The sequence below is a fragment of the Chloroherpetonaceae bacterium genome (assembly GCA_033763895.1).
Taxonomy (GTDB): Bacteria; Bacteroidota; Chlorobiia; order Chlorobiales; family Thermochlorobacteraceae; genus JANRJQ01.
This window is the reverse complement of the sequence record JANRJQ010000004.1, coordinates 461,372-519,042: the sequence shown is the minus strand read 5'-3', so window position 1 is coordinate 519,042 and position 57,671 is coordinate 461,372. Positions and strand designations below refer to the sequence as shown.

Annotated in this window: 57 protein-coding genes and 1 tRNA gene (2 of these 58 running past the window's edge); 32 read left to right on the top strand and 26 right to left on the bottom strand. The window is 39.3% G+C overall.

What is annotated here, in order from left to right:
• Nucleotides 1-2,430, top strand: partial view of a T9SS type A sorting domain-containing protein gene (locus SFU91_02930; GenBank protein MDX2127974.1) — the 3' portion only. Its footprint begins 789 nt before the window's first position; 2,430 of the gene's 3,219 nt are visible here — the last part of the coding sequence; its start codon lies beyond the left edge, outside the window; it ends in the stop codon at nt 2,428-2,430.
• A 51-nt stretch (nt 2,431-2,481) separates the two neighbouring features.
• Here SFU91_02930 and SFU91_02925 read toward each other — a convergent pair whose 3' ends face one another.
• Nucleotides 2,482-3,783, bottom strand: coding sequence for a hypothetical protein (locus SFU91_02925; GenBank protein MDX2127973.1), 1,302 nt, complete (start codon nt 3,781-3,783; stop codon nt 2,482-2,484).
• 105 nt (nt 3,784-3,888) lie between these two features.
• Between SFU91_02925 and SFU91_02920 the strand changes: the two genes are divergently transcribed.
• The 7 genes from SFU91_02920 to SFU91_02890 all read left to right on the top strand — a co-directional run bounded on the left by SFU91_02920 (nt 3,889) and on the right by SFU91_02890 (nt 12,314).
• Complete coding sequence (locus SFU91_02920; GenBank protein ID MDX2127972.1) at nt 3,889-4,578, top strand: transcriptional repressor; 690 nt, start codon at nt 3,889-3,891, stop codon at nt 4,576-4,578.
• Nucleotides 4,579-4,668: 90 nt separating this feature from the next.
• Complete coding sequence (locus SFU91_02915) at nt 4,669-6,957, top strand: TonB-dependent receptor (protein MDX2127971.1); 2,289 nt, start codon at nt 4,669-4,671, stop codon at nt 6,955-6,957.
• Between the two features lie 30 nt (nt 6,958-6,987).
• Nucleotides 6,988-7,875, top strand: coding sequence for an ATP phosphoribosyltransferase (gene hisG, locus SFU91_02910; protein ID MDX2127970.1), 888 nt, complete (start codon nt 6,988-6,990; stop codon nt 7,873-7,875).
• A gap of 146 nt (nt 7,876-8,021) precedes the next feature.
• Entirely contained in the window at nt 8,022-8,924 is a 903-nt protein-coding gene (locus SFU91_02905; protein ID MDX2127969.1) for a hypothetical protein, read from the top strand.
• A 98-nt stretch (nt 8,925-9,022) separates the two neighbouring features.
• On the top strand, nt 9,023-9,736 hold the full coding sequence (locus tag SFU91_02900) for an ATP-binding protein (GenBank protein ID MDX2127968.1): 714 nt from the start codon (nt 9,023-9,025) through the stop codon (nt 9,734-9,736).
• Nucleotides 9,737-9,862: 126 nt separating this feature from the next.
• On the top strand, nt 9,863-10,396 hold the full coding sequence (locus SFU91_02895; GenBank protein ID MDX2127967.1) for a DoxX family membrane protein: 534 nt from the start codon (nt 9,863-9,865) through the stop codon (nt 10,394-10,396).
• 7 nt (nt 10,397-10,403) lie between these two features.
• Nucleotides 10,404-12,314: a hypothetical protein gene (locus tag SFU91_02890; GenBank protein MDX2127966.1), complete on the top strand. Its 1,911-nt coding sequence runs from the start codon at nt 10,404-10,406 to the stop codon at nt 12,312-12,314.
• Here the strand turns inward: SFU91_02890 and SFU91_02885 are convergent.
• Together SFU91_02885 and SFU91_02880 are read right to left on the bottom strand one after the other, a co-directional pair.
• Complete coding sequence (locus SFU91_02885) at nt 12,304-13,470, bottom strand: hypothetical protein (protein ID MDX2127965.1); 1,167 nt, start codon at nt 13,468-13,470, stop codon at nt 12,304-12,306. The two genes, SFU91_02890 and SFU91_02885, sit on opposite strands and share 11 nt — an antisense overlap.
• A 220-nt stretch (nt 13,471-13,690) precedes the next feature.
• Complete coding sequence (locus tag SFU91_02880) at nt 13,691-15,892, bottom strand: protein-disulfide reductase DsbD family protein (protein MDX2127964.1); 2,202 nt, start codon at nt 15,890-15,892, stop codon at nt 13,691-13,693.
• A 193-nt stretch (nt 15,893-16,085) separates the two neighbouring features.
• On the opposite strand from SFU91_02880, the gene SFU91_02875 reads away from it, so the two are divergent.
• Entirely contained in the window at nt 16,086-16,295 is a 210-nt protein-coding gene (locus tag SFU91_02875; protein MDX2127963.1) for a YtxH domain-containing protein, read from the top strand.
• A gap of 159 nt (nt 16,296-16,454) precedes the next feature.
• Entirely contained in the window at nt 16,455-19,544 is a 3,090-nt protein-coding gene (locus tag SFU91_02870) for a T9SS type A sorting domain-containing protein (protein ID MDX2127962.1), read from the top strand.
• Nucleotides 19,545-19,568: 24 nt separating this feature from the next.
• Here the strand turns inward: SFU91_02870 and mreD are convergent, their stop codons facing one another.
• The 4 genes from mreD to SFU91_02850 form a co-directional block, all read right to left on the bottom strand.
• Entirely contained in the window at nt 19,569-20,039 is a 471-nt protein-coding gene (gene mreD, locus SFU91_02865; protein ID MDX2127961.1) for a rod shape-determining protein MreD, read from the bottom strand.
• Nucleotides 20,040-20,059: 20 nt separating this feature from the next.
• Nucleotides 20,060-20,914 carry a rod shape-determining protein MreC gene (gene mreC, locus SFU91_02860; protein ID MDX2127960.1) on the bottom strand — a complete coding sequence of 285 codons (855 nt, stop codon included), beginning with the start codon at nt 20,912-20,914 and terminating at the stop codon, nt 20,060-20,062.
• Nucleotides 20,915-20,926: 12 nt separating this feature from the next.
• Nucleotides 20,927-22,621: an iron ABC transporter permease gene (locus tag SFU91_02855; GenBank protein MDX2127959.1), complete on the bottom strand. Its 1,695-nt coding sequence runs from the start codon at nt 22,619-22,621 to the stop codon at nt 20,927-20,929.
• A 48-nt stretch (nt 22,622-22,669) separates the two neighbouring features.
• Nucleotides 22,670-22,741: transfer RNA gene (locus tag SFU91_02850), tRNA-Cys, on the bottom strand.
• A gap of 95 nt (nt 22,742-22,836) precedes the next feature.
• On the opposite strand from SFU91_02850, the gene SFU91_02845 reads away from it, so the two are divergent.
• From SFU91_02845 to SFU91_02830, 4 genes are all read left to right on the top strand, one after another.
• Nucleotides 22,837-23,694, top strand: a complete 858-nt coding sequence (locus SFU91_02845) for an SDR family oxidoreductase (protein ID MDX2127958.1) — start codon at nt 22,837-22,839, stop codon at nt 23,692-23,694.
• Between the two features lie 36 nt (nt 23,695-23,730).
• Entirely contained in the window at nt 23,731-24,234 is a 504-nt protein-coding gene (locus SFU91_02840; protein MDX2127957.1) for an LptE family protein, read from the top strand.
• A 75-nt stretch (nt 24,235-24,309) separates the two neighbouring features.
• On the top strand, nt 24,310-25,383 hold the full coding sequence (locus SFU91_02835; GenBank protein ID MDX2127956.1) for a hypothetical protein: 1,074 nt from the start codon (nt 24,310-24,312) through the stop codon (nt 25,381-25,383).
• 416 nt (nt 25,384-25,799) lie between these two features.
• Nucleotides 25,800-26,897 carry an acyltransferase gene (locus SFU91_02830; GenBank protein ID MDX2127955.1) on the top strand — a complete coding sequence of 366 codons (1,098 nt, stop codon included), beginning with the start codon at nt 25,800-25,802 and terminating at the stop codon, nt 26,895-26,897.
• Between the two features lies 1 nt (nt 26,898).
• Here the strand turns inward: SFU91_02830 and SFU91_02825 are convergent, their stop codons facing one another.
• Both SFU91_02825 and xerD read right to left on the bottom strand, forming a co-directional pair.
• Nucleotides 26,899-27,099, bottom strand: a complete 201-nt coding sequence (locus tag SFU91_02825) for a CPXCG motif-containing cysteine-rich protein (GenBank protein ID MDX2127954.1) — start codon at nt 27,097-27,099, stop codon at nt 26,899-26,901.
• A gap of 29 nt (nt 27,100-27,128) precedes the next feature.
• Nucleotides 27,129-28,109, bottom strand: coding sequence for a site-specific tyrosine recombinase XerD (gene xerD / locus SFU91_02820; GenBank protein ID MDX2127953.1), 981 nt, complete (start codon nt 28,107-28,109; stop codon nt 27,129-27,131).
• A 189-nt stretch (nt 28,110-28,298) separates the two neighbouring features.
• Between xerD and SFU91_02815 the strand changes: the two genes are divergently transcribed.
• Both SFU91_02815 and SFU91_02810 read left to right on the top strand, forming a co-directional pair.
• A complete protein-coding gene (locus SFU91_02815) occupies nt 28,299-29,111 on the top strand; it encodes a helix-turn-helix domain-containing protein (GenBank protein MDX2127952.1) in 813 nt (270 codons plus the stop codon).
• 101 nt (nt 29,112-29,212) lie between these two features.
• Nucleotides 29,213-29,701, top strand: a complete 489-nt coding sequence (locus SFU91_02810; protein MDX2127951.1) for a VOC family protein — start codon at nt 29,213-29,215, stop codon at nt 29,699-29,701.
• Nucleotides 29,702-29,720: 19 nt separating this feature from the next.
• Here the strand turns inward: SFU91_02810 and SFU91_02805 are convergent, their stop codons facing one another.
• From SFU91_02805 to SFU91_02785, 5 genes are all read right to left on the bottom strand, one after another.
• Nucleotides 29,721-30,230: a dihydrofolate reductase family protein gene (locus tag SFU91_02805; GenBank protein ID MDX2127950.1), complete on the bottom strand. Its 510-nt coding sequence runs from the start codon at nt 30,228-30,230 to the stop codon at nt 29,721-29,723.
• 87 nt (nt 30,231-30,317) lie between these two features.
• Nucleotides 30,318-32,060 (bottom strand): single-stranded-DNA-specific exonuclease RecJ, encoded by a 1,743-nt coding sequence (recJ, locus tag SFU91_02800; protein ID MDX2127949.1) that lies wholly within the window; start codon nt 32,058-32,060, stop codon nt 30,318-30,320.
• 35 nt (nt 32,061-32,095) lie between these two features.
• The gene (locus SFU91_02795) at nt 32,096-32,899 is read right to left on the bottom strand and encodes a rhomboid family intramembrane serine protease (protein ID MDX2127948.1); all 804 of its coding nucleotides are present in this window, start codon (nt 32,897-32,899) and stop codon (nt 32,096-32,098) included.
• A 187-nt stretch (nt 32,900-33,086) separates the two neighbouring features.
• The gene (locus SFU91_02790) at nt 33,087-34,283 is read right to left on the bottom strand and encodes a phosphoglycerate kinase (GenBank protein MDX2127947.1); all 1,197 of its coding nucleotides are present in this window, start codon (nt 34,281-34,283) and stop codon (nt 33,087-33,089) included.
• A gap of 160 nt (nt 34,284-34,443) precedes the next feature.
• On the bottom strand, nt 34,444-34,968 hold the full coding sequence (locus SFU91_02785; protein ID MDX2127946.1) for a hypothetical protein: 525 nt from the start codon (nt 34,966-34,968) through the stop codon (nt 34,444-34,446).
• Between the two features lie 145 nt (nt 34,969-35,113).
• On the opposite strand from SFU91_02785, the gene SFU91_02780 reads away from it, so the two are divergent.
• From SFU91_02780 to SFU91_02735, 10 genes are all read left to right on the top strand, one after another.
• Nucleotides 35,114-35,572: a protochlorophyllide oxidoreductase gene (locus SFU91_02780; GenBank protein MDX2127945.1), complete on the top strand. Its 459-nt coding sequence runs from the start codon at nt 35,114-35,116 to the stop codon at nt 35,570-35,572.
• A gap of 183 nt (nt 35,573-35,755) precedes the next feature.
• Complete coding sequence (gene gvpA, locus SFU91_02775; GenBank protein ID MDX2127944.1) at nt 35,756-35,962, top strand: gas vesicle structural protein GvpA; 207 nt, start codon at nt 35,756-35,758, stop codon at nt 35,960-35,962.
• An 88-nt stretch (nt 35,963-36,050) separates the two neighbouring features.
• Complete coding sequence (locus SFU91_02770) at nt 36,051-36,659, top strand: hypothetical protein (GenBank protein MDX2127943.1); 609 nt, start codon at nt 36,051-36,053, stop codon at nt 36,657-36,659.
• Between the two features lie 47 nt (nt 36,660-36,706).
• A complete protein-coding gene (gene gvpN / locus SFU91_02765; GenBank protein MDX2127942.1) occupies nt 36,707-37,735 on the top strand; it encodes a gas vesicle protein GvpN in 1,029 nt (342 codons plus the stop codon).
• A 3-nt stretch (nt 37,736-37,738) separates the two neighbouring features.
• Nucleotides 37,739-38,005 (top strand): hypothetical protein, encoded by a 267-nt coding sequence (locus tag SFU91_02760; protein MDX2127941.1) that lies wholly within the window; start codon nt 37,739-37,741, stop codon nt 38,003-38,005.
• Between the two features lie 5 nt (nt 38,006-38,010).
• Nucleotides 38,011-38,337, top strand: a complete 327-nt coding sequence (locus SFU91_02755) for a gas vesicle protein (protein MDX2127940.1) — start codon at nt 38,011-38,013, stop codon at nt 38,335-38,337.
• The gene (locus tag SFU91_02750) at nt 38,337-38,669 is read left to right on the top strand and encodes a hypothetical protein (protein ID MDX2127939.1); all 333 of its coding nucleotides are present in this window, start codon (nt 38,337-38,339) and stop codon (nt 38,667-38,669) included. Before SFU91_02755 ends, SFU91_02750 begins: the two co-directional genes overlap by 1 nt.
• A 45-nt stretch (nt 38,670-38,714) precedes the next feature.
• Nucleotides 38,715-39,311, top strand: a complete 597-nt coding sequence (locus tag SFU91_02745) for a hypothetical protein (GenBank protein MDX2127938.1) — start codon at nt 38,715-38,717, stop codon at nt 39,309-39,311.
• 150 nt (nt 39,312-39,461) lie between these two features.
• On the top strand, nt 39,462-40,607 hold the full coding sequence (locus SFU91_02740; protein ID MDX2127937.1) for a DUF5723 family protein: 1,146 nt from the start codon (nt 39,462-39,464) through the stop codon (nt 40,605-40,607).
• A gap of 82 nt (nt 40,608-40,689) precedes the next feature.
• Nucleotides 40,690-41,892 carry a fatty acid desaturase gene (locus SFU91_02735; protein ID MDX2127936.1) on the top strand — a complete coding sequence of 401 codons (1,203 nt, stop codon included), beginning with the start codon at nt 40,690-40,692 and terminating at the stop codon, nt 41,890-41,892.
• Between the two features lie 121 nt (nt 41,893-42,013).
• On the opposite strand, the gene SFU91_02730 is transcribed toward SFU91_02735, so the two are convergent.
• Complete coding sequence (locus SFU91_02730; GenBank protein ID MDX2127935.1) at nt 42,014-43,087, bottom strand: trypsin-like peptidase domain-containing protein; 1,074 nt, start codon at nt 43,085-43,087, stop codon at nt 42,014-42,016.
• A gap of 159 nt (nt 43,088-43,246) precedes the next feature.
• On the opposite strand from SFU91_02730, the gene SFU91_02725 reads away from it, so the two are divergent.
• Nucleotides 43,247-43,609: a helix-turn-helix domain-containing protein gene (locus tag SFU91_02725; protein ID MDX2127934.1), complete on the top strand. Its 363-nt coding sequence runs from the start codon at nt 43,247-43,249 to the stop codon at nt 43,607-43,609.
• Here the strand turns inward: SFU91_02725 and SFU91_02720 are convergent, their stop codons facing one another.
• Nucleotides 43,610-45,718, bottom strand: a complete 2,109-nt coding sequence (locus SFU91_02720; protein MDX2127933.1) for a tetratricopeptide repeat-containing sensor histidine kinase — start codon at nt 45,716-45,718, stop codon at nt 43,610-43,612.
• Nucleotides 45,719-46,054: 336 nt separating this feature from the next.
• Between SFU91_02720 and msrA the strand changes: the two genes are divergently transcribed.
• From msrA to mdh, 3 genes are all read left to right on the top strand, one after another.
• A complete protein-coding gene (gene msrA, locus SFU91_02715; protein ID MDX2127932.1) occupies nt 46,055-46,732 on the top strand; it encodes a peptide-methionine (S)-S-oxide reductase MsrA in 678 nt (225 codons plus the stop codon).
• A 64-nt stretch (nt 46,733-46,796) separates the two neighbouring features.
• A complete protein-coding gene (locus SFU91_02710; GenBank protein MDX2127931.1) occupies nt 46,797-47,774 on the top strand; it encodes a DUF6268 family outer membrane beta-barrel protein in 978 nt (325 codons plus the stop codon).
• Nucleotides 47,775-48,078: 304 nt separating this feature from the next.
• On the top strand, nt 48,079-49,029 hold the full coding sequence (mdh, locus tag SFU91_02705; protein MDX2127930.1) for a malate dehydrogenase: 951 nt from the start codon (nt 48,079-48,081) through the stop codon (nt 49,027-49,029).
• Between the two features lie 77 nt (nt 49,030-49,106).
• On the opposite strand, the gene SFU91_02700 is transcribed toward mdh, so the two are convergent.
• The 6 genes from SFU91_02700 to SFU91_02675 form a co-directional block, all read right to left on the bottom strand.
• Entirely contained in the window at nt 49,107-49,673 is a 567-nt protein-coding gene (locus SFU91_02700; protein MDX2127929.1) for a BMC domain-containing protein, read from the bottom strand.
• Nucleotides 49,674-49,686: 13 nt separating this feature from the next.
• Nucleotides 49,687-49,965, bottom strand: a complete 279-nt coding sequence (eutM, locus tag SFU91_02695) for an ethanolamine utilization microcompartment protein EutM (protein MDX2127928.1) — start codon at nt 49,963-49,965, stop codon at nt 49,687-49,689.
• Between the two features lie 104 nt (nt 49,966-50,069).
• Nucleotides 50,070-51,329, bottom strand: a complete 1,260-nt coding sequence (locus SFU91_02690; protein MDX2127927.1) for a hypothetical protein — start codon at nt 51,327-51,329, stop codon at nt 50,070-50,072.
• Nucleotides 51,330-51,459: 130 nt separating this feature from the next.
• Nucleotides 51,460-51,840: a hypothetical protein gene (locus SFU91_02685; GenBank protein ID MDX2127926.1), complete on the bottom strand. Its 381-nt coding sequence runs from the start codon at nt 51,838-51,840 to the stop codon at nt 51,460-51,462.
• 19 nt (nt 51,841-51,859) lie between these two features.
• The gene (locus SFU91_02680; protein MDX2127925.1) at nt 51,860-52,246 is read right to left on the bottom strand and encodes a response regulator; all 387 of its coding nucleotides are present in this window, start codon (nt 52,244-52,246) and stop codon (nt 51,860-51,862) included.
• A 69-nt stretch (nt 52,247-52,315) separates the two neighbouring features.
• Nucleotides 52,316-52,720, bottom strand: a complete 405-nt coding sequence (locus tag SFU91_02675) for a response regulator (protein MDX2127924.1) — start codon at nt 52,718-52,720, stop codon at nt 52,316-52,318.
• A 36-nt stretch (nt 52,721-52,756) separates the two neighbouring features.
• On the opposite strand from SFU91_02675, the gene der reads away from it, so the two are divergent.
• Complete coding sequence (gene der / locus SFU91_02670) at nt 52,757-54,088, top strand: ribosome biogenesis GTPase Der (GenBank protein MDX2127923.1); 1,332 nt, start codon at nt 52,757-52,759, stop codon at nt 54,086-54,088.
• A 16-nt stretch (nt 54,089-54,104) separates the two neighbouring features.
• On the opposite strand, the gene SFU91_02665 is transcribed toward der, so the two are convergent.
• Nucleotides 54,105-54,806, bottom strand: a complete 702-nt coding sequence (locus SFU91_02665) for an SDR family oxidoreductase (protein ID MDX2127922.1) — start codon at nt 54,804-54,806, stop codon at nt 54,105-54,107.
• 69 nt (nt 54,807-54,875) lie between these two features.
• Nucleotides 54,876-55,970 carry a recombinase RecA gene (recA, locus tag SFU91_02660; GenBank protein ID MDX2127921.1) on the bottom strand — a complete coding sequence of 365 codons (1,095 nt, stop codon included), beginning with the start codon at nt 55,968-55,970 and terminating at the stop codon, nt 54,876-54,878.
• 225 nt (nt 55,971-56,195) lie between these two features.
• Here recA and SFU91_02655 point away from each other — a divergent pair, with 225 nt between their 5' ends.
• Nucleotides 56,196-56,498, top strand: coding sequence for an FmdB family zinc ribbon protein (locus tag SFU91_02655; GenBank protein MDX2127920.1), 303 nt, complete (start codon nt 56,196-56,198; stop codon nt 56,496-56,498).
• A gap of 88 nt (nt 56,499-56,586) precedes the next feature.
• Here SFU91_02655 and SFU91_02650 read toward each other — a convergent pair whose 3' ends face one another.
• On the bottom strand, nt 56,587-57,303 hold the full coding sequence (locus tag SFU91_02650) for a Bax inhibitor-1/YccA family protein (protein MDX2127919.1): 717 nt from the start codon (nt 57,301-57,303) through the stop codon (nt 56,587-56,589).
• Nucleotides 57,304-57,395: 92 nt separating this feature from the next.
• On the bottom strand, nt 57,396-57,671 hold the 3' end of the coding sequence (locus SFU91_02645) for an outer membrane protein transport protein (protein ID MDX2127918.1). Its footprint extends 1,248 nt past the window's final position; 276 of the gene's 1,524 nt are visible here — the last part of the coding sequence; its start codon lies off the right edge, out of view — the gene reads right to left on this strand; it ends in the stop codon at nt 57,396-57,398.

Below are 57,671 nucleotides of genomic sequence, written 5' to 3'. Positions count from 1 at the left end.
GTTCCATCGAATATTATTGTTAGAGGCAATCGTCTTTCAGACCCGGCAACTGCAAATGATGCAAATCTTTCTTTCACTACAGGATTTACTTCTGGTCCTATTACTAACTTAGTAGTTGAAGAAAATTATGCAACACTTTCTGCTTCTAGGACTGCAAACGCAAACTATAGTTTTATTAATGATATAACGCCAAGTTCCGTTACTTTTCGTCGAAATGTGGCTGTTGGAGCAAATGTATTGCAGCAAGTAGGCTTTTCTAACGCAAGAGCACCTTTAGATGGATCACAGGCCAATTTAACGGATGAGTTTTCTTTTTCTTCAGGGCACATTGCTAATCGATTGGATCCGCCGCCAACTTTGGTTGCTGGTCCATCGGATCGTGCAGCAATTGTTTTCCCAACAAATGCACCGTTGGCCTCGAATCCGGGATGGACAACGATTTCACCTTGGACATCATCGCATACTACCATTTTTGTGAATGGAACAGTTGGAAGTGAATCTAATGAAGGATTAGCTGCCGGTTCAGCAAAACTGCTTTTAAATAGTGGTGTTCGAGATGTAGTCCCTTCTGGAACTGTCGAAGTCGTTGCTGGGACTTACAACGAAACCGTATCCATCAATAAAACACTCACACTTAACCTCAGCGGCTCAACCTCAGTTCAGAACTTAAGTATTAATTCAGGTTATGTAATTATCACAGGTGGTGAACTGACCGTAACAGGTACTTTGACCCTCGAGGGCGGAAATATAAATGCAACAAACTTAAGAATTGCTGATGGGGCAACGATTGTTCGTCGCTACGGTCAAATCACGGTTACAAACCCTTCATTTAGTGGAGTTTATAATTTAACAATTGAGTCAGTGGCTGCTCAACATGCGACATTAGAATTAGCAACATCTGCGGAAACTGTCAATAACTTTAACTTAGGTTCTAACACCCAATATGTTTTGGATGGGAATCTTGATATGGCCTTTGGAGGTGCTTTTACCTTAAATGCCGGTAGTCAACTCTTTATTAATGGAAATGCTCTTTACATGAGAGGTGTGGCTTCGGGCTCGGGTGAATTGGTCTCAAATCGAGAGGCTCTTCCGGGTCAAGTTTATTTGATTTCAAATGTCGATGGAAACCGTGGTATTCTCAATATTGCTCCAAACAGCAACTCAAATTCGTTTGATCGCTTTTCTTTAAGCCTTAACAGTAATAATTCATTCATTGGTATTAATGGGGATTTCACAACAAGTGAATTGGTTGTGAATAATGGAAGGGCTAATCTGAATGGAAATACCGTATCAATTTCAAGTGTATCAGGAGCAGCGGCTGGTTCTGTGACAGGAACTTTAGAGGGTTTCTTTTACAATGGTATTATTTCCCATTATGTTCAAAATACAGGTTCTCTCAATTATATCTTCCCAATAGGGACACCTACCGTTGTAGAAGGTAGCTTTTGGAATCGACGATTGGATTTTGACTTTACAACAGCACCGTCTTCTGGGGGGCTTTTATCTGTTGAGCATGCAATCGGCGCTCCTGTTGGTTTTACGCCGCATTTTGATTATTCCGCACAAGAATTAACAAATACAGGGTTGCAACATTGGGTAACGACCTCTACGATTGGTTGGACAGGTTCTGTTTATAATGTTTCAGCCTATTGTAATGTGATTCAGCCGGTATTTTCAGTAGGAAATCTATCAAGCTTGAGGGTATCACTTTTTGATGGGTCTTCGTGGACTTCACCCGGAACTTCTAATTCTAATTTAGGAACAACCTTCAGCCCAATTGTAGTGCAGAATGGTATTCCGGGAACAGAAACGCAAGTTCTTACAATTTCGGGTAACAATGCAGATAACCCTCTTCCTGTAGAACTTACTTCATTTACCGCAATTTCCACACAACGAGGGGCAGAACTCGCTTGGAAAACCGCCTCAGAATCAAATAATGCAGGCTTCATCGTTTTAAGAGATGGAATACCAGTTGCGAGTTTTACTTCATATTCTGCCTTAAAGGGAAGAGGAACAACATCAACATCGACGAATTATAGTTTTGTTGACGCTTCGGTAGAATTTGGTAAAACTTATACTTACCAACTTAGAAGTGTTGATTTTGATGGTACTGTTCACAATTATGGCGAAAAAATAACGCTTTCTATTCGCCAACAGGTGGGCCCATTTGACTTCACCTTGGAGCAAAACTTCCCGAATCCGTTTAATCCAACCACTATTATTAAGTATAGTGTGAAAGAACCTTCCGTTGTGGTTCTGAAGGTTTATGATCTTTTGGGACGCGAAGTATCAACCTTGGTCAATGAACGCAAAGAAGCAGGTGTGTTCACAGTAAATGTAAACCTCGCTGGAAATGCTTCAGGTGTTTACTTCTATAAAATTCAGGCGGGTTCATTTACAAAAACATTGAAAATGCTTTTGACGAAATAATCCAATATCTTTTTATTCAAAAGCCCTTTAGCAATAAAGGGCTTTTTTACTTTAAATAGAACGGGTGTTTTTAGGATCAAGAACCGCAATAACTTCAAGATTGAGGGTGCCGGCAAACATATCAACAGGTTGAAGAGTTTTTAATTGATAACCTGATTTTTCCCACTGTTCGATTTCAGATGGAATTGATTCTGTTCCGCAAAAAATATGGATTACACGTTTTGGCTTTCTTGAAGCAAGAAAATCGATGACCCCTGAATCGACACCCATTCGCGGCGGGTCGAGAATGATGCACTCTTGAATAGAGGGTGAAAATGGAGGAAGGAATCTTTTTAAACTTTGCGATGAAATTCGTCCAGAATAAAATTTTACCGGCCCTTGTGATGCAACGAATTCTGAATTTTTTTTAGCAGAATCTATTGACTCCTTTGAGCTATCAATACCGATTACTTCCGAGTAATTTTTCGAAAAGTGGTGAGTAAACAACCCGTATCCTGAATAAAGATCAAGTAAGCGTATTCTTTCTCCAACTTTTGGCTTTGGAAGGAAGGATTCGATACACGAGATAAATTCAGGGAGAATGGATTCATTAACTTGTGAAAACGATGTTGGCGCGTAACTCAGTTTTAACGAATTGAGTTTCAAAAACAAAAACGGTGGACCATAAAGCAATTTGAAAGCGACGCCGCTTTCGGGTCTTTTTTGTTCAAAATAATACTCAGAACGTGATGGGTCTAAGAATAAAAATGACGAGATTACAGTGGCATTTTTTAGTGGCAATTGCTTTAGATGGTCTGCAAGAAGTTTGAACTTTCGGATAATTTCTCCAGAAAATTCATCAATGTTAAAAATCACTGAATGTTCTGAGTAACTCCCACGAATGATAATATGGTTGAGATGAGCTGCTGCAAGTCGAAATGCGGGAGAGTTTAGTTTTTCATAAAGTGATTGGTAAATATATGTGTGAGACTCAGGCTCTAAGTGTGAAGTTGAGAAATCAACCTTACGATTAAAATCTTCTGAAAGAATAAGCCGTGTTTTTCCTTTAAAGAAGACTCTGCGTTTTGTTGTTGTTCGATATCCACGAGGTTTAGGGGAGGGAAGAATTGGTAATGGGGTTGCTTTTATTCCTGATGATTTACAATAATCATCGAAAGCCAAATGTTTAACATTTAATTCTTCTTCATAATTTGTTTCCGCAAAAGGCTCTGCCAGTTGGGCGGGTTGGGTTTGAAATGCTTTTTCAATGAGTATGGATTCATAACCGGTAGTCGAACCTTTTAAATTGCGATTGTTTTCAGAATGTGATATTCGCTCTGATTGATTTCTAACGCGCTTTTTGGAAAAATCCATTAGGTTGAAAAAGAGTATGTGATAAAAAAGTAGAATGCTTAATTTAGTTATAACCGAGCAGTATCAACGGTAATGTTTTAAGGAACAAGTATTGATGAAATAAAAATGAAGCATACACCGTCAAAACCCGTGAACCCTTCAATGAAGCCGAAGTCTAAAGTTAAAGAGATCAAGAAACCTGATTCATTAGAGAAAAGTGGTGCAAAACCTATGGTTGAAACTGCTGAATCAAATTTCAAATTTAAGAGTGTTGGTAATATTCATCAAGATCATCTACCAAAAGCTCCAATAGTAAAGGAGGTGATTAATGATAACGGATTGCGAGGTCAGATTCAGAGTGTAGAAACAATTTTTTATGATTTTTTGAAAAAGAAAGGGTATCGATCTACTCCAGAGAGGGCATTGATATTAAAGGAAATTTATGCTGCTCCCGGTCATTTTGATGCCGATGAGATTTTCATCAAGCTTAAGCAAAAGGGTGGAAATATTTCTCGTGCAACGGTTTATAATACCCTCGATCTTTTGGTTGAATGTAATCTTGTCAGTCAAAATAGTTTTGGCCATAAGCATCTTCACTATGAACGTGTTTATGGTTATGAACATCACGACCATATCGTTTGTAATGAATGTGGAGAAATTTTTGAGTTTAGTAGTCCGGAAATAGAAACTGAACAAGAAAAAATCTGCCGTCAGTTAGGATTTGAGTTACAACGGCATACCCTTCAAATGTTTTGTCATTGCAATAAAATTGATTGCGAATACAAAAAGAATGTCTCGCACGCAATGATGCCTTGAGATTGGTTCTCTTATTCGCCATATTGCAATAAAACTTTCACGCTCAAAGAGAGAATGACATTCAGCACTTCAATTCCAAAAAATATATTCTTGATACTTTTCCTCCCAATAGCTGTTTTGCTTATAGGCCGTGAAGTGGTTGCTCAAACAAAGGGAGGAACTTTACGCGGAACTGTGACCGGGGTAGAAATTTACGCGGATTCAATCGACAGGTATGATTCTACTTTGTCACGATATACAAGAAAACTGGCAAAAATCACGCGTCGTTACCCACTGGTAGGTGCAAAGGTTCAAGTAAAACTTACTCCTTTCGGTGGAGTAACAGATTCACTAGGAAAATTTAAGATTGTGGGAATACCAAGAGGGGTTTACGACTTACTTTTTTCTGCCGAGGGATATAAGTCTCATGTATTCAAACAAATTTCAGTTCGTCTGGATACGATTACAGAAGTTGATAATTTTTTAGTTGAAAACTATAACCCATCTTCTGAGATAGTTGTCACTGCTAATCGATATGAACAACGGTTGCAAGATATTTCAAATTCGATATCAATAATTACTCAAGACTTTATTGAAAATAGAAACAGCATCTCTATCGATGATGCTTTGCGGTATGTTCCGGGAGTAAATTTTTCTAACGCGAATGTCAATATACGTTCATCCAGCGGTGTGAGTTTTGGAATAGGAAGTCGTGTTTTAACGCTTATCGACAATATTCCTGTAATGGGGCCCGCAGAAGGTGATTCAAAGTGGGATTTTTTTCCAACAGATTTTATTGATCGGGTTGAAATCATTAAAGGTCCCTCTTCTTCATTGTATGGTAGCTCCGCATTGGGTGGGGTCATCAACTTAATTACAAGGGCTGACTATACACCAAAGACTAACATCACGCTTTACGGAGGACTTTATGATGGGCCACGCTTTGAAAGTTGGAATTGGGCAAATCGTACGCCACTTCAATCCGGTCTTGAAATTGCACACTCGAATAACTTCGGAAGGCTTTCTGTTTATGGGTCAATATCTAGGAGATATGATGATGGTTACCGAGAGAATGCCGACTTTTCGCGTTGGCGGTTGTTTTCAAAAATCAATTATCAACTCTCAGACCGTGAGTCATTGTCGCTATTAGCCACATTTGCAGAAGAACGAAGAGGCAACGCCTTATTTTGGGAAAGTTTAGATGCTCCATATCGAGACGGACTTAACGACATTGATTTGAATGGGAATTCCATATTTTCTTCACTCTATTCAGATAAACTTCTTTTTTCCCCGATATACTCTTTAAAGTTTTCAAAAACAGGTGAATTGAATTGGAGAAACCGATATTTTCAAACAAAATTTTTTGATTCTGAAGGGGTTTCTTCTAATGCATTACAAGCAGGTACGGAGTTTCAAACCACTTTTTCTTTTGCAAGGGGGTTTGCCGTTACTATGGGCGCAGAAGGTTCTTATTCAAATGTTGAATCAACTATTTTTGGTAATCATCGGTCACTTGGGTTTGGCGGCTATCTGCAAGGCGATATTCCTTTAAATATTTTTATTATTTCTTATGGGGTTCGTTATGATGGATTAAGGATTGATGACGGGGAATGGAATGGCCAATTCAGCCCACGCGCGGGAGTAAACGGTGCAGTAACCGAAAATATTTCATTGAGATTCAGTCTTGGACGAGGCTTTAGGAATGCGAGTATTAGCGAGCGTTTTACTGTGGCCTCTGCAGGGGCACTTCAAATTGATCCAAATCCTGAACTTCAGGCAGAAAGCAGTACAAGCTTTGAAGGGGGGCTTCTCTTTAGCAACTCAAATCCAATCGAGTTCTTCGGAATCATAAAACTTGAAAGGTATAACGTTGATGCAAGTTTATTTTTTACAACATACGCTAATTTGATAGAACCTCGACCGGCAATACAAGGCAGCAGTGGGCTGCGACCTCGTTTTACATTTCAAAACATCACAGATGCAGAAATATTAGGAACTGAAATATTTTTTCATTCTGAGTATAACCGAAAGTCCTTTGAACTGGATGTTTCCTATACACACACAAATCCAAGAGATTTAAGTAATGGAGGTTGGTTGAGGTATCGAAATCGGCGACTATTCTATGTAACAGCAAGAGCGCATCTTTCACTTATTTCTATTGAATGGAATTACAGATTTATCAGCAGATTTGAAGCCAATGAGCCTATTCTCAACGCTATTATCCCTGATGCCGAAGCAACCAGTGACGCTCATGTTAATGACTTTAGGCTTTCAGCCCAAACCGGAATCGGTATGTTTTCACTTATTCTTCGAAATGCCTTTAATGTAGCGTATGTGGAACAGCCAGCATTAATAGCATCTCCTCGAAATATTGTCCTTCAATTTCGAACTTCTTTTTAGCTTTTTTCATCAATAATTTAGTTATAGACAGTGGCAGATAAAGGGCAAAAAAAACTTAAGCTTGGTCTTCCAAAAGGAAGCCTTCAAGATGCAACGTTGGATTTATTTTCAAAAGCAGGATTTCATTTTTCGCTTCGTGAAAGGTCATATTTCCCTTCCATAGATGACGAAGAATTGGAAGCAATATTAATTCGAGCCCAAGAGATGCCAAGGTATGTTCAAGATGGAGCGTTTGATTGTGGGCTTACCGGAAAAGATTGGATTATTGAAACAGGATCAAAAATCGTTGAAGTTGCAGACCTTGTATATTCAAAAGCTTCGATGAGACCGGTAAAGTGGGTTCTGGCGGTACCGGAGAGTTCACACATCCAATCTGTCAAAGATTTACAAGGAAAACGAATTTCGACCGAAGTTGTCAATATTACTAAAGCATATTTGCGAAAAAATAAAGTTCAAGCAACGGTAGAATTCAGTTGGGGAGCAACCGAAGTAAAACCGCCAGAACTTGCGGATGCCATTGTTGATGTTACAGAAACAGGAAATTCACTGCGTGCCAATAAACTCCGTGTAGTCGATGTTTTGCTTGAATCAAACACGAAACTTATCGCCAGTAAAGCCGCTTGGTCGGATAAATGGAAACGGGAAAAGATTGAAAATATTTCGATGCTACTCAAAGGTGCAATTGCCGCAAACGGAAAAGTTGGGCTGAAATTTAATATTCGAAAAACAGATCTTGAAAAAATCTCAACCAAGCTTCCTGCTCTGAGGAATCCTACGGTATCAAACCTATCGAATTCAGAATGGGTAGCGGTAGAAATTATAACTGAGGAAAAACAGGTACGAAAATTGATTCCTGAGTTGAAACGTGCCGGAGCTGAAGGCATTTTTGAATACACCATCAACAAGTTGATTTATTGATTTAAGGTTTAGGCGATTAAGGTCAAATAAGTGAAGAGAATAACGAAGATTTTTGTATTTTTCAGTTTATTAACAGGAATTTGAAAATTTCTGGTTTAGAAATCAACCTTCCAGAATCCATTAGGTCGAAATTAATCCTAACAGTAATGAAAGTTCAATATCACGCGTTGAATAGGGTCAAAATCAATTTTTTCTGCTTGCTTTTGTCTGTGATGCTCGGTTTTACTCTAAGCTCTTGCGGCAGCTCCTCAGAAACTGCGAAAGAGCAGGAAATGCCAAAAACGGACTCGTCGCTGGCTTCATTGCCCGACACATCGAAAAATGACAGTACTTTAGCAACTACACCAAAGCAGGATTCAACGAAGTCTCTTGCTCAAATGCTTCCGACTCAACAGGATACCAATTCACTGGATTTTGTAAGACCTACGACGGATGAGAGAATCAATCCTGTATTTGCAGCAAGGTTGGGAATGCTCAGCGACGGCGGCTATCAGATGAAACCCGTCATCAATGATTCTTTAGGGTGCTCATATCCGATGGCCTCATCGTGGGCGTCTTCTCGGAAAGATTTTAAGAATCTTTCGAATTACTTCATTAATGATAAGATATCGGTTATCGTTTCGGTTGCATACGCCACATTTGATTCGGTAAATATTTGGGCACAAGTACAGGAAGCAATCACTTTCGGAAAAAATCAATTACCAAGTTCAGATTGGAGATTTGATACAACTGCTGAAAGAAAAATTAACACAACACAATCTTATTTAGGTCGTTATAATTTCAATAATCGTCAGTATAATATGGCGTTTTTCAGATATAAGGACTTTCAGTTCAATGTTGTTGTTGAGCACCCGGTTGGTGGATTAACCGAAGGAGAAACGAAAGCAATTAATTATTTCATAGCGAATTTTGTTTGTGGAGATCCAAGTCCAACCTTGAATATTTCCAGACCAGCTCTTGTAAGTAGCGTTGAGCCGGAACCAAAGAAGGAAGTGGTCCCTGAGAAAAAGAAAACCGTTACAAAAAAGCCAAAACGCTCAACGAAATAATTTTTTATCAATTTTTTGAAATAAAGTTTTAAAATCTCCCTCTTCCTTTTATATTGATTTGTGCCAGAGCACGGCGGTTTAAAAAAACTGTACCCAAAATGTTTGACGATAAGGTCATCAAAACGCCTGACAGACATCCCTCTAACATCTCGACCTCAGAATTGCTATCACGAATAGAATCGGGAGAAAGTCTCCAAACAGAATTCAAGCGTTTGGTTCATTCATCAGAAAAAATAGCGAAGTCAATGGTTGCTTTTGCTAATACTTCAGGTGGTATAATCTTGATTGGGGTTGATGATGACAAACGCATTGTTGGTGTTGAGAGTGAAAAGGAAATTGAAGCAGTTATCGAAGACGCGGCGAATTTTCATACTGAACCCACAGTTCGCTATCAATTTGATGTGATTGATTTTCGAGGAAGAGACCTTGTGATGATTACCGTTCCAGAAAGTAATCATAAGCCACATTATCATTTGGGGGAATCTCGAGATCCTAAAACATTTAAAAAATTTAAGGAAAGGAAAGTGTATTTGAGATCAGGGAGTCAAAGCATTGTCGCAACAAAAGATCAGGTGATGCTGTTAGAGCCTTATCATAAACCACTGAAAATTTCTTACGGTGAAGACGAAAAAATACTCTTCAAATATTTAGATACTTACCAACGAATTACCCTCGCACAGTACAGTAAATTGGTCAATGCATCCTCTCAACATGCCTCACAAATTCTTATAGCGCTTGTAAAAGCTGGCGTTATAATGATTCACACCGAGGGAAAATTAAGCTACTATACCCATCCATTGAAAGTCTCATAAAAAAGTCTTATTTCCTTTGGAAAGAGATGTTTAAATTTCGTTTAGAAATGAACGATTTGTTGACGCAATCTCAACAATTTTTGAATACTCTTTCTTTTAACAAAAAGGGGGCATTGCCTTAATACTATGAACGTTACAGCTACTTTGGCAAATCAAGGTGGGGAAAATTTCTCTTGGAAAAGGTTGAAGTTTTCTGAGCATCCTTTGAAAGCTTTGGGAATTCTTTTCTTGCTCGTCAATCGATATTTTTTGGCCATTTTCTACATCTATGGCACTTGGCATAAAATTGTTAAAGAATGGATGTGGACTGATGTGTTGAAGGTTCACTTTCAGCAACGCTTGGCTGAAATAGGACCCGGATCATTTCCAGCATTGTACCTTGAATACTTTGCGATTCCGCTTTGGTATCCTATCGCAGCAATTGTGACACTCGGAGAGTTGTATGTTGCTGTTGGATTAACATTGGGATGGACGACCAGAATGAGTGCGGCATTTTCGCTCTTTCTATTAATTAATTTTGGATTGGGCGCATTTTACAATATTTGGATTCCAATTCTTTCTGTATGTTCTATTTTGGTGATGATTACCCCGACCGGAAAATGGTTTGGCTTCGATCGTCGTCTAATGAAAAAGTATCCTGAATCAATTTGGTATTGTTAAACATCTCTTGAGAACCATTCTATTTTTAAGGCAAGGCATCAATCGCCTTGCCTTTTTTAGTTTCGCAATTTTTGTTGCTTGTGCATTTCTGATTCAAGGTTGCAATAGCTTTCAAAAGCAAAGCAATCAATCTTTTGTAACCTATACCCTTGAACCAATTTTACTCAAAAATGAAAAAGATGAAGATGAACTACAGTCTCATCTAAAGGTAAAAGCTGAGTTTTCCTATTCGGCTCATCAAGGAGAACAAAACAATGAAAAGCATCGATTGCTCCTTCCAAATTGGGCTCCGGGGGCCTATCAGTATAATGTGTTTTCGAGTTCTGTGAAGAACTTACGAGCATTTGACGCAGGTGGCAAGGAAATTGAATTTGATAAAGTTGAAGATGGGATTTGGTCATTAAGTCAAGCTCCCCGCTGGATTGAATATGATGTTTATCGGTTCTCAAAGCAAGGTTTAATGTGGCCGGAAAAGACTGAAATTACAGAGCGAAACATTTTTTTTAATTCAACCAATGTGTTTTTAACGCTTGAAGGATGTCGTTCTTTACCTTGCTATGTAGAAATTAAAGTCCCAAAAGGATGGAAAGCCATTTCGCCAATTCTATCTGAGGCTGGAAAAGGATACGCGAACAATTTTGACGAGTTGGTTGATTCACCCGTTTACCTTGGAAATCCGATTTATTATTCAATCCCCTTATTGGATAGAGAATTTCGTTTTACGATTGACTTGTTTGATATAAGCAAGGATTCAATTGCATTTCGGGCAGATTCGATTTTGGCCTTGACAAAAGAGGTGATAATGGCGCATCAAAAATTTTTTGGTGAAATTCCTTTAGTGAAATATGATTTTATCATACGACTATCAAAACCAAAATTATTTACAAGTTATGGCGCTTTGGAGCACCGATCATCTTCGGTCTATGAAATGCCAATTTATCCCATCGCACAAACACGGGATAACGCATTGCTGCAAGTCATTGCGCACGAATTTTTTCATTTATGGAATCCAAAAAGAATTTATCCGGAGTCGCTTTATATGCCTAACCTTCAAAGGCGATTTAGAATAAAAAATATGTGGTTCATTGAAGGGGTTACCGATTACCTTTCAGAACTATTGATGATGAAGCAAGGGATTCAAACTGAATCGGCATTTCTATTTTCGATTTTAGAAAGAATGAAACGGCATAAAAGAAGTTTAAAGAGTGATTCACTTTCCCTTGAGAAACTGAGTTTAAATCTTTCGGAATCAAATAATAATGCAGATTTCATTCCATTTTATGAAAGAGGAACTACAACAGCAATGATGTTAGATCTTGAAATACGAAAGCAAACGAATGGTATGCAAAGCCTTGAAAAGGCCATTCTTGAATTAAATCTGCGATTCGGGGAATCGCAAAAACCATATCCGGAAGAGCAACTGATTGAGGTGTTAGAATCACTTACTAATTGTAACCTTCAGGATTTTGCGAAGCGGTATATATCTTCAACCGAAGAACTCCCTTATGAAAGTTTATTCCAAGCAGCAGGATACCGCTATTTTGCTGAGCACCTTGAAGTGCCTAACGTTGGCCTAATTACTGAACAAAATTCAAATGGTCAACATATTGTGACTTTTATTGCTCCTGATTCGCCTGCAGAAAAAGCCGGTTTGATGAGCGATGATATCATTCTTAAAGCCAATGATTTCTCGGAATATCATAAAGTCCATCAAATTCTTTTCAAAACAGGAGCACTAAAAAATGGGGATGTGTTATCACTTAATATCAAGCGCAAAGAGTCAATCATATCGGTTCAATTAAAAGTGAAAACACGAATAATTATTCAAGAGAAAATTGAAATTGATTCAAATGCAACAGCAATAGCAAAAAAAATTAGAGAGACGTTGATTCATTGGTCACAGGTGTCTAAGAATTGAAAATCTTTTGAAGCTTTTTCCTTTCGAGTCCAACGACGATAAGTACCAATATGTATTCGAGAATAATTATAGCGGGTTTTTCGTGATATGGGAGTACTGAATAAGCGGAGTAGCTTAGTACAGAAAGCGAACTCCAAGCAATCGGAAAGCGAAAAGAAGAAAGTGAAGCTAAAGCAACGAGTGTGGTCAGATACCAAGGATGAACAACCACCGCAAGAAGAAAGTAAATGCAAAAGGATAGAAACACGACGCTAATAATATCTGAAGACTTTGTTGATACAAACCAATAGAAAACAACACCCAACATGAATAGGCACATCAGCCCAAAGATTTTCCCTAAAATCATTTGGATCGAATACCACTCAAGAAGTAAAAGGAGTTCTTTCATAAAAAGATAGATTCCGGCATTGAATTCAAAATGGCGGAAAAAGAGCCCGATACTTTGCCCGAGATTTTCAGCAAATGAAAAATTTATAAAAGGAAGAAACAAAAGTCCGATAAGGCTGAAGGAAATCAAGACAAAACTACTTCCACGCCAAATGCCTAAGCGAAATACAAAAAATGGAAGAAGCATTAAGGTGAGCAATTTCCCTGAAACTGAAAACGCGAAAAATATTGCACCGAGAACCCATTTATCCTTAAACAAAGCATACAGTGAAGCCAATAAAAAGAAAATCATCGCCGGCTCGAAGTGACAATTTCCAACAAGCTCAAGAATTACAAGGGGATTTAGGGCATAGATAAAGATTGTTTTAGGTGAAAGCTTTAAGTGGTGCTGGAGCAAATGAAGACAATAAATCGATCCAAATTCAAAAAAAAGTAAAAACAATTTCATAACCACTACCCTAAAGAGAAGTGTGTTTTGAAAAGAAGAATCTATAAAATAAAGTGAGGTTAGTTTTGCGGAAATGAAAAAAATAGATTGACAAATCGGGGGATAAACTGAGTAAAAGTTGGGTGAGTTAAGACGAGCAAAATATTCAGGTGTAAAGTAAAGGGCGATTCTCTCTTTTTCGTTGAAGTCACTTGGTATTTTAAGAAATGGACTAATGCCGTTTTTGAATACTTCACCATCCCAAATAAATCGGTAAAAATCATCCGAAAAATTAGGTATTGAAAAGAGAAGTAAGCAGCGTAACCCGATGGCTATTAACAAAAAAAAGGAAGGAGATTTCACTGTAGAATCAGATAAAAAAATCCAATACCCATATAAGGAACTGAGAAGAAAGAATTGGGAAACAAGGGAAAAAAAATTCTCTCTCGGGGTGAAATAAGCCAATGAAAAGGTTAGTGATATGAACACAATTGAAAGAAAAATATTCAATTTGTGTATGCCTTTGAATGGATTGTGTAGGTTATAAAATTGGAAAAATCTTTCACTCATTTGATTTAAGAATACGGCTTGTTGATGTATTCAGTGAGAGTGAATTCGCCTCATCAAACGCTTTCAAAAGCATTTCTTGTGTGATAACCTCAGGTAATACAATAGGAGAATTAAGCTTTCCTGCTGGAAATATAACGTAAAGCGGAACGCCGGAACGCTTGAACTTTTTTAACAATGAAGTGATTTCTGGGTTTCGATTTGTCCAATCTGCACGAAGTGGAACGATTCCTAAAGCAGATATTGCTTTGCGGACGGGCTCGGTTTCGAGAATCGTTTTTTCAGTAACCTTACAGGTAAAACACCACTCGGCAGTAAAATCAATAAATACAATTTTCCCATTTTTTACTTCGCTTTCAACAGTTGCAAGTGTGAACGGCTTCCAAGAAATCGAGTTCTCAGATTGTTGTGTTTTTGCAGATGAGGTCGAAACTTGATCCAATGCTCTCCAATTCAGCCACGATTCAAAGGCGATGTAATAAGACGATGCTGAGAAAATTATGGCTGCTGCATAAACGATGAATTTCGTTTTGGATGGGGTTCCATAAGTGACCCAAGAGCCAATCATCCACATCGAAACCGAAATACCGAGCAAGAGCATACATGCAGCAATAATTCCTTCTGAACCCAATTGTGCACCCAATACCGAAAGCAACCAAACAGCGGTTGCGAAAAGCAAAAAGCCCATCACTTGCTTAAATCGATTCATCCATTCCCCGGGTTTAGGAACAAACCGAAGCCACTCCGGTTTCGCAGAAAGTAGTAAATATGGGGAGGCAAGTCCAAGACCAACCAAAGTGAAAACGCCGAATATCACAAAGCCGGGTTGAGAAAAAGCAAATCCAACGGCTGTACCTAAGAAGGGTGCAGTACAGGGTGTCGCAAGTGTTGTTGCTAATACACCATTAGCAAAAGCGCCCATTTCATCTTTACGAGAAAGACTTTCGCTTGCGCTGCCTGAGATCGCAGGCGCGGAAAATTCAAAGACGCCGACAAGGTTTAATCCAAAAAGAAAAACAACCACAAGCATGATGATCACAAAACCGGGCGATTGGAATTGAAACCCCCACCCAACCGATTCACCGGCACTTTGAAGAAGTAGCAACGCACCGGCTAAAAGCCAAAAAGAAAAAAGTACCCCTAAAGTGAAAAATATCCCGTGACGAAAACTCTTCTCCCGTGAAGCGCCGGCATTCTCAACCATCGAAAGCACCTTTAACGATAAAACCGGAAGCACACAAGGCATAATGTTAAGAATCACTCCGCCAATAAATGCAAAAAGTAAAGCCCACCCTAATGAGAGCGGTTCTTCGTTTGAAGTATCTTCAAATGATTGTTCAAGCAGTGAACCTCCAGAACGATTGGATAGATTCACCCGCGAAGAAAATTCATACCCTTTCCCTTGAAGGATAATTAACCCCGTAAGATTTGTAAGCGTTGAAGTTTCAGTATTGGGACGAAGTGCGAATGATATTTTCCCGTTTTCTGTCTTAATACCGATATAATCGAGCGTAAAATCTGCAAACGACTCAGGAAAAAAATCCTCAACCTTATAAGCCGCATCACCTTTAAGTTCAAATGACACAAAGAGTTTTCCATCTTTTGGTATTGCATTGACTTCCCCAAGATTCAATCCTGATTCCGAAAATGGCAGAGGGAGATAAGATTCAAATTTTGAAATCAAGTCTTTGTTTTTTCGCAAAGTTTCGGCTGTTAGTGAAGTCGGGATGAAATTAAGAGTTGAATCGCCCGGGATGCAATTTTCTTTGCATACAAGCCAAGACAAGGAAACGGAAATTTCATTTAAGGATTTTGAAGGATTGGGAGGAGTAAGGGTCGCAAAAAGTAAAACTTCCTTTTCATATCCATAGGCTACTATTCCGGCTTCGACAAATTTATGAGGTGAAGGGAATTCAAAATGAGAAACCTGAAATCCTTCCGGCAACTTCCAATCGGCTTCAATTGGGATTCCCGCATCTCCGGGATTTTTCCAATACAAATGCCATCCGTCTTCAATTTTAAAGTGAATGGCAATTCGCTGAGGCTTGCTGAAATCATTGGAAGAAAGAAGTAATTCAGATGTAACGAGCGGCTTTCCTTTCATCATTTGTGATTGCACCGGAATTGAGCAAAATGAAATTCCAAGGATAACGGTAAGAATACCTAAGCAAACGGATACGCTGCGATTTAAAAACATAAATGACATAAACAATTGCAAAAAAGTGATGATTAGCCTAAGAATTCACACAAAAAATTTCGTTAAATAGGGTAATTTTGTAAAAACGAAATTGGTTTCAATTCATAAAAAATACAATGAGATTCATTCTCTTCCTGTAAAATTAACGCAAAACTTACCCATCAAGGTGAGTAAAAAAGTAAAGGAGTAAAATATGAGCAGTGGTGGTAAATTTCTGTTGGGATTAGGAGCCTTTGCGGCGGGTGTTGCCGTAGGGCTATTGATTGCGCCGAAATCCGGAAAAGAACTTCGGGAAGACATCAAGAAAAAAGTCAAAGGCTTTCCGGATTTATATAAGGACGATTTAAACGGAGTTGATGTTGAAATCAGCGGTCGAGACCTTGAAGAGCAACTTATTAAGTGATATGCTCATTAAATCTAAGGGGCTAATGCCCCTTTTTTGTTTTTTAACAAACGCCCATTGAATTTGAATACACGAATTGAGATGAAATGATGTATTGAGAATCCTACGCCCTTTACCTATCATTACAAATTCTTTTTCAACCGCTTTGAATAGTCATCAATGAAAATTCGCCTTGTGAATTTCTTATTTCTCTTTCTCTTCTCATTTCTCTTCGCGCAAAATGAACTATTTGCTCAGCCAAGGGCATTTCAGCAGAAAATCTCAAGCGGTCATGCCATTTCGCCTTTTTCGAAGGAAAAAACGACGAGCGGAGTCGGAAACTTCAGAGTGCTCGGTGTAATGGTTCAATTTTTAGAGGATAATGACCGAGCGACAAGCGGTACGGGGAGATTTGGTGGGCTCACATTCCTTTCGGCTTATCAAGATACAATCATTGATCCCCTTCCTCACGATAGAGCGTATTTTCAGCGCAAGCTTGAATTTTTGAACAATTACTATTCAAAGGTGAGCGATGGAAAAACTACGATTTCGGGTTTTATTCCCGAAAAAATTTATACCGTATCAAAACGAATGGGCGATTATTCACCCAGCCGTCGAACAGAAGATCTCACACCGCTCGCTGAATTGGTAAAGGAAGTGTGGGAAATCGTGGATCGAGAAAGCCCGGAGATTGACTTTTCTCAATATGATCACTTTATCATTTTTCATTGCGGTGTTGGGCGCGATATTGATATTGTTTCACTTACCGGGACTGACCCCACGCCGCGCGATTTACCTTCAATCACTTTTAATGAGCGCTCATTGAAGCGATATTTAGGTAATCAATATCAAGGTGTTCCGGTGGATGGAGGCGCTTTCAAAATCAATACAACCTCGGTTATTCCTGCAACGGAATCGCGAGAGATTGATGTCATTGGTGGTAAAACATTAATTCAACTTTCAACAAACGGTCTGCTCGCAGCAAGCTTTGGCGGATATTTGGGATTGCCTGATTTATTTAACACCGTTACCGGAAGAAGTGGTATCGGGCGATTTGGATTAATGGATGGAGAATCATTTTTCAGTTTCAGTGGTCTTTTTCCTCCAGAGCCTTCAGCTTGGGAGCGGATAAGATTAGGTTATGCCTCGCCACGGGTAATTACAAAATCAACTGCAATTCGTCTTCCCGCTCAAGGTCTCCATCAGAATCCGGATTCGGTGGTGTGGAAAATCCCAATGAACTCAAAAGAATATCTTTTGCTTGAAAACCGCCAAAGAAGAGCAGAATTGGATGGAGTTCGTTTAACTCGGTTTCGAAATGGCGTGGTTGATACAGTTTTCTATCCATTTGATCAAACCGACTTTCGTTTTGAAAATACCGGCGGATTCCGCGGGAATGTTGTTGGTGTAAAAAATTATGATTGGAGCCTTCCAACCGATTCAACTCGAAATCAACCGCGGTTCAATGGCGGTTTACTTGTTTGGCATATTGATGAAAGTGTCATTGATACGGCGATTGATTCAGGACGAGTGAACGCGAATCGTATTAAAGGTGTGCGACTCATTGAGGCGGATGGCTCACCAGATATTGGTGAGAATTATGGAATTACCTCAGCAGGAAATGGCACGCAAGGAGGATGGGTTTATGATATGTATTTTCAAGGAAACAGTTCAAGAGTTTACACCAATGCGTTGAACTTTACTTCCCAGCCAAGGCTTGCAGCCAATAGCGGTGCAAACACACGAATATCAATTTCATCGATATCAGCGAGCGGCTCTGAAATGACTGCTACAGTGAATTTTGGGGATGAGCTGCTTTCGCCGGTTGATGGTTTTCAAGTTCAAGTTCCCGATCAGTTTCAAACAAATGTACCCCCACTGTTCCATCAGGCAAGCCAAAGCTATTTTTTGCTTTCATCAACCGGTAAATTATGGCGAATTCGAAGCGGAGAAGTGTCTCAATTCACAACACTTTCGTTGAATCCAAATCTCAAGCCGGCACTAAACGGAAATTCTTTATTGGCTGTTAAGGATTCAACGCTATTCCGAATCAATGTGGAAAATCAATCGGTGATAACTTATAAAGCCCCGACAAAAATTACCTCTCCGCCTTCAATTTCCACCTCAACCCTTTCAACCCGTTACTATATTGGACTCTCCGACGGGCGAATCATTAGTTTGAGAACAGACTTCTCCCAATTCGCTGAAAGAACAATTTCAAATAAGCCGGTTATCGCAGCTGGAAATTTCTTTGATCTTTCGGCCGACTCTGCCCGATTTTCATCCATTGAATTTAGTTTGAACGGAGAGAGTTTCGTACAGGCGGCTTATGTTTTAGCGGCGAGCACTCTCCGCCCTTCAAACCCAACAACCGAAGGATTTCCAACAGATGTATTTGGTTTCTTTCAAACAGATTCAAGGCGAATTGTAAAAGCTCGGTTCAAGGATGGTCAAAATTTTGTTTCCTCTGTTCATACAATTTTGAGCGACTTACCAGAAGGGAAGGTTACTCCATTTGCGCTCGCAAATCTAGAAAATCGAAATTCTTATGCATTGATTTTTGGTGCGGTTAATAAACTCTACGCTTTTGGGGAAGCCAATGCATCAATGTCTAATTTTCCAGTTGAACTCCCGCAAGGACAAGAAATAACAACAAGCCCCGTTTCCTGTGATGTTAATGGCGATGGGTATGAAGAAGTTATTGTTCTTACAAAAGAAGGGAGACTATTGATAATCAACCGAGAAGGAAAAATTCTTACAACGCAATCCATTTCAGGCGGTACTGTTTCAACCCCTGCCATTTACCCGGGCGTGACCAATGGCAAGCTTCGGCTTGCTCTTGTTGATCAAGGTGGGAAATTTTCGCTTTTAGACCTTTCCTTAAGCACCGCAAATTTTTCTTGGCAAACGCTTTATGGCAATAACTTCAATGATTTTCAGGCATTTAGAACCAATGTGAATCGTCCGGTTGTTACATTTAATGAATTTATGCCGGAGTCAAAGGTTTACAATTATCCCAATCCTGCGAGCACTGAAACCAAGTTTCGTTGTTACCTTACTGAGCCGGCTTCGATTACGGTAAAAGTATTTTCGCTCACCGGTCAAAAAGTTTGGGAAAATACTCTAGAAGGGAGAGGCGGAATAGACAACGAATTAATTTGGAATCTTAATGGCATTCAAAATGGGGTTTATTTTGCTACGCTTCAAGCAAAGGCATTAAGCAACGGAGATACAAAATTAGTAAAGTTGAAAGTAGCAGTCGTGAAATAAAAAGTTTGAAGTGACCCTCAATTTTTAAGAATACCTGCGAAGCACAAAAGAGAATAGGAGATAGGAAATGACTGAAGTATAAAAGGCTCCTAAAACACCTTGTAAAAGCAGCATTTTCCAAAAGGGCATCATTAAAAAATTTCCAACCACTTGAAACATGACATTATGGATAAAAGTGGTTACAAATACTGCGGTCGCAAAGTTTAAGTCATTGGTTCTTTTTTCACTATTGCTGAAATATCCGGCTACAAAACCGGCAATGGTTTTGGTAAATGCAGAGAGACCCAAAGTTCCATAAAGTAAATCGGTCATTAACCCAACTACAAACCCAACCACAGTTCCAGCACTTTGCCCCTCATTGCGAGCAAAAAAAACAAGCAAAATGAGAATGATATCCGGGCGAACGCCGCCCAAGGCAAGCTTATCGACAAGAAATTTTTGACTGAGGGCAAAAAAAAGAAAGCCGATTGAATATAAAACGATTGGATTTGTCAATGATTGTGAAACGAAAATGCTTATTGTGATTGAAAAATTTTATATGATCCAATTACAGATTTCTTTTCTAATGTAGGCGTTCGTTGTTCAACAAACACATAGTCAAGCGCAGTAAAGTCAACGGCATAAGTAAGTTCAACTTGAAAAAAATTCTTCCCTTGTTCTTCCCAAACATTGCTGACCGTTCCCACTAAAGTTTGAGCATTAGCAAAAGTGCTGTATTCTGTGGTGAATAAGCGTTCACCTTTTGCAAGTTTGCTGCTCAGTGAAACATATTCAAGCGATGCTTTTGCGATATCGCCGCCCTTCCAAGTTATAATTCCTGCAGTACGCGAAAGTTCCGAAATCACCCCGATTTTGAAATCAGAATTGATGGCCAATTGTACAAGTGAAAAATTTGGAGAAACAAGCACGATTCTTCCCACGAGGCCTTTATCGCAGACCACCGGCATATCGACCGAAATACTATCATTACTGCCAATATTGATCATAATAAAATTCTTTTCGGGAGAAAAGGTTCGGTCAACAACCCTCGCAAGGCGAACGGAGAAATTGGTGGAGTCTCGGTAAACCAATAGCCTTTTTAGCGTTTCATTTTCGTACTTCGCATTTCTTAAAAAATTTACTTCAGCCGAAAGCGACAAGTTCCGATTTTGAAGCTCTAAATTTTGAGAGTAAAGATTAAAGTAGTTTGAAAAGTAAGAAAATGAAGATTCGAGAAAACCAAAAGCTTCTAACCCACCAGTTCGGATATATCGAAGCGAGGCAGATTCACGATTTGAAAAAAGCGCAAGGGAAATAAGACACAAAAAAACTAACAAGAGATACTGCCGAAGATCTTCTACAATCGTTTCAAGTATCCGCCGAAGAAACATAAACTGAATTTTTTATTGAAATGTGCCGCTTTTTTTTGAATCGAAAGAGACAAACAATTTTCCTGAAACCCAAGTGAGGGAAAATACAAATAAAAGCAAAATGACCCCTAAAGCTCCGGCTTCCTGAAAACTACCGTCTCGCATTAGCGAAAAGATTTGAACTGAAACAGGAATATTATCAGGTGTATAAAGAAGGATCGAGCAAGGGAATTCAATGATGGCGCTAATCAGCGTAAACATAAATCCTGAAATTACCGAGCCAATGATAATGGGCAGCATAATTTTTGTGATAACCTTCAAGTAACCTACACCTAAAGTTGTTCCTGCTTCAACCAAAGAATAATTAAAGACATCCAAAGCGGATGATACACTTCGGGTGATAAATGGCAAATGGCGAATAAAATAAGCAAGCGGTAAAAGAGATGTTCCGAGAAGAAAACCATTAAATGTGATGAGATTCGAAAAAATACCATTGCTTGAAAAGGCCGCTAAAACAGCAATTCCAAGTGCCGTGGCGGGAATCGAAAGTGGGATTGAAATCACACTATCTACAAAAGTGGGTAAAACGATTTTTTTTCTGGAAATCGCATATCCGGCAATCAAACCAAAAAAAAGATTTGGCACACTTGCCAAAAGCCCAAGTCGAAAACTATTTGAAAATGATTCCCAAATTGAAGGGGTATTGAAGAGATTGATCAATGCATGAAACGAAAAAGATTCGGGAAAAAATGAGGTGGAAGTCATGATTCCTTCACCGAAAGCAAGAAATAGAAGAGAGAGAAGGGGCAAAAAAAAGAAAATCAAACCGGTACTGACTATTCCCCAAGCCCACACGGGTGCCATCTTGAGTTGTGATTCTCGAAATGTTTTTGACCCCTGAGCATATTTTTCGGAAAGATGATAAAGCCCAACGAGTGGCACGGAAATTAGGAGGAGAATCAGGGTCATCGCGCTCGCCTGACCATAATTTCCCAGTGTTTTTTGGTTAAACAATTCGACCGTAAGAAAAGGGGTTTTTCCGCTAAAAAGAAGCGGGCCCGTAAATGATGCCATACTTAAAGTAAAAACAAGAATCGAGGCAGTAAGCAGAGAAGGCCTAATGAGAGGCAAAAGAACTTTTTGAAAGGTTTGACTTGGCGAAGCCCCACAAAGTTCAGACGCCTCTAAAACAGATGAATCAATCTTGTTTAATGCCGGTTTAACAAAAATCAAAAAGTGCGGTGTAAATGCAAAAATATGAATCAGAAGCACAGCCGGAAATCCTTCTAAAGAGATACTCCCTTCAGGCTGACCCAAAAGAAATGCAAGCATCGAGGCGTAGAGCCCAAAATCAGATAGGAGAAGTTGAAAAGCCAAAGCGCCAACCAAGGGAGGCATCGCGATTGGAAGTATGAAAAAAGAGGCTAGAAATTCGTTGAATTGAAAATTATAACGAGTAAGCAGTAAACTGATGGTTGTTCCAATCATTCCCGAGAATAAAACAGTGAGAACAGAAAGTAACAAACTATTGATAAGGGCACGAAATCCACCTGAAAGTGAAAAAAAATGTGCGTAATTACTAAAAGTGAAAGGAGAATCGGAAGTACGAAAACTTTCAAATAAAACCGTAAGGAAAGGAAAAATCACATAGCCAAAAAGCACTCCAAACACCAAAAAATGATAAACCACACTTGGTGCGGAAAATACTTTGCTACGAAGTAAAGTCATTGGAAGAAATGAATAAGATTCGTCTGAATTGATTTAATTGGAGGGTTGAGGCGCGGGGCGGAATCGAACCGCCGAATAAAAGTTTTGCAGACTTCTGCCTTACCACTTGGCTACCGCGCCATTGAAGAAAGAATTGCAATTTACAGAACAATGTGATTCTTTTAAAGCGTTCAAAAGATTAATGTAATAACCATTTTATTCTAAAGGAGAGTCTCATGAAAGAAAAATGGCGAGTTGAAGGAAAAAAAATAGTAATCACCGGTGCAAGCAGGGGCATAGGAAGAGCTATTGTTGAAGAATTGGCATTAAATGGGGCGGAGCTTATGTTCACTTCCCGAAATCAAAAAAATGCAGATAGAACGGCAGAAGAAATCAAAAAAAAACACACTAAGAATATAAATTCAGCCAAGTTGCATGCAGCTGTTTGCGATGTCAAAGATTATACATCGGTTCAAGCACTAATGGCAGAGGCGATTCATAAAATGGGTGGAATCGATGTGTGGATTAACAACGCAGGGGTTTCTGAACCATTTAATAAAATTATTGATCAATCACCCCAAGAATGGTACGAGCCAATTGAAGTCAATCTTAAGGGAAGTTTTCATTCTTGTAAAGCGGTTATTCCCTTCTTCTTAAAACAAGGCCACGGAAAAATTATCAATATGGCTGGCTCTGGCGCAAATAATGAAAAGAGAAACACCGCCTGCTTGAGCGGTTATGCCTGTTCAAAAGCTGCCATTCGGCGATTAACCGACACATTGGCAGAAGAGTATCAAGGAAGAAATATTGAGTTTATGCTTTTAAATCCCGGAATGGTTAGAACTGAAATTTTAGGGACAGCCCACCCAACACCCGAATTAGCAAAAAGACTTGATCGCTTTTTAACAGTGCAAGATATTTTTGCTCAGCACCCAAGTGTCGCCGCAAAAGCCGCGTTAAAACTTTGTAGCGACTGGAGCAATGGAAAAAACGGCCATTATGAAACCGTTTTTTCAAAGTGGAAGGCGCGTCAACTTCTTTTGACTTATCCTTTTCGAAAATGGCGAGGCACAATTGATCGGACCATCTATTGACAGAAAGTTTTAACGTATCAACAGTTTCTATAAGCAATGAAAAAATCGTTTTACTTCAGTTTACTCATCATTTCCTTTGTATTTAATGGTTGTTACAGTTTTTCAGGAAATGCCATCCCACCTCATATTCAATCGATTTTTATCCCGGTCTTTAACGATGACTCACGGAGCGGGATTCCACGGCTTCGCGAATCGCTCACCACACGCCTTACGGATAAAATTCAAAACCAAAGTTCGCTGATCATTGCGTCTTCCAAAACAACGGCCAATGCTGTTCTTGAAGCAACGGTTAGCGGATATGTTGATGCACCAAGTGCGCTTGGCGGCACAAATGAACGAGCAACCCAAAACCGTATCACCATTACAGTAACTGCCTCATTTCGCGATGAGGTGGAAAAAAAATGGCTTTTCCAAAAAAAAACGTTTACTGCGTTTAAAGATTATCCCGTTGGTAATGCAGCTCAGCAAAGAACGGCAATCGATGACTCGGCAGAACAGTTGGCTGAAATCATCTTAAACCAAATGCTTTCCGGTTGGTGAAACTTTTTGGCCGATCTGGACGAAAAAAAACAGTTACAAATATTCATTAGATCTGTGTTTTAACATTCATCTCAGATGGCTTCTTCCAGAATCAATTCTAAAGGTGCATTAATTGCCCTTCAACAAGAATGGAAAGTGGTTACCCAAATAGAAGCAGAGAGCCGGCAAACGATTTCTTTTCAAAAGTATCCCTTGAGCCAGCATTACAATCAAGAAAACCCACAAAGCAGAGGAATGAAATCCATTCAATTACAATTTCTAAAGCTTTTCATTTTAGGTGTTGTTTGTTTTGATTTCATGCTTTTTTCCGGAAATGCCCAAGAAATAAAAACCATTCACCTTAAGCGTGAAAGTGAAAAACAATTGAAAGCAACATTAAATCTTGGGGCAATGAGTCTCTCCATTCGCGCATTCAACTCAGAAAATATATTCGAATTTCAATATTCCTCATACGACACATCGATTCTACAACATGACTATGAAAATCGACACTTATCCGAATCAAACAACGAGAATGAAATTGCCCACCTAAAAATTGCTCAGATTTCTAAATCTAACGAAGACGTATTTTCAATCGGGGAGTTTTTACGTTCAGGTTCAAATTCGGAAGAAATACAAGACCTTCGATTGTCTCTCAACGATGCGTTGCCAATAAATTTGGATATGACCTTGGGCGGAGCATCTGCTGATTTAAATCTTTCAGGGTTGAAGTTGAAAAAACTTGCGCTCAAAAGTGGGGCTTGCAAAACGAAAATTTATTTTCAAAAACCAAATTCAGAGACTTTGGAATCATTTCGGGTTGCATCTGGTGCTTCTAAAATTGTGATGAGTGGACTCGGAAATGCAAACATTGAAAATTTCAATTATGCTGGTGGAGCTAGTAATGCCGTGATTGATTTCTCAGGAGAGATAATGAGAGATTTAACGGCAAAGATTTCTGTCGGTGCCGGGAGTGTTACAGTTTACATTCCTAAAAATTCAAATATTATTGTTCGTTATGAAGAAAACTTTTTTTCATCAGTTACACTACCCGATGACTTTGAGCCTCAAGATAATTTTTTCACTTCTACCAATCGTAATACGAATGCCCATACCATCGATATACAGCTCTCATGTGGAGTAGGAACGGTTAAAGTTCAGTGGAAATAGTAAAATCGACTTATTACAAAAATGCCCGCATATGCGGGCTTTTTTGTTTTAGGTCACAAATGTAATCCTTATCATTACTTCCTTAACAAAGATGTACACTTTTATGAAGTTTAGTACAGATTTCATAAAAAAATCACTCATCTGAATCAGGAGATATCCTAAACATACATTAAATGTCCAATAAGCGAAGTTTGACAAATATCGATCAATTAATTTATGTATCAAGTTGAATCACTTTCAAGAAGATTGAATCTTAAAGCGATAGTGTCTAAAAATTTACAGGTTCACGAAATTGAAAATTTTAACCTTTAATTATTTTTCAAAAGAAAAGAAATTTGATTTTGATATTTTAAATTACTTTAATAAGGGAATTTAAATTAGTAATTAATTAATTTATTCCTTAAAAATAATGTTGAATGAGAAAAAGAGGGCTTGATTTTCTTCGGTCTATTGCAATTTTATTGGTTTTGATAGTACATAGTTCCGAAGTATTTAGAAATTATGGGTTTTCTCTTCAGGGAAAGTGGAACCTTGGGAATATGGGTGTTATGCTTTTCTTTGTTCTGAGCGGATACCTTATTGGAGGAATTCTTATTAATGAACTGGAAGAAAAGACGAATTACATTACAGTCTTAAAGTTTTGGTTGAAGCGTTGGTTTCGTACACTTCCAAACTATTATTTATTTTTATTAATTAATATATTTATAATTTGGAAATTTAAATCTTCATCGTACAACGAATTATTTGATATGTGGAAATTTGCATTTTTTATACAAAATATTTTATCTACATTTCAAAAAAGTATTTTCCCTGAATCTTGGAGTTTGGCAGTTGAGGAGTGGATGTATTTAATTCTTCCGATTTTAGTATTTATTATTATAAGAGTTTTTAGGGTAAGTATTAAAAATTCGATATTGATTGCATGTTGTTTTATTTTTCTATTTTCAATAAGTTTTGGGTTGTACTTTACATTTATAAACCCTGATTATTCTAAACTGCATTTTTCAAGAGGGGTTATTTTTCACACGTTTTCAAATTTTTATTCAATTGCTATAGGTGTTTTTGCAGCGTATTTAAATTTTTATCATAGCAAAGTAATAGAAAAATATCATTTGAATCTTTTTCGAACAGGGTTGGCGATTTTATTTTTTTACTTTCCACTATTTTATCTCTTTAGTAAATATTTTATACTTCTGCAATATTCAGTTGTCCTTTCATTTTTTTTGATGATATTTTATTTTGCATTATCAGATTTAAGTTGGATTGGAGATGGAAAAGTATGGTTTGTAATTAAATGGACATCTTTGCTTTCTTATTCAATTTACCTTAATCAAAATATTGTGATTTTCTTCATAAATAGAATTAAGTTTTATCAAAATCCATTTTATATTCTCTCTATTTCTAAAATAATTATTATTTGGGGTTTTTGTTATGGACTTGCCTTTTTAACTTATAAATATGTTGAACTTCCATTTATTGAATTTCGTAAATTGATAATCAACAAAATCAAATAATTTATTCCTCGTACTCTGAGAGGATAAAAGCATCCAATTCCCCTTCTACCTCTTGAATCGTTACCACAAGTTTATTCGGGTGGCAACAAACAAAGCAATCTTCGATGTATTCCTGAAGAAAGCCACCCTCAGGATCAACGGTAGTTTCATTCCATTCTCCACAAACAGAGCAGTGCCAACCGGTTTCAATCAATCCTTTCATTGTAATTTTGTGATGGTTAAAAGTGAATTCTATCCTCTTGGGTGAAAAGAGGCATGAACTTCCTTGAGAAACGTTCGATCGATATGGGTATAAATTTGAGTTGCTTTTATGCTTGAATGACCAAGCATTTCTTGAACGGCACGCAAGTCAGCGCCGCCTTCCAATAAATGGGTTGCAAAAGTATGACGTAAAGTATGAGGTGAAATTTCTTTATTGATTCCGGCACGTTTGGCATGATCCCGAACAATATTGAAGAGTGTCATTCGAGAAAGCGGTTTCCCTCTCGCATTTAAGAATAGAAAATCAAGCGAGTCAAGATGAGAGATTTTCGCGCGAATGTCTGACTGATAAACCTTAACTGATTTTATTGCAGAATTTCCAACCGGTACAAGTCGCTCTTTTGAACCCTTCCCAAACACACGAATAAACCCGGCATCAAAAAAGCAGTCTTGTTGTTTCAGTGTAACAGCTTCTGTTGCGCGCATCCCGGTGGCATAAAGCAGTTCTAAAACCGCTTTGTCTCGAAGTGCCATTTTAACACTTGTATTCGTTGAGTAAGGAGCCAATTGATTTTCTTCGGTTGAAAGAGTAAGAGGAATCTGAAGAAGGCGATTGACTTCTTCAATACTTAAAACTGTTGGTAAATAATTTCCTTGTTTTGGTAAACTGAGTTCTTCTGATGGGTTTTTGGGAATCAACTTGTCTGAAACTAAAAACTTAAAAAAACTTCGGATAGCTGAGATATTTCGCGAAACGGAAGAAGGTTCTAGCCCAAGGTCATAAAGTTCTCCAATGTAAAACTGAAGTGATTCGGGTTTTACTTCAGAAAGCGATGAATGCTTTTCTTGCATCGCGAAAAGTAGCCGAAGTAAGTCATTTTTGTAAGATACCTTTGTGTTCTCAGAGAGATTTCGCTCTAAGGTCAAATAATTTAAGAAGCTCCGCAAAGCAAGTTTTATTTCACCTTGAAGCTCACGCTTGGGTTGAGAAGTCGCTTGATCTAAAGTCACTTTAAGAATTGGCTTCGATATGTTGATTTCATTATTCAATCATTAAATAGAGGTGAATTTAATTCGATCGAAAGTGGGTTGAAGAACCCGAATCCATCGGTTTTCAAAGTTGTATAAATTATCTATTAGCATCAGTTAAATTATGATGAAGTTGTTTAGGATTTTTTTCCTACAAAGTACTTTTCTCAAATGATTGAGATCATACGCAAAAATTTTCGCCCATTCCAGCCCGCAATCATTTCAACTTCATCTCACGTCCAATACAAAGAGTTTGCTCCAAGTTTCAAGCTTCAACCCTTTATCTATTGCTATTGGGATCTCAAAACAAATGAGCGATTGATCGAAAATTACAACTATCGGGTCATCGCGGATGGCTGCATCGATATATTTTTTGAACACACAGAACCTGAAAAAATCTATGTAATGGGGTTTTCAACAGCATTTTCAGAATTTCCGTTGGGTCTTAGTTTTCATTATACAGGAATTCGGTTCTTACCGACGGCGTTTCCGCAATTGTTTCAAATCAATGCCTCCGAAATTTCAAATCAGGTTTTTTCACTATCAGATCTTAATAAAGCAATTGTTAAATCGTTAGAACAGATTCATTCTTGTGGTCAAGATTTCGTTGAAAAGAGAGAAGAAATGAATCGTTTGTTTGAAAAACTCCTAAGCAATACCCAGTTGGCGTTTGACCCACGTTTGTACCGCGCGATCGACTTAATCTTAAAAAAAAGAGGACATGTTCATACAGAATCAGATTTAAATACAGGCTTAAGCCCTCGTCAACTCCGTCGTCTTTTTGAATTCTACCTCGGTGATTCACAAAAATCCTTCAGTCGGGTTGTGAGATTTCAATCTGCTGTTGCTTCTGTATTCAGCAACAAAATGCAGGTTGTGCCAGATTATATCTCACTCGGATATTTTGATCAAACCCACTTTATTAAAGATTTCAAACATGCGTTTGGGCTATCTCCCGGTAAAGCCGTTCGGCTTTCAAAATAGAATTCCTTCCCCAAAATTTTGTCCGATTTATACTATTTCAAATTTTAAGTCTCGCCGATTTTTGTGCCGTTAATTCTTTAATCAAACGCACTGAAAATCTTATGAAACACATCATTCTTTTTCTTGTTCTGTTGGCAAATGGAATCACACTTTTCGCTCAACATAACAATCAAAATCCTTCTTCTTCAACGATTAAATCAATAAAAAAAATGAAACTCAATGCAGGAATCATTACGAACAAACTAAAAGAGACAAAAAAATTTTACACCGAAGTTCTGAATTTCGGGGTCACTTTTGAAAATGATTTTTACCTCCTATTACATACTCCCGAAAATAACGCTGAAATTAGCTTTCTCTTACCAAATCACCCCTCGCAACAACCCGTATTTCATAAAGCATTTGAAGGAGCCGGGGTTTATTTGACAATTGAGGTTGAAAGTGTTGAGGCTGTTTACAAAGAAATGAAAAAAACAAAAATTCCGATTATGGTTGAGCTAAGAAAGGAACCGTGGGGAGATCATCATTTTGCCATTCAAGATCCTAATGGTATTAATATTGATATCGTAACCTACAACCCGCCGGAAAAATAGAGAGTACTCCCCCAACTTTTTATTTTTTTACTGCATAATGAAGCATAACCGCTCCGTTTGGATAGCTTTTTGAATTCAAAAGAGAAAGATGAAGGTTTTGATCGAATGGCTTGAACAGTGGAATCCCTTTGTTTAAGTAAATTGGATGAACGGTCAGAATAAGTTCGTCAACCAAACCGGCGTTTAGCAGAATTGTATTGATTTCCGAACCACCAACAAGCCAAATCGATTTTCCCTCAGATTTTTTTAGTTGAGAAACAAAATCAGCCACAGGGGTTCGAACAACTTCAACCATTTTTTGATGAGGTAGCGAATGCGAGAAAACAAAGTTGTGCATGCCTTCATAATGTGTTTGACCAAATTTAAGCATCACTTCATAAGTCCTTCTTCCCAAGAGTACCGTATCAACGGTTGATGTGAAGTCTTCGGTGTTGAAATCATCAGGAGAAAAAAGCCAATCCAATTCATCATTTGGCCCGGCAATAAATTGATCAAGGGTCGTCGCGATATATAAAATGACATTTCGCATTGAAGTTTACTTCGAAAGTGAAAAAAGAAGAGGTTGATTATTCGTATTAGGCTTGAATTGGTTTTGTAAAATGAAGAAGATATATCATTACTCCATCCGCGCATCACGCAAGCGAAGTTGGAGTTTGGTTTGCCCATTCCATTCATTTTCTTCTAATGAATACACCAATTGAACTGTTGACTTTGAATTCTTCTCAAGCCCGTCACTAATTTCCTTATACTGATCAGGCATATTAAAACCAATGGCATCAAATACCCGGCCCGAGCTGTCTAAAAAACTCATCTTCAAGTGTAAATCTTTCAAAAGCTGTGGCTTTTGATAAGGGCGAACGCCCTTTGTGAGAAAAACGGGTTTTAAATTTTTGGGGCCATAGGGTTCAAATTGCATGAGTACTTGAAAGAACTTTGGTGTAATCATATCAAGCAAAACTTCAGCGTCAATAACAATTTCAGGTGTGCGGAATTCAAAAGGGAAAAGGGTATCGCAGGCAGCATCAAAAGCATTTCGAAAAGCATCGAGTTTTTCAATTTCCAATGAAAGACCGGCTGCAAAATCATGACCTCCAAATTGAATGAGGTGAGTTTTTGCCATAGAAATCGCTTGGTAAATATTAACTCCAGAAACACTTCTTGCTGAGCCTTTTAAGACGCCTCGGTTTTCAGTAAGGATAATAGTGGGTAAATAGAATCGTTCAACAATTTTTGAAGCAACGATTCCGATAACTCCTAAATGCCAATCGGGGTTGTAAAGGACAAGTGAAGAGAGTGGCTTAATCGAAAGCATCATTTCAGCCATTTTCTCTGCGCTTTGAAAAATTTCTTTATCAAGCTCTCGCCGTAAAGCATTTTGTTCATTTAGAATCGCTGCAAGTGGAGCCGCTTCTTCCTCGGTTGTAGCTGTTAACCATTTAATGGCATCACGTGCGTGACCAAGTCTGCCGGCCGCGTTGATTCGTGGGGCAAGTGTAAAAACAACACTTGAACTTGTTGATTTTCCGAGTTCAAGACCGGCTTCAACGGCCAATGCCCGTAGCGGGGGACGCGGATTTCGAGCGGTAATTTGTCTTAACCCTTCTGCCATTAAAATGCGGTTTTCATCCATCATTTCAACGATATCAGCAGCAGCAGCTAATGCAACATAATCAAGTTGTTCGAGTGCATACTCCATTGGAAGCTCTAACGCTATGCAAAGTGCCTGCATAAGTTTAAATGCGACACCGCATCCGCTAAGTTCTTTGAATGGATAGGTACAACCCTCTTGCTTTGGGTTTAAGATGGTATGTGCATTGGGCAAATCTAACGGGGGTTGATGATGGTCACAAATAATAAAATCAATGCCGTTTTCTCGGCAAAATTGCGCGGGTTCAATGGCTGTGATACCACAATCAACAGAGATAACAAGGCTTGCACCGATAAGCACGGCGTTTTCTAATCCCGATATCGCAACTCCATACCCTTCACTTCGGCGGTCATTGATGTAATACCAAACCGAAGATTTCGAGCCAATGAGAGGAATAATTTTTTGGAGAAACAAATAAAGGATCGAAGTTCCTGTTGTGCCATCAACATCATAGTCGCCATAAATCATCACGGATTCATTTTCCTTCAATGCCGTGATAATTCTTGAAACAGCATCTTGCATTCCCTTCATTAAGAAAGGGTGATGAAGTTGACTGATATCAGGCCTAAAAAAGCGTTTTGCTTCTTCAAAGGTTGTAATACCTCGGTTTACCAAAGCAGCCGCAATAGGTTCACTGACATTGATTTCTTCCGAAAGGCGCCGAACGGTGGGCAAATCGGGTTTAAGAAGTGTATATCGAAATCGTTTCATTCGAAAGGTTTACAGCAGTATGTGAGGAGAGCAACTCAGGATCGGTCGTCTTTACTGGCATCCAAGAGAATTTTCTTTTCTTCGGCACTCAGAGATTCATAGCCCGTCCGCGAAATCTTATCCAAAATCTCATCAACGCGCTCTTGTTGGGCACGCTTTATATCACGTGTGCTTTGCTTATTTGAACTGAGCGTTGACTCCGCAAATGTTCGTTCAATCCAATTCTGAAGTGGAAATTCACCTTGCATCACTTTGATGTAGATATACCCGACAATCATTCCTCCCAAGTGAGCAAAATGTGCGACCGTACTATTGGTATTGAATGTACCGATGAATTCAAAAGCGATATAAATCATCACAAAATATTTTGCTTTAATCGGAAGAAGGAAATACAAATAGATGTAGCGCTCCGGAAACATCATACCAAAAGCAAGCAAAACACCATACACCGCTCCCGATGCACCAACAGTTGGCGTACCGGAGCCATAAGTGGCAATGAGATTAATTAACGCTGCGCCAACACCACAAGTAAAATAATAAATGGTGAATTGGCGTGTTCCCCAATAGTTTTCAATCTCCATTCCAAACATCCACAATGCAAGCATATTAAAAAAGATATGCCCTAAACCGCCGTGAAGAAAAAGGTAAGAAACCGGCTGCCACAATTGAAACCGTGGGTCTTCAAATGACCAAAGGGCACCGTAGTACATTAAGTAATCATCAAGTATTGTAAACTTGAGTAAAAAAATTCCTACAGTAGCAAGCAAAATAAATTTGATAGCCGGCGGCATCAACATAAAACTGCCACTACCCGGTCTGTATTCGTCGTTATAACGCATCTTTAAAAGCTTAAACCTGTTGTAAAAGAGAGTCAATCAAAAATCAGTGAGAAAATCAAAACACGGCTTTTCTTCTAATAATTTGTGAAGCGAAACTTCATCTTGGAGCAACTTAGGAAAAATAAACTGGAGAGAGAAAGCCTGCCCTTTTTCTCCCGTTTATCGAATGATGAATTGAAGTTAAATATTATTCCATTTCATTCAGAGCGGCAATTCCCGGAAGAACTTTCCCTTCAAGAAACTCTAAGCTTGCACCGCCACCGGTTGAAACATGCGTTACAGATTTTTCCAGCCCAGCCTTCACTATGGCTGAAGCGGAATCGCCTCCGCCGATGATGGTAATCGCGCCAGAATGGGTTGCGTCGGCAAGGGCCTTTGCAACTGCAAATGTACCTGTTGCAAACTTCTCGATTTCAAACACGCCCATAGGCCCATTCCAAACAATGGTCTTTGCGGAAAGAACAACATTTCTGTAGGTTTCAGTCGTTTTAGGCCCAATATCAAGCCCCATCCAACCTTCTTCTATAGCATCAATATTGACAATCTTCGAATTTGATGATGCATCAAATTGATCCGCAATAACCACATCGGTTGGTAAGTAAAAAGCAACCCCCTTCGACTTCGCCTTTTCTATAATTGATTTAGCAAGGTCAAGCTTGTCATCTTCGACAAGCGATTTCCCTACCTTATAGCCTTGCGCTTTAAAGAAAGTGAAAATCATTGCGCCGCCAACTAAAACCGAATCAACTTTACTTAAAAGATTTTCAAGAACGTCGATTTTGCCGGAAATTTTTGAACCACCTAAAATTGCGACAAATGGGCGCTTTGGTTTATCCGTAGCATTTCCTAAGTATTCAAGTTCCTTTTCAATTAAGAAACCCGCAACAGCAGTCGAAAGGTATTTCGTAACCCCTTCAGTTGAGCCGTGCGCACGGTGAGCCGTGCCAAAAGCATCATTGACATACACTTCGCCAAGTGCAGCAAGCTTAGAAGCAAAATTAGCATCATTTGCCTCTTCTTCCTTATAAAACCGAACGTTTTCAAGCAAAAGCACATCGCCATTATTCATCGCAGAAACAGCCGAGGATGCAAGGTCACCGATACAATCGTGAGCAAAAGCAACCGGCTTTCCTAATAATTCCGAAAGCCTCTGAGCAACGGGCTCCAAAGAAAACTCTGGCGTCTTGCCTTTTGGACGACCAAGATGCGACATCAAGATGGCTTTACCCCCGTCGGAAATAATTTTTTTTATGGTAGGTAACGATTCACGAATGCGGGTATCATCTTCAATTTTTTTGTTCTTATCAAGTGGAACATTAAAATCAACGCGAACTAAAACACGCTTTCCTGATACAGATAGGTCTTTAATTGATTTTTTGGGCATAAGTCTTAAAGTAAAATTTAAGAAAATGAGTGTTGTGAGTGCATGAATGATGTTTCACTTGCAATTCACACCGACAAAAGTACGCATTTTTCCAGTATGGCTTGAGTTGGAAAAACAAAAAGCCGCCTTTAGGCGGCTTAAACGCGGTCATAATAAATTCTTATTTGACCTCAGGGGCTTTTTTGAATAAAGCGGCACCGATTGTACCTCCTAAGCCAACAAAAAGTGGATAAATAATTACTGTAGAAAGAACCCCTATAGCAATATTTTTGACACTAAAAGCGTTAAGCTTAGAATCTTGAATGCCTTGCTCATAAGCTTCTAAGGCCTCAGGGTTCCCTTTCATAAACGATTTCATAATCATCCCCATTTCTTCTGTGCCGGGCTGATAATCAAAGAGAACCAAGCAAAGCATTTGAAGGACATAAAGAACCAAACCTCCTAAAATCCCTGTTAATGCCCCAAGCTTAAATCCTTCGCCCGAACTCAGGGTTAGTGAGAATGCATTGGTATAATGCCAAACGCTTAGCGTTCCACCGGCAATAAGCCCTAAACAGCACATATTCACAAAGGAGAGATAAGGAACAAGACCAAAAAAAACAATCAAACCTCCCCCAATCAGAATCGAATTAAAGTTATCAGGTTCTTGAACAGGATTTTGTGATGGTTGTATTTCTTCACTCATAAAAGGAATTAATTTAGGTTAGATAAAAGAAGTTCAAACGCTGAAAGAAGACACGATGTTGATGAATAAGTTAAAGTTTTAATTGATTTGTTTAACAAGGGTTTCTTACTTTTAACAATCGTCCATTTTGAAAATTTTTTACAAGATGAAAGCAATTATTCTCTACGACGCCCTAAGTACCGGAGGGTCAACCGACCGAATTATTGACGCAATCGGCGAAAGGCTTGTGCATTACGGATTTTATGTTGAAAAAGCGAAAACACCCCCATTTGCAGACTATTCATTTCTTGAAGAATTTGATCTAGTACTTATCGGCTCACCGATTTATAATCTTGCCTTGTCACCGGGGCTCTCGCAAACCCTTGATAAAAGCAACTTACTTCAAAGTATGAAAGGAAAGGACATCGCAACCTTTCTTATTTGCGGAGGTCCGGAATTGACTGCTGCATTTTTATATATGCCGCAACTGACGCTGAGGCTTTTTGGACTCAATATCGTGGCTCAAAAGATTTTTGGTTTGGCGGAAAAGAATAACCCGGAAAGCCCTTTGAAGTTTGCTGATGAAATTGCAAGTAAGACGATTATGTTGCAAAAAACCTCATGAAAACGTAACGATTATCAATGAAAAAAAAGTTGAATGATTTAGATTAAAGTTATCGGTTAATTATTTCAATCTTATTTTGTTGTGTTAGTTATGAAGATTAATTCACATATTCAGAGAGATTTGGTGTTTCCGTCCACCACTTTCTGACACTAACCGGCGGAGCAAACAAACACTTATACTACAATGGCTATTGAAAAATCAACATCATCATCATCACTTGCTGAAGTTGTCGATCGCGTCCTCGATAAAGGGATTGTGGTGGACGCTTTTGTGAGAGTCTCCCTCGTCGGAATCGAACTCATTTCGATTGAAGCCCGAGTGGTTATTGCTTCCGTCGAAACATACTTAAAGTATGCTGAAGCAATTGGTCTCACATCAAACGCAGCTTAAGCGTGTTACAGGAAATGGCTACACCGGCGAGAATGGGAGTAAACTCGCCGGTGGTATTTCCTATTGAATAAAAAAAATGAACACAACTATGTCCGCAAGTTTAAAGTCAACGGTATTAGCCATCGCAGCTGCTAAAGAATCCCGCAATGCTGCAAGTGAAGCACGTCATCAAAGTGTACAAGACATCTTGAATGACACGGCCCAAATTCGAAAAGAAAACCAAGACTCCCAATATGAGCTTGCTGCCGACTTAAAAAGGCAAGCCACTGAGTTGCATCAAAAGCTTTCGAATGAACGAAACGGGCTTACTCACCTTGTTATGGAATTTAGAAACCGTTTTCAAAACGAACGACAAACCCTAATTCAATCGATTGAAGCCTCAAAAAGCGAATTAAGAAGTAAACTTAAATCTGATACTGAAGCAAGGTTAAACGAACAAGAAGCGTTGATGAATCACATTCATACATTTATGGATGCAAATCGGAATGAAATTCATCACATCCGGCAATCAATTTTTAGCAGATTAGATTCGTATAAAACGGAGCGCAAGGAAGGTCTTGATTTATGGAACTCTCTTTTAGGTTCAAAAACAAAAAGCGAATCAAAAGAATCTGAAAAATCAGCGAAAGTAGCCAGTCAGTTCGCTATTCAAATTCCATTTGCCCCGTCACAAAAAAAGCATTCGAGAAGACCTTGAATCCCTAAACGGCCAATGATTAAAATTGGTCAAATCAAAAAGGAACAATGAACGAGGATATCAGAACGATTGAGGCTAAACCCCTCCCCGATTTTGTTGAAACCAAGTATGTCAAGGAAGTGACCTATCGCGCGATGACATATATCGAAGCGGGCTTTCCCATTCATCTCCGAGGCGCATCGGGAACAGGTAAAACAACCCTTGCAATGCATTTGGCGAGCAAGCTTGGCCGACCAATTATGATGATGCACGGCGATTCAGAATACAAAACAACCGATCTTATCGGCGGTGATTTTGGATATCACAGCCGAAAAGTGGTGGATCGGTTTCAATCGCGTGTACTGAAAGTGGAAGAAGATTTGAGCAAACGGTGGGTCGATAGTCGCTTGACGCTTGCATGCAAATATGGGTTTACGCTGCTTTATGATGAATTCACGAGGTCACGTCCTGAGGCCAACAACGTTTTGCTTTCTGTACTCCAAGAAAAAGTGCTTGATATGCCAAACGGTCGATCAGGTGAAGACAATCTGCTCAAAGTACATCCCACATTTACTGCCGTTTTTACAAGCAATCCTGAAGAATATGCTGGGGTTCACAAAACACCAGATGCGCTCCGTGACCGGATGGTAACGATTGACCTTGAACATTTTGATTATGAAACCGAAATCGCGATTGTCATTGCTAAATCAGGATGTTCTTCTGAAGATGCCGAAGAAATTGTGGGAATCGTCCGTCAATTGCGAGATAGCGGGCGATGTGAATTTGCACCTACTGTTCGTGCTGCAATTATGATCTCTAAAACTTTATCGGTTCAAAGAACCAAAGTATTTCAACCGCCCGATTTTTTCTTAAAAATTTGTCAAGATATTTTATCGTCCGAAACAAGTCGTATCGGGTCGAAAACCAATCAAGATGAAATCAAGCAAATTGTTCGAAGGTTAGTTGAGCGAACCGCCCTGCATCGCGATTCCCAAAACGGGAAGCTAAATAATTTAGGAGCAAAGTCGAATTTTGATAATCTTCATAATAACTTAATTCTCTTGCGGCAAAATGATAAGCGGGCAAGCGGAAACTAATCAATGTCATATTCAATGAATTTTGAACAAGCTGCAAAAAAAGTTCTCGAGTTCGCCTCCCAAATGACCGGCTCAGTCGCAAAGTTGCATAAGTTGGAAAAAAGCAGTGAAGGATGGCTTGGGTATGCAGAAGTATATGAAGAAAGTGCCTTTATAAAATCTATCGGCATCCCAAGTAAAGTGATGGACAGAAATCTTTACGAAATTCGACTCAACAATGCTTTGGAAGTGATTTCATTTGCAAAACAAAATGAAAATTCAAACTCCTAAGCGATATGGCAGATAATATTGTTCACAATACCAATGCTTCAACGTTAGGCGATATTCTTGAAAGAGTCTTGGATAAGGGCGTTGTAATAGCAGGTGATATCAAAGTGAATTTGGCAGATGTAGAACTGCTTAACATCAAAATAAGGTTGGTTGTTTGTTCTGTTGATAAAGCCGTGCAGCTCGGAATAAATTGGTGGCAAAGCGATCCTTATCTTTCAGCCGAAGCGGCCAAAAAAATACAAAATGATGAAAACACACAGCTAAAACGCAAAGTAGAAGAATTACAAAAACAGCTTTCTGCAAAACCTACAGAGATGAAGAGGAGACCATAATGAAAACTTTAGCCGAATTAAAGAGCACACGGAGTATCAAAAAACTTCCTCGCTCACGCTCATCGAAACCGAGAGGAAAAAGCGGTGCCTATCTTGATCTTTATGTGATGACGGTCGAAAAAGAACGACTTGAAAAAGAATTGGCTGTCCTTGAACGGCGCCGTAAGGAAATCATAGGTCAATTGGATACAGCCAAAAAAAATATTGAAGAAATCTTCGAGCGAAAAAATATCGTTCCTGAATCCAAAGCAGCTGCAGCACCAAGTTTGGGCTCTGAGACAGGCACAACAGAAAGCAGCCAACCGTGGAAGACCATTTCCCTAAACTATTAAGAAATTTTCCTATATGCTTTCTCTTAAAGTCGTTGTAAATGCAGAATGAATAAGGAGCACGAATCAAAAAAAGCAACTGAGGTTCTCGGTCATTTATTGGGCGGTAACTTGGTGGAAAACCTTGAAAAACTTGCTAAGTTGGCTGATAATTTACAAGGTTTATCACCCGAAAATGAAACTGAAAAAAAAGACAAAAAAGTCGTTGAAGGGGAATTGGATTTAAAAAAAATTAAAGAGGGATTAAAAGCGAATTACCACTTTTCTCTCGGCAAAGCCTCTAGCAATCAAAGAACAGGGTCTATTCCTCGAAACCAAAATCAAAAGCAGACCCCATTTAAGTCTGGATATAAAAAAGAGGCTAAGACAAGGGACGAACCAAAAGCAACATTCAAAACCATAGAACCTGAATATGATTTGTTTTGCGATAAATCAAAAGTGTTGCTTGTTATTCAATTACCGGGTGTAAAACCTGAGTCCATATCCGCTAAACTTATTCGTTTGAATCAAGCCTTAGAATTAATCGCTGAATCAAAGGAATTTCGATTCAATAAAGTCATTGATTTTGATTCGCCCGTTTCTGAACTCTTTGAACAAACATTCAAAAACGGCGTCTTATCCATTTCATTTGATTCCCTATCTTAATCCTGAAAGCCAAAACAATAAAATGAAATTGGTTTCTTGTTCTCTAGAAGAGGAGAGAAACGTGGATTTTTTTATTCGGAGAGGTATCTATATTGTATTCAAATTTCCCAACTGCATTTCGATTTTAAGTGAATTGCACTTCAAATCATATTGATCGATAAAGTTGCACTTAAGGTGATGTTCGTTCTAAAGAAAATGTATAGAAAATTGAAAATTCGTTTCAAACAAGATCAATCGGTGAGCACCGCTTTTCTTTTTTTACTCATCGTTTCAATTTCTAATTCGATTTCCGCACAAACCGTAATCGGGAAATACGCCGGTGAATTTTTAACCTTAGGGGTTGGTGCTCGTTCACTTGGAATGGGTGGAGCTGTTTCAGCCTCTATTTCAGATGTTACTGCTGGGTATTGGAATCCAGCCGGTCTTGCATCAATGAATTACCCTCAAGCGGCTGCGATGCACTCACAAAGTTTTGGAAGTGTCGTCCAGTACGATTATCTCGCAGCCGCATTGCCTCTTCAAGAAAATCATACGATTGGGTTTAGCTTACTTCGGTTAAGTGTTTCAGATATTCCGGATACCCGTGCTGCTTGGGATGATTCTCGCGGTCAACCCTTAGCGAATCCCGAAAATTTTATCAGCCGTTTCAATGCAGCTGATTATGCATTTTTTATTTCATTTGCTTCAAAAACACCCTATCAACTTTCGTACGGAGCGAATGCAAAACTAATTTTGAGAAATGTGGGAAGTATTGCTTCTGCGTGGGGAATCGGTTTCGATGTGGGGGTACAGTATGTTGTCAGTGATAACTTTGCGATCGGCGCTTCAATTCAAGATGTAACCACAACGTTCCTTTCGTGGAGCTTAAGTGAAGAAGAAAAAAGTAAGCCCAACGCGCAATCATTAAGAAATGAATTGATTGCACCAACTGCTAAAATCGGGGGGAGTTTTGTCGCCCCTTTTTGGGAAGGAAGGTTTCTTTGTTCAATTGATTCCGATTTTCGGTTTGAGGGAAGAAAAAGCACTGCTGATTTTTACATTGGAAACATCAGTTCTAACATTCGATTGGGCGGAGAATACACATACAAAAATTCTGTTTCGATACGCGCCGGATGGGACGATTTGCGCCGTCTGACACTTGGCGCAGGAATTAAACTTTCGCAAGTTAATATCGATTATGGTTTTGCAAAGTTTGATGGGAACGATCAATTAGGTAATTCCCACCGGATTTCGCTACAAATTCAATTGGAGCAAGAGAATCTTCGTCGTGAGGGATATACTCCGGCAGAGCAATAACGTTTTTTTGAAATCAGAATTCAGCTTTGATTGAGATTATTTGTAATTTAAGTTAAAGTTTTATCGAATCACATTTAATAATATGTTGAATCATTTGTCGTTAATCGAAGTAAGTAAACCCATTAGTGAAACTGCCAATGAAATTTCAAAGTCTTTCCCCAAAAAACACCTCAACCGTACAAACCTTTACTTCTTTATCATAACGCCACTTATTGGAATTTTAGGAACCTTCATTTGGGCGAATTCAGAGTTTTTTAACTGGTCAACGGTAATTCTTGCTATTGTACTCTGGAAGATAGCCGGGATGAGTATTACCGCCGGCTATCATCGACTCTTTTCTCATCGCAGTTACGACGCAAAAAGACCGATAGAATTATTTTTTATTTTCTCGGGCGCAATGGCGTTTGAGGGCTCCGTTTTGGAGTGGTCTGCAGATCACCGAATTCATCATCGATTTCAAGATAAAGATGAAGACCCCTATGCGATAAAAAAAGGTTTTTGGTACGCACACTTAGGGTGGATCTTTAAGAAAAATTGGGAAATGAATCCCGCCATTGTACCTGATCTTTCCAAAGACGCAGTAATCCGTTTTCAACATAAATATTACATCGCGGTTGCGTCATTTATGAGTTTTGTTTTTCCAATGCTAATTGCTTCACTATGGCTTGATCCGATTGGAGGACTTATTGTCGCGGGGGCATTAAGATTAAGCATTAACCATCATCTTACTTTTTTTATCAATTCTCTTTGCCATTATATCGGCACCCGACCTTATTCAGACATAATTACTGCGCGCGACAGTTGGTTTACCGCCCTGCTCACTCACGGTGAAGGTTACCATAACTTTCATCATGAATTTCCGGGTGACTATCGAAATGGGATTCGCTTTTATCACTTTGACCCCACAAAATGGGTGATTTACTTGATGAACTTACTTGGTTTAGCTACACGATTAAATCGTATGAGTCCCGAAAAGATTTTGCAACGCCGAGTGGCTGTTCAAGAACGCGAAATTCTTCAGGCACTTACACAAAAATCTCCCGCTCTCGCCACATATGCCAATGAAACGCTTGCCGCTGCACGAAAAAGAATTCTAGATGCAGGAGAAAAACTCTCAGAGCTTCGAGAAGAATATTATGCACTAAAGGCTAAGAAAAATGAAGAAATTCATTTTAGGCTTGAAGAACTCAAACATCAACTTTCCGAGGCGCAGCGAGACTTTCAAATCAATGTTGCAATGTGGAAGGCAATGATTCAAGGCTTTTCAAAAGCTTGTAGCATTTAAAGCACACAGAGTTGTGAGAATATGAATTTAGAGGTTGCCGCGACTAAGGAGGTTTGCGGCTTGCTAAAACAAAAACCGCCGAGAAATCGGCGGTTTTTTGTTGATTCAAATTTTCCAAATCTTAAGAAACCCTCTCTTCAGGAATTATTGGTACAATCGTCTTTTGCGGAGAGCGAATGATGATCAGTTCACCAGAATTTCCAATTCGTTCTTTGGTTAATAAGCGATGCAGATCATCAATAGAAGAAATTAACTCTTCGCCATATGCGACGATGATATCTCCTTCTTCAATTCCAGCGCGCTCTGCTGGGCTATTTTTTTCGATTGAGGCCACCATTACGCCCGTATCTGAAACCAACTGGTGGGCACGAATCACAGGCTTAGGAAGGCGAATAGTTTGCCCTGCTATTCCGATGTAGCCACGCCGTACTTTTCCATATTGAAGAATATCGCTAGCGACTCGTTTCGCAGTGTCTATGGCAATCGCAAAGCAAATTCCTTGTGCGGGAAGAATAACGGCGGTATTCACCCCAATGACTCTGCCTTTTGAATCCACAAGTGGCCCTCCAGAATTTCCGGGGTTTAAAGCAGCATCGGTTTGAATGACATGATCGATTAATCGACCTGTATTTGATCGAAGCGATCGACCCAAGGCGCTAATGACACCGGCTGTTACGCTATATTGAAATCCATAAGGATTTCCAATCGCAATTGCCAAATGCCCAACTTTGACTTTGGAGGAATCACCTAATGCAGCAATATTCAAGCCAGAGGTCGAAATTTGAAGCACAGCTAAATCAGTATGCTCATCATTACCAATCAATGTAGCCGTGGCCGTTCGGCCGTCGAGAAGCGTAACCACAATTTCTTTTGCACCATTTACAACATGACTATTTGTAAGGATGAATCCATCCGGTGTAAAAATAAATCCAGAGCCACTCCCTGAAGTCGCTCTTGCTTTTTCTAGGCGTGTGGGAAAACTTCTTGATGTTTCAATTTTAACAACCGAAGGAGAAACTCTTTCAGCGGCGCTTGAAACAGCAAATGAATAGGCATCAAGTAATTGATCATCGTGTTTATCATTTTTTTCTTGGAGTGTTTCCAAAGCCTTCAATGATGACATCGGTTCACTTTGAGATTCGTTCGAAACAAAAGTCAAAGGAAGCCGAGAGACAGAAAATTGATGTGATTTCATAGCAAGTAATAGTTGATTAATTAAAAGCGTCGGCCCTAATCATATTCGGGTGCGCTATGAAGAAGGTAAAGGAATAGCGTTATTTTGTAAAGTAGGCACTAATAAGTATTATAGTATCCAAAAAGTAACTTTTGAAATACTGACTTGAATTAGCGGGATATGGACCAAAAAAATGATGTAAAAAAATGCTCCTTTGACGGGCTTTGCCCTGTTGATGTTACTATGGAAGTAATTGGAGGAAAATGGAAATTGAAAATTCTTTATCATCTTAAAAGCGGGGTGAAACGGTTTGGTGAATTGAAAAGGCAAATATCTGGTATCACTCAAAAAATGCTTACACAACAGCTTCGCGAGTTGGAGTCCGATAAAGTTATCGAGAGAAAAGTTTATGCTGAGGTTCCGCCAAAAGTTGAATATACCCTTACAAAACTAGGACAGTCACTATCTCCGGTCGTTCATGAAATGGCAAAATGGGGGAAAGAAAAAACAAAACAGATTGAAAAAATCAGGAGTGAGAATTGATCATAAGGATGTCTCTGTATAATCAGATTTTAACGGTAGCTTAATAAAAAAAGTTGATCCAAGATTTTTTCCGGGCGAATCTGCCCAAACTGAACCGCCGTGTAGTTCAATAATCTGTTTGGTTAGGGCTAAACCTAAACCGGTTGAAGGTTCACCGCCTGTGGGGCGTGCTGAAAGCCTCTGAAATTGACCGAAAAGTTTTTCCTTGTCATCATCGGTTAATCCTAAGCCTTCATCCTTCACAGAAATAATTAATTGGGTGATAAGAATTTCAATCTTAATAAAAATTGTTTTCCCTTGGGGTGAATACTTAATTGCGTTGCTAATCAGATTTTCAACGGCTTCGCGAACCCGATCTTCGTCACCTGTCATCATAATGACCTCTGGAGAATCGAAATACAAAGATTGCAACTTTCGATATGCCGTTGATTTGTACGACTCAATAATGAAAAAAACGGTAGAGTATAAATTAAACCGATCTTTCCGAAGCTTTATTCTTCCACTTTCGAGTGAAGCGGTTTTAAGTAAATCGCTAATGAGTTGAAACATTCCGTTGGCACTTTGGCGAATGATGGTGAGGTATTCGTGAGCAGCGGAATCTCTTGAGGTTTCTTCTAGCAAAAACTCGGTAAAGCCCAAAATCGATTGAAGAGGATTCTTCATATCATGAGCAGCAATAGCAAGCAGTTCTGTTTTTATTGCATTGGCTTCTTGTGCAATATGGCGTTGGCGTTCAGCCTCTGCTAAGGTATGCTCTAAATCAGCATTGCGTCGTCTGTAAATCTCAGCTTCTCTTCGTTCAAATGCAGCTTCGCGTTCCTTTTTTTCAATTTCATTGAGGATTCGAATTCGACGAATTCTCTCTTCCGTTTCAAGATTAAATACTTCCTCGCGAGCAACATTATAAAGTTTGTAATAGCTTAGCGCAGTAGTGGTTTCGCCTACTTTTTCACTAATTTTTGCAAGTTGAAGGTAAATCGGATAGATAAGGTTTTTGGCTCCCAGTTGTTCAGCAATTGATAAAGATTTCTGAAGACAATCGATAATTAAAGTATTGTTTTCAGTTTCATCCTTGATTTTTTCTTTAGGTAAAAGAGACGATGCCCGTGCTATTTCAAAGAGAGTTTCCGCTTGAAGCCGCGGCTCGCTAATTAAATTGCTGATGGCATAGGCTTGCAGATAAAACGATATCGCTTTGTCTTCTTCATTGATACTAAAATAAACCTTGCCGATTCCGATCAAAGCCATTGCTTCAGCGCGCTGATCTCCGCTATCTCGTTTAATCTTTAAACTTTTTTGGTAACATTCTAAGGCTTGCTCTGTTTCTGTCAGTTTGAGATAAGCATCCCCAAGATTGGATAGAACGGTTGCCTCCCCTAAATAATCTTTTAACTCTTGACGAATAAATAGACTTTTGTGAAAACAATCAACGGCTTTAGAAATGTCATTAATTTTAGAGTAAACAGCGCCAAGTTGATTGTACGAAGATGCTTCCCCATAACGGTCAGTGATTTCCTGCCTTAATTTCAAACTTCGATGAAGGTATTCGAGCGAAGTGGCATAGTCACCAAGATATTGATGCACAATTCCTATACCCATTAAAGAGGAGGCTTCGCCGATTCGATCAAGCATTGAGCGTCGAATACTCAAGCTTTGTTGGTGATTCTGAAGTGCCTTTTGATATTCTCCAAAGCGTTCATATACAATCGCTAATCCGTTTAGTGCTTGAGCGACAAAGTTTCTACTTTCAAGGACATCCCCGATAGCTTCTAATTCAATGAGAGCATTCTGAAGATTACTGATGGCATTGACATAATCAGAGAGACGCCAATGACATTCGCCAACAATAAGTTGTGCTCTTGAGAGGATATACTTTTTTCGAGTGATGAAATCTATAAGACCTTCCTCTGCTTCAGGGGTCACAAAATCGGAAGCCTGCATTTGTGTTTCAGAGCCAAGCAAAAGGGCTTGCTTTGCATCAGTCATTCGTAATTCCCAAGCAAAATCATTTGCTGCCTCTAAAACCTCGAATGGGTTGCTCGAAGGATTCGCTCGCAAGGTGTCAAAGCGGGTGCGAAGTTTCGATAGTTGCTCGGGTATGACCGTCATTGATAAAAAGAATCATAAATGGTGATTGAATCTAAAATATACAACCAATTTGTTTACTGATTTGTTTGTTGCTTTATCAGAATTCATCAAAAAAAAAAGGGCGAGAAACTCGCCCAAATGTATAAAAAATGTTAAACCTGAATGTTGCCCGTTAACGGGGAAGCGTTCTCTGCTTCTTATTGTCGATAGATAGTCCCATAAAAAAAATGCTCACCATAAACGCAAAGTTATGTGACTTTGTTATGATACTTTTGTGAACATTTGAAGCTACTTTCGATTATGAAGTTAGAGAAGTTTTTGAAATTCACAAGTGCTCGTTAAAAAAATCTTTTTCGAATGAAAGCAATCGTTTTAATAATATCAGTCTTCGCGATGATGGTTGGATGCACTTCCAATCAGCAGAAATTGCCTCAAGAACAAGAATCGAAATTAATTCAAACTGCAACTTTAACAGGAGAAACGATGTCTTCTAAAGACTTACAAACCGCAATTTTTGCAAATGGATGTTTTTGGTGTACCGAAGCAGTTTTTCAAAGGCTTGATGGAGTCGAGAAAGTAGAATCAGGATACATCGGAGGAAAAAAGCTCAACCCTACTTATGATGAGGTTTGTAGTGGGCAAACAGGACATGCTGAGGCTTGCCGAATTTTATTTGACCCATCTAAAATATCTTATAAAGAATTGTTGGAAGTATTTTGGCAAACACACGACCCAACTACACTGAATAGACAAGGAAATGATGTCGGTACACAATATCGCTCAGGTGTTTTTTACTTGAATGAAAGCCAAAAGAAAGATGCTGAGGAAGTTTTAAAGCTTGCGCAAGATTGGTGGAATAATAAAGTGGTGACAGAAATTACAGAAGCATCAACATTTTATGTTGCTGAAAATTATCATCAGAATTATTTCAATCGTGTTGGCGCGGGCAACAGCTACTGCATTTTCGTCATCAACCCGAAAATTGAAAAATTCAAGAAGCAATTTAAGCATCGCTTAAAGGCAGGCGTGGAGTAAAGCTAGAAAAACAATGAAAATTGAGATATTGAAGTTAATCCGTTAGTAAACGAACCTTTAAGAAATGAGAATCTCAGCCAATCAAAGAATCTTTGCGTTCAGTTATCTTTTAGTTCTCGTCTTAGTTTTTCCTTCAACACTTATTGCACAGCGCGAGCAAATTGGCGTTCGCTATGAAATGTGGGGAAAGAGCGAAATCAGTGATAGTAGTAATACCCTTTCCTCTTTTTCAGTAAATTTTAATGCTTCGTTACGATCTATTTTTGGTGAAGAGGGTGAAACCCTCATTTTAAATGGATTTAGCTATCGATACTTGAATATCATTCGTGAATTTCCCCAATCGCAATCACCTCCTGATCCGTTAGGAATGCCAACTGCTATTTTACCTTCAAATATTAAGACTGAATATCATTTGCTTCAATATGACCTTACCGTTCTTCATTCACTTTCTGATGAATGGACAGCAGTTTTAGCGTTGCGTCCCGGGATTTTCTCTGATTTCTTCAACATCACTTGGAATCATTTCCGATTCGAGGCTGCCGGATTTGCTGATTACATTGTTTCTCCTACATTCACAATTGGATTAGGGATTGCAATTCAACCCTCGAACTTTGGAAGAGTTCTTCCTGCAATACCGCTTCTGCATATTTTAAACAACGGCAATCTGTTTGGGAAAAAGTATCTCCTCGATGTTTTATTGCCTCAACGTGCTGACTTCACAATGTATCTAAGCAAACCGCTTGAAGTAGGGCTTTCCGTCGCGTTAATTGGCTCGAGTTACTTTATTGGTGATGTGAAAAACAGAATAGGCTCTCAAAGCGATCGATTGGCCTTCGCGAATGCGACACTGAGCGGGGTCGTGCGATATAATTTGTTCGATAAGCTTTACATCACCGGAGATGCCGGCTATACCCTTCTCCGGAGATACGAATATTCGGTGAGCCGCTACAAAGAATTAGGTGTCGATGAACGGCCAGATGCAACAAGTTTTGATTTACCAAATGCGTATTTCTTGAGAGCGGGAATATCAATACTGTATTAACATTTTCTGAGAAGAAGCTCACTTAATTTTTGCTTCATAACTTTGTGCAATACCCTAAAAAAAATCCGTATATTTGCTTATTAGTTTTGTTGCCTTTAGATGCTGCTTAGCAGCTGTGAAGTATGATTCCTTTTCTTTGCCCCGCTTTTAACCCTTTGAGCCGTCAAGAAAGCGGTAAACCCTACATATTCTCTTTTCTAAAAAATACGAATCACAGATTACAAGAGATTTTCAATATCTCCTTAACAATGAATTTTTTTTCTGTTTTCTTTTCACATTTTTTTGAATCAAACCAAATTGAAGTATGAAAATTACTGTTGTCGGTGCCGGAAATGTCGGCGCCACAGCCGCTCAGCGCCTGATCGAAAAAGAGTTAGCACATGAAGTGGTGCTCGTTGACGTAGTTGAAGGTGTGCCTCAAGGCAAAGGCTTGGATATGTATGAATCAGGCCCAATTGAACTCTTTGACACCAGAATTACCGGTACAAACGGTTATGATGAAACCGCAGGTTCAGAAATCATCTTGATTACCGCCGGCATTGCTCGCAAGCCCGGAATGAGCCGAGATGATTTGATGAATACCAATGCAAATATCGTCAAGGATGTGACTGATAAAGCGATTGCAAAATCACCCAACGCGATTATTATCGTGGTTTCAAATCCGCTTGATGTAATGACTTACGTCGCTTATCTCCGAAGTGGATTACCATCGCACCGTGTTTTTGGAATGGCGGGCGTATTAGATACCGCGCGTTTCCGCTCATTTATTTCGATGGAACTGGGCGTTTCAATGCAAGACATCAACGCATTTGTGCTTGGCGGCCACGGCGATTCTATGGTGCCCGTTGCAAAATACACAACCGTTGCCGGTATTCCGATTCGTGAATACTTAATGATGCATTATAAAGATAAAACCAAGGCGGAAGAACGCTTGAAGGTGATGTCTGATCGTGCAAAAAACGGCGGTGCTGAAATCGTTGGTCTCTTAAAAACCGGCTCAGCGTATTATGCCCCATCTGCCGCGGCCGTTGAGATGATTGAATCTATTGTCAAAGACCGCAAACGCATTTTACCTTGTGCTGCTTGGCTCACCGGCCAGTATGGGCTTAATGAAGTTTATTGTGGTGTACCGGTGAAATTAGGCAGAAATGGAATCGAGCAGATTCTTGAAATTGAACTTGAAAGTGATGATCTGGCTGCACTTCATAAATCAGCGGCAGATGTCAAGGCGATGAGCGATAAAATTAAATTCTAATTTTCTGTTGTCTTTTCAAGCAAAAAGGGTTCTCTTGGAGAACCCTTTTTGCTTTCAGTGTTAAAAATGAAAAGCGCTTAAATGAGTGGCGGCGAGTAATCAGTAGCATATGGCCTTAAAAGGCGAGCCAATTCATCACGATTGGAACGAGAGATTTCACGCCCTTGAATAGGAAAATCCGGAATTTTGCGTGCGACTTTGCGAAGCTCCTCAACGGTAAACTTTTCTAAGGTCATTGTATCAAATATGATGGATACATCAGCAGTTACGGATTCTTCAACTCCATTTTCTTTTGACTGTAAATCGGGTTTTGAATCTGAAAGCGATTTCAGAACTGAAGTAACTTTTTTCTTTTTCCGCGAATCAATTTCAACCGCAATTAAATCGTTGTAAATGCCGTCATCGGGGCGAGCAATAATATGCTTTCCAACAAGTTTGCCAATGCGTGCAGCCGCGGCTGCACCTGCCTCAACAGCGGCTTCAACAGCAGAAACTTCTCCAACCAACTTCACCGTAACCAATGCCGCATCAACCCGGTCTTTTGAAATTAACTTGACATCTGCCGATTTTAGTGCTGCATCGGCTGCTTCCAAAGCAGCGATAAGCCCGCGGGTTTCGATTAACCCAAGTGCTAAGCCGCGCATGACTTGTTACGCGTTAAGATTTTTTGGGAAGAATCGATTCCACTTCGGCATGCGGACGGGGAATGACGTGGACTGAAACCAATTCGCCTACTCGTTGTGCTGCAGCAGCGCCAGCATCCGTTGCGGCTTTAACAGCACCGACATCGCCTCGAACCATTACTGTAACATACCCGCCACCAATGGTTTCTTTTCCAATTAATTCTACTTTTGCGGCTTTCACCATTGCATCAGCGGCTTCGATTGCGCCGATAAGTCCTTTGGTTTCAACCATTCCAAGTGCATCCATCGCCATAAGAGTTAATAAGTTCAGAGATTAAAAAAAGTAAAAATTTATTTTTCGAACTTCAATTTACCGTTTCGTAATTCATTTGCAAAAATAGAGTGATCAATTTCCAATCAGCGTAATTGACTTGAAAAAAAACGATCTCCCACTATGGTAATCAAAATTGCATAAAACAAATACACATTGGTATGATAAGCGCTCATCGCATAAACCCCGATGAGAATAGCCAATTGATACAATATAACTAAGGCGGTAATGTGCAGCGGTAATGTTGAAGGTTCAAATTTCCAAGACCCTTTAAATATTTCTTTTAAGAAGAGACCTAAAGAAAAAAGACCGGAATAAAAAACCAAGATGGAAACCCCTATCACTATAAATTTTGGTAGTAACAACAAAAGTGATAACGGGTTATTATGAATGGTTGACAGCAACTCTTTAAGATTAAAACTATCAGGGCGAAATTCACCTAACAAAGATTTCTTAAAGAAGTAAGACGATACTGTTTTTTCAATTTCCCCTGTATAAAAGGGCTTTGTAAGAACCAAAAGAAAATTGAATCCGCATTTCTTTACAAACTCTACAGGGTGCGCAATAACAGAATCACGCCAAGCGGATTTTAAGAGAGGATCTGCTTTTGCACTGAGCGTTGAAACTTCTTTTCCAAAGTAGGTGGAAACTATTGATTTCATTTTAGGGTCATGATCAAAAGGCGTAATGCCCCAAAGATTTCCGGGTAATTGCCCTAGACTGATAAACAAATGATGCCCGGAATTTGATGAAGTAAGAAGAAAATTGCCGGTTTTGGCTTTGGAATAAAAACCCCAAGGAAGGAGAAAAATGAAGATTGTTATTGCCCAAATAAAAATCTTTAGGAGAGACACATATTTTTTTTCAAGAATTGATGAAACGAAAAAAATGAAAAAAATAAGAAAGGCGAATAAAAAATAGTCGGAGCGAAAGTTCAGTGCAAGGCCAAACGCGAGGCCTGAAAAAAAAACCTTGAAAGTGCTTTCAAGGCCATCAAATAAGAGAAGAAGCGAAAGGGTTAATAATGATGCAGAAAAAGAATATGGCCAAAGAATCCCGTGAAAAAGAAACCACGAAAAGCCTAACACACAAATCAAACGAAAAATAAGAATAGACTTTGGGTTGCGAATTTGACGCCATATGACTCTCTCTGAGAGGAGGATGAGTAAAAAGGATGCAAAACACTGAAAAAAAATGATCAGAGTTTTACTCTTCGTGAGTGCAAGAATAAAACCATACCCCCACATTGGGAAGGTATATTCATTCAATTGAAATTGATAATTAGGGTTAAATCCCGAGTGAATGTATTCTGAAAAATCGTTGTAATAAGGAAGAATGCCAGACATCGTCTCTGCATTCCAATTTAGGAGCGAAAAGAGGAAGAATTCGAAAGCAATAAGAAAAATGAAATTGCGATAAGAATTTAGGAATGAAAATACTTGAGGAAATCCAAATACGTGGTGTGCAAACGAATTCTTACTCATCCCTATCATCGGGAGATTCTTCCCCTAGTTTTCGACGATGGTCATTGATAGAGTCAATTCTACGTTTTTGTGCTGCTTTTGCACGGGTGACCACAAATCTATAAATGCTATAAAGGAGAAAAATGCCCGTCATCATATTTTGAAATTGCCTTGATGACCCTGAAGGCATCCCTTTTCCGATAAAAACGGCAACCGCCAGTACAAAAAAGGTCAGGGAAAGAGAATAGCCGATGATTTCATTGACCGTAATTCGGCTTAAAAAGGACTTAGGACGATTTCTACGCGCTCTGATTCTTTCACCAATACGAATGTCCGGAACTGTTTCTGAATCTTCTGAAATCTGGCCTTTTGTTTGAGTCTCTTTCTCTGACATATCCATACTTAACTTGATACTATTCTTTTTTTGGTTCTATTAAGTTAAAAATGTTTCGAACCCTCATAAGCAGTTCATTTGGATGAACAGGCTTGACAATATATTCGTTTGCCCCAACTTCAAATGCTTTCAACTTCAAGCGAATATCACTTTGTGCAGAAACAATCACAAGCGGAGTATAGCGATTAAGCGGCATTTGACGAACCAACCTCAGAAACTCGATTCCATTCATCGAAGGCATTGTTAAATCAGAAATAATCATATCTGGTTTATTGCCTTCAGCAAGCCAAGAAAGAGCAGAAGCGCCATCTGTTTTTTCTATAACTTCAAAGTCATCTCCAAGTACGCGACGCAGCATAAACAGCATATCCGGTTGGTCATCAATAATCAAGATGGATTTTTTCATCAGTTTGTTTTTTCAATCGCACTTATTTTTCAAAAACGGAATGATGGAAATCACTCGAGTGATTCAATTTTACACATCAAGTCTTGTGCCCGAGGTTCTTCGAAAAAGATTATTGATTCTGAGTGAAAGCTCTTCAATGTGAACCGGCTTTTGCATAAAATCATCTGCCCCTAATTGAAGCGCGCGAATTCGAACCCGTACATCACTTTGACTCGAAAAAACGATTATCGGTGTTTGACGATTTTCTTTGCCTCCGGTTCGAATGGTTTTGATAAATTCAAATCCATCCATATTGGGCATCGAGAGATCCGTGAGAATCATATCGACAATATTGCCCATTTGAAGCCATTGCAGTGCGGCTGCACCGTCTGTTTTGGTTACAATCGTATGTGCACCGCCTAAAGCGCGGGAAAATAAGGTGAGAATACTTATATCATCATCTATAATTAAGATGGTGCGTTTACTGGGCGCCATATTTTTAATCGGTTATATTTCAATACAAGATACTTCATGAAGCCTGTTGTTGCAATCGTCGGGAGACCAAATGTAGGAAAATCTACACTTTTTAATCGCATTGTTGGAAAACGGCATGCCATTGTTGATGACATGCCCGGGGTTACCCGAGATCGAAACGCTTTATCAACAGATTGGGGCGGAAAAGAATTTTTACTTTTAGATACCGGTGGATTTACTCGCGAAGGAGAAACTGCCGGCGATGAACCTCACCATATTTCAGCTGCGGTGCGTGAGCAAGTAATCCGTGCCATTGAAGAAGCGGATGTCATTCTTTTTGTGTCAGATTTACGCTCCGGCATTACCGATCTTGATCACGAAATTGCTGATATGCTGCGAAAACGCTCGGGCGGAAAGCCCATATTTTGTGTCGTTAATAAAGCAGATAGTGAAATGATGCGTGTCGAATCCGAAAAATTTAGACGGTTCGGAATCGGTGAATTTTTTCCTGTTTCTGCTTTAAACGGAGATAGTGTCGCTGATTTGCTTGATCGTGTCACAGAGTTTTTTCCAGTTGATTCCGAAGCGGTGATTGAGGATGGAAAAATTAAACTTGCTGTAATCGGTCGGCCAAATGTCGGCAAGTCGAGCCTTGTTAATGCCCTTCTTGGTGAAACGCGTCAAATCGTGACGGATGTTGCCGGAACTACCCGCGACTCAATCGACACCGAATTCAAACGAAACAATAGGGATTATATTTTAATCGATACTGCCGGCTTAAGAAAGAAAGCGCGTGTCGATGAAAATGTCGAGTTCTTTAGTACGCTTCGAACTGAGAAAGCAATCGAACGCGCCGATGTTGCCATTGCCGTTCTTGATGCAACTTTAGGAATTGAAAAGCAAGACTTAAGAGTGATTAATCTTGCGATCGAGCGAAAACGCGGAATCATGATTGCTGTAAATAAATGGGATTTAATTGAAAAAGATTCAAAAACTGCAGATGCCTATACGGCGGCATTGAGAAGTCACTTGAAAAGTTTAGACTTCATTCCCATCATTTACATTTCAGCTCTTACAAAACAGCGTGTCTTTAAGGTGATTGATATGGCAACTGAAGTTTGGGAAAATCGCAGGAAGAGAATTTCAACCAGTGAAATCAATAAACACCTCTTACCTGAATTTCAGAAAACCCCGCCGTGGGCAAAAAACGGTAAGGAAATCAAAATCAAATACATTACCCAACTTTCAATAGAACCTCCCTTCTTCGGATTTTTTGCGGCAAACGCAAAACTTATCGAAGAGCCTTATAAGCGGTTTGTAGAAAATAAAATTCGCGAGCATTTTGGCTTTGAGGGAACACCAATAGAAATTCAATTTCGACTAAAATAGTGTTCAGTCAATTTCGCTAAATATGCCAAAGCCCGAGATCGTCTAACTTAACTCGGTCGGGCTGTCGAAGTAAATAAAGTGCCGCTTGTGCTAAATCTTCCGTTTGAAGAACCCCTTGCCGAACTTCTGAGTCATTCTTTGGCGGTGGAACTTGAACCAAAGCCGGAAGCAAATTTGAAACCTTAATGTTGAACTCTCTGACCTCCTCTTGCAAAGCTTTTCCGAATCCAATCAAGGCAAATTTTGATGCACAATACACCGTTGCTCGCGCATATCCATTTCTCCCAGCCTGTGAAGAAATGTTGATAATATGGCCTAATCGCGCTTCAATCATTTTGGGGAGTAAGGCTTGGGTAAGAAGGAAAGTTCCTTTCACATTTGTATCCATCACAAGATCCCATTGATCCTCAGTCATTTCAACCGCAGAAGCATCAACCCCCAAACCAGAGTTATTGATCAGGATTTCCACTTTTCCAAATTTTTGTAGAACTGAATCGGTTGCGGAGCGAATGCTCCGTGTGTCGCGAAGGTCAAGTGGCAAAGCGTGTGAGGGAGTTCCGTACTTTTTTGAAATCATTCTTGCAGCGGATTCTAAAACCTCCAAACGCCGTGAAGCTAATATAGTTTGAACGCCTTCACTTGCAAGAGATTCCGCTATGGCGAGTCCAATCCCTGAACCTCCTCCGGTAATTAATGCAGTTTTTCCCCTTAAATACACTGAATTGAATTTCTAAATTGACAAAGACTTCATGATTCACAGAATAGGAGATGTTTGGGGGATATATTCTTATTCCTCTGGCGGAGTTTCTTGCTCGGCATCAACCGATTTATCGTCAGCATCGAGCGTGATAGAAAGTAAATTATCCTTTACCAACTTATACACCTTTTCAAAGAGAACCTTATCTTCTTTGAGTTTATCGCGAACGGCTTCTCTTCCTTGACCCACTTTTTCGCCTTCAAAACTGAACCAAGCGCCGGCTTTTTTAATAATTCCTGCTTCAACAGCAAGGTCAATGAGTTCGCCCGTTTTTGAAATGCCTTCTCCGTAAATAATATCAAATTCAACTTCCTTGAACGGCGGCGCAACTTTATTCTTAACAATTTTAACCTTGGTACGATTGCCAATGACATCCGTACCTTCTTTGATACCGCCAATGCGACGGACATCAATTCGAACCGATGAATAAAATTTGAGTGCACGTCCGCCGGTTGTTGTCGTTGGATCTCCATAACCCATCGAACCGATTTTTTCACGGAGTTGATTGATAAAGATGACAATACAACTCGACTTTGAAATTGCGCCTGTAAGTTTCCGAAGCGCCTTCGACATCAAGCGGGCTTGCAAACCGACTTGAGCATCGCTCATCTCGCCTTCTAATTCAGCCTGAGGTACCAAGGCTGCAACAGAATCGACAACCACAATATCGACTGCCCCGCTTCGAACCAAAGTTTCAACAATCGTAAGCGCAGATTCACCTGATTCAGGTTGACTGAAAAGCAACGATTTAACATCAACCCCTAACCGTTTCGCATAATTTTGATCGAAGGCATGTTCAGCATCGACAAATGCCGCTGTGCCCCCTGCTTTCTGCGATTCTGCAATGGCATGCAACGCGATGGTGGTTTTCCCTGAAGATTCAGGGCCATAAATTTCTATTACACGGCCTTTTGGAAATCCACCAACACCAAGCGCGGCATCAATCGTAATAGAGCCTGAAGAAATGACAGGAACGATTTGGGCTTCATCGCCAAGCTTCATGATCGTTCCTTTACCAAACTGCTTTTCAATGGTATCAAGCGCTAAATCAAGTTGTTTCTTTTTTTCAGGATCCATTTTTGGACCCTTGTCTTGTGCCTTTTCGGCGAGTTTTTCTTTTGCCATCGTTAATTTTTGAGATTTTGAGTTTAAACTGAAAAATTTCGGGATTCAGGAGAAGGAATACGAAAATTCAGGCGCACAATTTACTTCTCCATTCTGCATTTCGCAATTGAAAGGAATTCTTTTTGGAACTTGATGATACTTTTGCATTGTTAGCTCTCGTTGTATAAAACGAAAATTCAAGTTACTTTCGCAATTATTAAATTTTTATTGGTTAGGAGAATTTATATGCCAACATATCAATATCAACGTGAAGATGGAACGCAATTTGAAGTGTTTCAAAAAATTTCTGAACCTGCGCTTGAAGTTTGCCCTGCCACGGGTCAACGAGTTTTAAGAGTTATTTCAGGCGGAGGCGGCGTTATTTACAAAGGGTCGGGTTGGTATGTCACAGATTATAAAAATGGCGGAAGTTCCGCAAAACCGGCAACCAAAGAAGCAGCAACCTCAACGGAAGGAACGCCAAGCCCTGCACCGGCTCCCGCGACTTCTGCCTGTGCAACCGGGGCTTGCGGGCATAATCATAATTAGATTTGAAAATTTAGTTTATTCAAGAATCACAAAATGAAAATGGGCGAGTATTTCTCGCCCATTTTCACAATCAAAATTCTATAAACTATCACTCGTCGTTTCTTCCGCCAAAGAGTTGAAGCAAAGAGAGGAAGAGATTGATAAAGTTCAAATACATTGAAAGTGCTCCCATTACGGCAATTTTCCCTTCACTTTCACCATCAAGCGCTGCACTGGCCATTTCTTTAATACGCTGCATGTCGTAAGCGGTAAGTCCGGTAAATACAACCACCCCAATTGCGCTGATAATCATACTTAACATGCTACTTCCTAAAAATATATTAACAAGCCCGGCAATAACCATTCCAATTAATGCCATAAAAAGCAAAGCGCCAATTTTCGAAAGATCCATTTTGGTTGTTGCACCAAAAACGGCCATTGCACCAAACATGCCAGCAGTAATTAAAAACACTCCAGCAATTGAACCAAGGTTGTAAACCAAGAAAATGGAAGAGAGCGTTAGCCCGTTTAAACCGGAATAAAGAAAAAATAAACCGGCAGCAGCCATTGAAGAAATACGGTTGATTAAACCGCTAATTGCAAACACCAAACCAAGTTCGGCAATGATGAGTCCCCAAAAAACCAAACGATTCCCAAAAACGATGTTTCTGACCGATTCAGTGCCGGCAGCCCACCAAGCGGTGCCTGCTGTAAAAAGAAGACCAAGCATCATCCAAAAAAAGACTTGGTTAATCACACGCTTTTCAATCGAAACTAGCGAAGAAGCGCTTGAAACTTCGCGATATGCAAAACCAGTGTTTTCCATTTGTTGATTTATTTAATGTTAAAATAAATTTGAACGCTAATATACGATATAACCCTAAAATTGTTTGAGATGTTTCCTCAGAGATTCTCAATTTAAAATCGGAAGCTTGCCGTTAGTGAAAGAAACGATTGCGTTACTTTGTCTGAAATAATAGGAGAACCGCTGTAAAACCTGTTTTCCACTGTTTGCCATTGATAAACATAGGCGAAGTCAAGCGTGAGTGTTTTTCTAAGAATGATTCCGGCACCGAGAGAAAACCTTTGCCGAGCGTCTCCGAAGTCAGAATTTTGATTAGGATTAGATAGTTTGAATTGGAAAGGTGAAGTGTCGAATCCATAACCCCCTCGAAATCGAAATGGGATTTCAGA

What these genes read in the sequence shown, in the direction of transcription:
- SFU91_02925 (MDX2127973.1), bottom strand. Translation starts at nt 3,783, where the DNA reads ATGGATTTTTCCAAAAAGCGCGTTAGAAATCAATCAGAGCGAATATCA.
- SFU91_02920 (MDX2127972.1), top strand. Translation starts at nt 3,889, where the DNA reads ATGAAGCATACACCGTCAAAACCCGTGAACCCTTCAATGAAGCCGAAG.
- SFU91_02905 (MDX2127969.1), top strand. Translation starts at nt 8,022, where the DNA reads ATGAAAGTTCAATATCACGCGTTGAATAGGGTCAAAATCAATTTTTTC.
- SFU91_02900 (MDX2127968.1), top strand. Translation starts at nt 9,023, where the DNA reads ATGTTTGACGATAAGGTCATCAAAACGCCTGACAGACATCCCTCTAAC.
- SFU91_02895 (MDX2127967.1), top strand. Translation starts at nt 9,863, where the DNA reads ATGAACGTTACAGCTACTTTGGCAAATCAAGGTGGGGAAAATTTCTCT.
- SFU91_02880 (MDX2127964.1), bottom strand. Translation starts at nt 15,892, where the DNA reads ATGTTTTTAAATCGCAGCGTATCCGTTTGCTTAGGTATTCTTACCGTT.
- SFU91_02875 (MDX2127963.1), top strand. Translation starts at nt 16,086, where the DNA reads ATGAGCAGTGGTGGTAAATTTCTGTTGGGATTAGGAGCCTTTGCGGCG.
- SFU91_02870 (MDX2127962.1), top strand. Translation starts at nt 16,455, where the DNA reads ATGAAAATTCGCCTTGTGAATTTCTTATTTCTCTTTCTCTTCTCATTT.
- mreC (MDX2127960.1), bottom strand. Translation starts at nt 20,914, where the DNA reads ATGTTTCTTCGGCGGATACTTGAAACGATTGTAGAAGATCTTCGGCAG.
- SFU91_02855 (MDX2127959.1), bottom strand. Translation starts at nt 22,621, where the DNA reads ATGACTTTACTTCGTAGCAAAGTATTTTCCGCACCAAGTGTGGTTTAT.
- SFU91_02845 (MDX2127958.1), top strand. Translation starts at nt 22,837, where the DNA reads ATGAAAGAAAAATGGCGAGTTGAAGGAAAAAAAATAGTAATCACCGGT.
- SFU91_02840 (MDX2127957.1), top strand. Translation starts at nt 23,731, where the DNA reads ATGAAAAAATCGTTTTACTTCAGTTTACTCATCATTTCCTTTGTATTT.
- SFU91_02835 (MDX2127956.1), top strand. Translation starts at nt 24,310, where the DNA reads ATGGCTTCTTCCAGAATCAATTCTAAAGGTGCATTAATTGCCCTTCAA.
- SFU91_02830 (MDX2127955.1), top strand. Translation starts at nt 25,800, where the DNA reads ATGAGAAAAAGAGGGCTTGATTTTCTTCGGTCTATTGCAATTTTATTG.
- SFU91_02825 (MDX2127954.1), bottom strand. Translation starts at nt 27,099, where the DNA reads ATGAAAGGATTGATTGAAACCGGTTGGCACTGCTCTGTTTGTGGAGAA.
- SFU91_02815 (MDX2127952.1), top strand. Translation starts at nt 28,299, where the DNA reads ATGATTGAGATCATACGCAAAAATTTTCGCCCATTCCAGCCCGCAATC.
- SFU91_02810 (MDX2127951.1), top strand. Translation starts at nt 29,213, where the DNA reads ATGAAACACATCATTCTTTTTCTTGTTCTGTTGGCAAATGGAATCACA.
- SFU91_02805 (MDX2127950.1), bottom strand. Translation starts at nt 30,230, where the DNA reads ATGCGAAATGTCATTTTATATATCGCGACGACCCTTGATCAATTTATT.
- recJ (MDX2127949.1), bottom strand. Translation starts at nt 32,060, where the DNA reads ATGAAACGATTTCGATATACACTTCTTAAACCCGATTTGCCCACCGTT.
- SFU91_02795 (MDX2127948.1), bottom strand. Translation starts at nt 32,899, where the DNA reads ATGCGTTATAACGACGAATACAGACCGGGTAGTGGCAGTTTTATGTTG.
- SFU91_02790 (MDX2127947.1), bottom strand. Translation starts at nt 34,283, where the DNA reads ATGCCCAAAAAATCAATTAAAGACCTATCTGTATCAGGAAAGCGTGTT.
- SFU91_02785 (MDX2127946.1), bottom strand. Translation starts at nt 34,968, where the DNA reads ATGAGTGAAGAAATACAACCATCACAAAATCCTGTTCAAGAACCTGAT.
- SFU91_02780 (MDX2127945.1), top strand. Translation starts at nt 35,114, where the DNA reads ATGAAAGCAATTATTCTCTACGACGCCCTAAGTACCGGAGGGTCAACC.
- gvpA (MDX2127944.1), top strand. Translation starts at nt 35,756, where the DNA reads ATGGCTATTGAAAAATCAACATCATCATCATCACTTGCTGAAGTTGTC.
- SFU91_02770 (MDX2127943.1), top strand. Translation starts at nt 36,051, where the DNA reads ATGTCCGCAAGTTTAAAGTCAACGGTATTAGCCATCGCAGCTGCTAAA.
- gvpN (MDX2127942.1), top strand. Translation starts at nt 36,707, where the DNA reads ATGAACGAGGATATCAGAACGATTGAGGCTAAACCCCTCCCCGATTTT.
- SFU91_02760 (MDX2127941.1), top strand. Translation starts at nt 37,739, where the DNA reads ATGTCATATTCAATGAATTTTGAACAAGCTGCAAAAAAAGTTCTCGAG.
- SFU91_02755 (MDX2127940.1), top strand. Translation starts at nt 38,011, where the DNA reads ATGGCAGATAATATTGTTCACAATACCAATGCTTCAACGTTAGGCGAT.
- SFU91_02750 (MDX2127939.1), top strand. Translation starts at nt 38,337, where the DNA reads ATGAAAACTTTAGCCGAATTAAAGAGCACACGGAGTATCAAAAAACTT.
- SFU91_02745 (MDX2127938.1), top strand. Translation starts at nt 38,715, where the DNA reads ATGAATAAGGAGCACGAATCAAAAAAAGCAACTGAGGTTCTCGGTCAT.
- SFU91_02735 (MDX2127936.1), top strand. Translation starts at nt 40,690, where the DNA reads ATGTTGAATCATTTGTCGTTAATCGAAGTAAGTAAACCCATTAGTGAA.
- SFU91_02730 (MDX2127935.1), bottom strand. Translation starts at nt 43,087, where the DNA reads ATGAAATCACATCAATTTTCTGTCTCTCGGCTTCCTTTGACTTTTGTT.
- SFU91_02725 (MDX2127934.1), top strand. Translation starts at nt 43,247, where the DNA reads ATGGACCAAAAAAATGATGTAAAAAAATGCTCCTTTGACGGGCTTTGC.
- SFU91_02720 (MDX2127933.1), bottom strand. Translation starts at nt 45,718, where the DNA reads ATGACGGTCATACCCGAGCAACTATCGAAACTTCGCACCCGCTTTGAC.
- msrA (MDX2127932.1), top strand. Translation starts at nt 46,055, where the DNA reads ATGAAAGCAATCGTTTTAATAATATCAGTCTTCGCGATGATGGTTGGA.
- SFU91_02710 (MDX2127931.1), top strand. Translation starts at nt 46,797, where the DNA reads ATGAGAATCTCAGCCAATCAAAGAATCTTTGCGTTCAGTTATCTTTTA.
- mdh (MDX2127930.1), top strand. Translation starts at nt 48,079, where the DNA reads ATGAAAATTACTGTTGTCGGTGCCGGAAATGTCGGCGCCACAGCCGCT.
- SFU91_02700 (MDX2127929.1), bottom strand. Translation starts at nt 49,673, where the DNA reads ATGCGCGGCTTAGCACTTGGGTTAATCGAAACCCGCGGGCTTATCGCT.
- eutM (MDX2127928.1), bottom strand. Translation starts at nt 49,965, where the DNA reads ATGGCGATGGATGCACTTGGAATGGTTGAAACCAAAGGACTTATCGGC.
- SFU91_02690 (MDX2127927.1), bottom strand. Translation starts at nt 51,329, where the DNA reads ATGTCTGGCATTCTTCCTTATTACAACGATTTTTCAGAATACATTCAC.
- SFU91_02685 (MDX2127926.1), bottom strand. Translation starts at nt 51,840, where the DNA reads ATGTCAGAGAAAGAGACTCAAACAAAAGGCCAGATTTCAGAAGATTCA.
- SFU91_02680 (MDX2127925.1), bottom strand. Translation starts at nt 52,246, where the DNA reads ATGAAAAAATCCATCTTGATTATTGATGACCAACCGGATATGCTGTTT.
- SFU91_02675 (MDX2127924.1), bottom strand. Translation starts at nt 52,720, where the DNA reads ATGGCGCCCAGTAAACGCACCATCTTAATTATAGATGATGATATAAGT.
- der (MDX2127923.1), top strand. Translation starts at nt 52,757, where the DNA reads ATGAAGCCTGTTGTTGCAATCGTCGGGAGACCAAATGTAGGAAAATCT.
- recA (MDX2127921.1), bottom strand. Translation starts at nt 55,970, where the DNA reads ATGGCAAAAGAAAAACTCGCCGAAAAGGCACAAGACAAGGGTCCAAAA.
- SFU91_02655 (MDX2127920.1), top strand. Translation starts at nt 56,196, where the DNA reads ATGCCAACATATCAATATCAACGTGAAGATGGAACGCAATTTGAAGTG.
- SFU91_02650 (MDX2127919.1), bottom strand. Translation starts at nt 57,303, where the DNA reads ATGGAAAACACTGGTTTTGCATATCGCGAAGTTTCAAGCGCTTCTTCG.